The organism is Chachezhania sediminis, assembly GCF_009765275.1.
Classification (GTDB): Bacteria; Pseudomonadota; Alphaproteobacteria; order Rhodobacterales; family Rhodobacteraceae; genus Chachezhania; species Chachezhania sediminis.
Genome location: NZ_VOPH01000005.1, coordinates 227,515 through 283,145, shown reverse-complemented (window position 1 = coordinate 283,145; position 55,631 = coordinate 227,515). Strand labels below are relative to the sequence as shown.

The window sequence follows — 55,631 nt, the reverse complement described above, 5'->3', positions numbered from 1 at the left end:
CTTTTCGGCATTGTCCGCCGACATCAGCAGGACAGCGGCCGCGCCGTCATTGATGCCGGACGCGTTGGCCGCGGTGACGGAGCCGTCCTTGGCGAAGGCGGGGCGCAGTTTCTGCATCGCCTCGATCGTGGCGCCTTCGCGGATGTATTCGTCGGCGTCGAAGACCACCTCGCCCTTGCGGGTCTTGATGGTGACGGCCGCGATCTCGTCCGCGAACTTGCCGGCCTTGCGCGCGGCTTCGGCCTTGTTCTGCGAGGCGACGGCGAATTCGTCCTGCATTTCGCGGCTGATCTGCCATTGCTGGGCGACGTTCTCGGCGGTCTGGCCCATGTGATAGCCGTTGAAAGCGTCCCACAGCCCGTCGCGGATCATCGTGTCGATATAGGACATGTCGCCCATCTTGTGCCCGTTGCGCAGGTTGGCGGCATGGGGGCTCATCGACATGTTTTCCTGGCCACCGGCGATCACCACGTCGGCATCGCCAAGCGCCACGTGCTGGGCTCCCAGCGCCACAGCGCGCAGGCCCGATCCGCAGACCTGGTTGATGCCCCAAGCGACGCTGGATTCCGGCAGGCCGGCGTTGACATGGGCCTGGCGCGCGGGGTTCTGGCCCTGGGCGGCGGTCAGCACCTGGCCCAGGATCGTCTGGTCGACGTCGGCCTTGTCGATGCCGGCGCGCTCGACCACGGCTTCCAGCACCACCTTGCCCAGGTCGTGGGCGGGGGTTCCGGCGAGCGTGCCGCCAAAGCTGCCGACGGCCGTACGTGCCGCGGATGCGATAACTACATTGGTCATGATTGTTGTCCTCTGCCAGCCTGGGGTCAGGATACCTTGGGCGCGTGCACGGACACCGGCCCTGCGTTCTCGACGGTACGGGACAGCACCCGGGCGACGGTCCTCCCACGCCCACGATCTCGGTGTTATCCGAATGCTGCACTTGCGGCAACTGCGCTGTGGCGTGGGGCTTGCGGCGGCGGACCGACGCGGGGCGTGACATGGCCTATCTTGCGGCCGCGGCAGGCCGGCTCACTGCCGATGGGGGCGGACCGCAGGACGGGCCAGGGCTAGTTTTCCCAGGGCGGCCGCAGAGTCGGGGCGCCGAACCCGTAGCCCTGCACGCAATCGACCCCCATGGCGGCAAGGAAATCCGTATCGGATTGCGATTCGACGCCGACAGCCATCAGGCCCATTCCAAAAGCGTGTGCGATCCCGGTCATGGCCCGGACCAAAGCCTCGTTGTCCTGGTTGGAGGTGATGCCGCGGATGAAGCGCGCATCGATTTTCACCGCGTCGAACAGGCTGTCGCGCAGCGCGCGCAGAAGCGTCGGGCCGGCGCCGAAATCGTCCAGCGCGAATGCCACCCCGCGGGAGGCGACCCGCTCCATGAAATCGCGGATCAGGTCCGGCACGGCCGCGATCGAAGGTTCTGAAATCTCCAGCGTCAGGCGGGGTCCGATGCCGGAGTCGCGCCGCAGCGCCCGGTCAAGGATCTGCATCCAGCGGCGGTAGCCTGCGGTGCGGGCCGACATGTTCACCGACAGCCGCAGGGATGGATGCCGTTCCAGCGCCTTCAGACCCAGCGACAGCGATGCGCAATCCAGTTCGCGCCCGATCTCGCTGGTTTCCACGATGGGCATGAATTCGCGGGCCGGGATCGGCCGGCCGGTCGGGTCCAGCACGCGGATCAGGCCTTCGTGGAAGACCACCCGGTGGGGCGGTCGCGCCTCGACCACCGGCTGGTAGGCCAGGACACAGTCGCGGTGGCGGACGGCCTGTTCGACGATGTTCATAAGGTCGTGGTCGCGCAGCGCCACCGCCTCGTCCAGGGGGTTGCCGCGGTCGCGCCTGATGCCGGGCCGGGTCCGTTCGGCCAGGTGGTCCGTGCCGGTGCGCAGACCGGCGCGCGCATCGTCTTCGGCATCGCGAATCCAGGCGGCCTCGTCCGGGTCGGGGAGCGGTTCGGACAGTCGTGTCTTTGGCATGGGTGCATCCAGCGGCAATCGGAAACAGGGTCGGTGCCCCAGAGACATGGCGCAAAATTGTCAAGCGCGGCTTAAGCTTTGGATTTGCCAAGAGTTGTGTGCAAAAGGACGCCGACAAGGTCTGCAAGGCAGGAGAGTTGCGTGGAACGGTGCGCCTGGGTGGGATCGGAACAGATCTACATCGACTATCACGACACAGAGTGGGGCGTTCCCGAATGGGACAGCCGCGCCTTGTGGGAAAAGCTGATCCTGGACGGGTTCCAGGCGGGCTTGAGCTGGATCACGATCCTGAAGAAACGCGAGAACTTCCGCGAGGCCTTCGCCGAATTCGAACCGCAGATCGTGGCAGGCTGGGGCGAGGACGAGGTGGCCAAGCTTCTGACCAATGCCGGGATCATCCGCCACCGCGGCAAGATCGAGGCCACGATTTCCAACGCCCGGATCTGGCTGGAGATGGAGAAAGACGGGGGCTTCGACCGGTTCCTGTGGAATTACGTCGACGGCGCGCCGTTGCAGTCGCGGTTAGCCACCATGGCAGAAGTGCCGGCGGCGACGGATCTGTCTACGCGGATTTCGAAGGACCTGAAGAAGCGCGGGTTCCGGTTCTGCGGGCCGACCATCGTCTATGCCTTCATGCAGGCCGTTGGCATGGTCAACGACCACACGCTGAATTGTCATCGGCACGATCCGGTGGCGAAGCTGGCGGTGCGTTAGACGGGACGGCAGGGCAGGGCCCCGCGCGGGCCGGGCGGCCCGCCCGCCCGCCCATCGGTCGGAAACCTGCGGTTTCCGCCCTCGCCGCCCGGCCCGCGCGGGGCCATTGGCAGACGGAAGGGCAGGGGGATCAGCCTTCGGGCGTCGCCACCAGTTCGGCTGCAATGGCGCGGGCGCTGTCGGAATGCCAGGCCGCGTCGCCCATCAGGCGCGCGATCTCGTTCCCGTCGGGGTCGATCAGGACGGTGATCGGCAGGCCCAGAACGCCCATCTCGCGCGCCAGCGCCGATTTCGGGTCGGTGGCCTTGGGCAGTGCGGTGATGTCCGTTTCCGCGAAGAACTTGTTGATCCCCGCGGGAGAGTTCCGGCCCGTGGCGATGGTCAGCACTTCGAACCTGTCGCCGCCGAATTCCTGCTGCAGCGCGTTCAGTTCGGGCATTTCCTTGCGGCAGGGCGCGCACCAGGTGGCCCAGAAGTTCACCAGCACGTATTTCCCGCGATAGGCTTCCAGCGTCGTTTCCGACCCGTCGGGCAGGAAGAAGGCGATATCGGGCACCGGTTTCGGGTCCGCGAAGGTCAGTTTCTTCAGGTCGCCGTCGCGCAGGCCTTCCAGCGTGTCAATGTCGGCGGCGGCGGCGGCATTTGCACCGAGCGCGATCGAGAGATAAAGAGCGGCGGACCGAACCAGGCGCAAGAGGCGTCCTCCCAAGGGTAGCAAGACATGTCAGAGCAAACCTCGAACCAGATGTGGGGCGGCCGTTTCGCCGCCGGGCCGGATGCGATCATGGAGGCGATCAATGCCTCGATCGACTTCGACCGCCGGCTGGCCGCACAGGATATTGCCGGTTCGAGGGCCCATGCCGCCATGTTGGGCGCCACGGGCATCATTACGGATAGCGATGCCGAAGCGATCCGGGAAGGCCTGCTCACGGTCTTGTCAGAGATCGAGTCGGGCGAGTTCGCCTTTTCCAAGGCGCTGGAAGACATCCACATGAACGTGGAGGCCCGCCTGAAGGACGTGATCGGCGAACCGGCCGGGCGCCTGCACACAGGCCGCAGCCGGAATGACCAGGTTGCGACCGATTTCAAGCTGTGGGTCCGCGACCAGCTGGACCAGGCGGCCGAAGGGATCGAGGCGCTGATCCGCGCGCTGCTGGTCCAGGCAGAGGCCGGAGCCGACTGGGTGATGCCGGGCTTCACCCATCTGCAGACCGCGCAGCCGGTAACCTGGGGTCATCACATGATGGCCTATGTCGAAATGCTGGGCCGCGACCTGTCCCGTGTGCGCGATGCCCGCGCACGGATGAACGAATGCCCGCTGGGCGCGGCCGCCCTGGCCGGGACGTCCTTCCCGATCGACCGCGAGATGACCGCGGCAGCGCTGGGCTTTGCCCGGCCGGCGGCGAATTCTCTGGATGCTGTCAGCGACCGCGACTTCGCGCTGGAATACCTGTCGGTCGCCTCGATTTCGGCGATGCACCTCTCGCGGCTGGCGGAAGAACTGGTGATCTGGTCCTCGGCCCAGTTCCGCTTCGTGACGCTGTCGGACCGTTTCTCGACCGGCTCGTCCATCATGCCGCAGAAAAAGAACCCGGACGCGGCAGAACTGATCCGGGCCAAGATCGGCCGGATCTTCGGTGCGAACGTGGCGCTGACCATGGTGATGAAGGGGCTGCCCTTGGCCTATTCCAAGGACATGCAGGAAGACAAGGAACAGGTCTTCGACGCAGCCGACAACTGGTCGCTGGCGCTGGCCGCGATGACCGGCATGGTGGGCGACATGACCGCCAACCGGGCCGCGCTGGCCGCCGCCGCCGGGTCGGGCTTTTCCACCGCGACGGATCTGGCCGACTGGCTGGTCCGGGTGCTGGGCCTGCCGTTCCGCGATGCGCACCATGTGACCGGCTCGCTGGTGGCCGTGGCCGAAAAGCGCGGCTGCGATCTGCCGGACCTGAGGCTGGAGGACATGAAGGCGGTTCATGACGGAATCACCGAAGACGTCTTCTCGGTCCTTGGGGTCGAAAATTCGGTGAATTCGCGTATGTCCTATGGTGGCACGGCCCCGGCGCAGGTGCGCGCGCAGGTCGAACGCTGGAAAGAGATGCTGGGATGATGAAACGCTTCGTTCTGACCCTTGCCCTGGCCGGTGTCCTGGCGGGCTGTGGCGCGGATGGCGAACCGGAACGGCCGGTTGACAGCACCCCGCCGCCGGCAGACCTGACGGACGGCCTGGGCGCCATGTAAGACTCGGCAGGGCTTAACGGCCGGGAAACCCTGTGGCTGGGTTTCGGTTGATCGGTGCCCGCTTTTTTCGCCTTCTGGTCCGGATGTCCCGGCCAGAGGTAAGCCCATGTCCTTTTCCGTCCGGCTGGCGGCCGGTCTGCTGTTCCTTTCGCTGCAGGCCCCGGTCGCGCAGGCCTATGTGCTGACCGCCTATGTCGATCTCTCCGAACAGCGGATGACGGTGATGCGTGACGGCATGTGGCTTTATGACTGGCCGGTGTCGAGCGGGCGGCAGGGCTATCTGACCCCCACGGGCGATTACCGGGCGACGCGGTTTTCCCGCCATCACCGGTCGCGCAAGTACAACAATGCGCCGATGCCCTATTCGATCTTCTTTCACGGCGGCTATGCGATCCATGGCACCGACCAGGTGGCGCAGCTTGGGCGGCCGGCCTCGCACGGGTGCATCCGGCTGCATCGGGAGCATGCGGCGACGCTGTTCCGCATGGCCGAGCAGGCGGGCCGCGCCAATGTCGCCGTGGTGATCCGGCCCTGAGCCAGAGGCCCCGCGCAGGGGCTTGAGCGGCAGGGGCATTCGGTCTAGTCCGGGGCGCTGACGGAATGAACGGTCAGGCCAGTGTCACGGGGCGGGAAATCGCGCCCTTGCCGGCCCCGCCCGCCCGCCCCGGCGCCTGCCTGCGGCAGCCGCCGACCGGCTCGGGCGCGATGGGGCGCGTGCGCGCGCCCCGTGCGGGGCGGTGACGGTCGGGCCCGGAAACAGGGACAGGGACGGGCGTCTTACGATGGATCACTTTACCTACAAGCAGGGCGTCCTGCATGCCGAGGACGTGCCGCTGACAGAGATCGCGGCCCAGGTCGGCACGCCCTTCTATGTCTATTCCACGGCCACGCTTTTGCGCCACTACCGCCTGTTCGACGAGGCGCTGGACGGCATGGACCACCTAGTCTGCTATGCGATGAAGGCGGCCAGCAACCAGGCGATCCTGAAGACGCTGGGCGATGCGGGCGCCGGCATGGACGTGGTGTCGGGCGGCGAATACGCGCGCGCCAAGGCCGCGGGCGTTCCTGGCGAACGGATCGTCTTTTCCGGCGTTGGCAAGACCGAAGCCGAGATCCGCGCCGCACTGGAAGGCGGCATCCGCCAGTTCAACGTCGAATCCGAACCCGAGATGGACGTCCTGAACCGCGTCGCGCTGGAACTGGGCACCAAGGCCCCGATCACCGTCAGGGTGAATCCCGATGTCGACGCGCGCACCCATGCCAAGATCGCCACCGGCAAGTCGGAGAACAAGTTCGGCATCCCCATCGCCCGCGCCCGCGAGGTCTATGCCATCGCCAGCCGGATGGAGGGGATCGAGGTCGTGGGCATCGACGTCCACATCGGCAGCCAGTTGACGGAACTGGAGCCCTTCGAGCAGGCCTATCAGAAGGTCGCGGAGCTGACCGAGACGCTGCGCGCCGACGGCCACGACATCCGCAGGCTGGATCTGGGCGGCGGCCTCGGCATTCCCTATACCCGCGCCAACAGCGCGCCGCCGCTGCCGGTGGAATACGGCGCCTTGATCAAGCGGACGCTGGGTCACCTGGGCTGCGAGATCGAGATCGAGCCGGGCCGCCTGATCGCCGGCAATGCCGGGCTGATGGTAGCCGCCGTCGTCTACGTGAAATCGGGCGAGGGGCGGGACTTCCTGATCCTGGACGCGGCGATGAACGACCTGATCCGCCCGGCCATGTACGACGCCCACCACGACATCGTGCCCGTCCAAGAACCGGCCGCTGGCATCGAACAGCGCGCCTTCGACATCGTCGGCCCGGTCTGCGAAACTGGCGATACCTTCGCCCGCCAGCGGATGATGCCGCCGGTGCCGCCCGGATCGCTGGTCGCCTTCCGCTCGGCCGGGGCCTATGGCGCCGTCATGTCGAGCGAATACAACACAAGACCGCTTATTCCTGAAGTCCTGGTGAAAGACGATCAATTCGCAGTTATCCGCGCACGTCCCACCATTGACGAGATCATTAATCGCGATAGCGTACCGTCATGGCTATAGTGCGTCATCGGGCGCATCCTCTGCGCCCCGCGTGACGCTTCGGATCCTTCGACCCGGGGCTTCCGCCCACTCACGGGAGAGTTGATGGCAGACCGCCCCGGTTCCGATTCCCGCCTGCGCCCGCTTCGGCTGGCGCTGGGTCTGACCCATGCCGGCCTGATTGCCGAACGGCTGTTGCGGGCCTTCTGGCCGCTGCTGTCCCTGCTGATGCTGCTGGCGGCCCTGCCCATGCTGGGCGTGCAGGACATGCTTCCGCTGGAGGCCGTCTGGTCCCTGGGCGTGCTGTTTCTGGTGGGTCTGGCCGCGACGCTGGGCTGGGGGATCTGGAAACTTCGCTGGCCTTCGCGGGCCGATGCGCTGGCGCGGCTGGATGCGACGATGCCGGGCCGCCCGATCCAGGCGATGCTGGACGCGCAGGCGACCGGGGCCGACGACGCGGAATCCCGCGCCCTGTGGCAGGCCCACCAGCGACGGATGGAAGCCCGCGCCGCCGGTGCCAGGCCGGTCGAACCCGACCTGAAGCTGAACCGGCAGGACCCTTACGGCCTGCGCTACATGGCACTGCTGGCACTGTCGATCGCCCTGATCTTCGGGTCGATCTGGCGGGTGGAAAGCGTGGCGCGCCTGACGCCCGGATCTGCCGTCGTGGCCGGCGGACCGTCCTGGGAAGGCTGGGTGGAACCGCCGCGCTATACCGGGCTGCCCACGCTGTACCTGGCCGATATCGGCGGACCCACGCTGAACGTGCCGGAAGGCAGCCGCATCACCTTGCGACTTTACGGGCAGGTGGGGGACCTGACGGTCGCCGAAACCGTGTCCGGCCGGACCGGGGAAGTGCCGTCGGCCGCGGACGCGCAGCAAAGCTTCGACGTGGCCCAGAACGGGCGGCTGACGATCAAGGGTCCCGGCGGGCGCAGCTGGAACGTGGTGGTCGATGACGACACGCCACCCGACATCAACGCCACCGGCCCGGCCGAAGTGCAACCGACCGGCGCGATGAAGCTGCCCTTCACGGCCTCTGACGATCATGGCGTGGCTTCGGCCCGGGCGACCATCGCTCTCGACATGGAAGCCCTCGACCGCCGCTACGGCCTGGCGGCCGATCCCGACCCGCGCGAGCCCATCGCGGTCGACCTGCCGATGCCCCTGACCGGCGGCCGTGCCGAATTCGACGAGGCCTTGATCGAGGACTTCTCGCAGCATCCCTGGGCCAACATGCCGGTGACGGTCACGCTGGAAGCGGTGGACGACCTGGGTCAGGTCGGGAGTTCTGCTCCGTTTGAAACCCGCCTGGTCGGCCGGCGCTTCTTCGACCCGATGGCGGCAGCGGTGATCGAGATGCGGCGCGACCTGCTCTGGTCGATGTCGAACGCGGAAAACGTGGCGATGATCCTGCGGGCCGTGTCCTACCGGCCCGAGGACGTGTTCCGCTCGGAAACCGCCTATCTGCGGCTGCGGATGATCCTGCGCCGTCTGGAAACCTTCGCCAGGCACGGCCTGACCGAACCCCAGCGCGAAGAACTGGCGGTGGCGCTGTGGGATCTGGCCGTGCTGCTGGAGGACGGAGATCTGGGCGATGCGCTGGAGCGGATGCGCCGCGCGCAGGAGCGCCTGAGCGAGGCGATGCGCAACGGTGCCAGCGACCAGGAAATCGCCGAACTGATGCAGGACCTGCGCGAGGCGACGGAAGACTATCTGCAGCAACTGTCGCGGCAGGCCCAGCAACAGGGCCAGCAGGGCGATCAACAGCAGTTGTCCGAGAACGCGATGACCATGACGCAGGACGACCTGCAGCGGATGATGGACCGGATCCAGGAACTGATGGAACAGGGCCGCATGGCCGAAGCGCAGGAAGCCCTGCGCGAGCTTCAGCAGATGATGGAGAACATGCGCGTCACCCAGGGGCAGGGCGGGCAGGGCAGCCAGTCCCCGGGGCAGCAGGCGATGGAGGGCCTGGCCGAAACGCTGCGCGATCAGCAGGGCCTGTCGGACCAGGCGTTCCGCGACCTGCAGGAACAGTTCAACCCCAATGCGCGCGCCGGAGAGCAGCAGGGCAACCAGGGCCGTGACGGCAACCAGGGCCGCGGCCAGCAGCACGGTCAGCAGGGGCAGTCGGGACAGCCGGGCGGCAACCGGCAGGGCGAAGGCGGTCAGAACGAAGGGGCCGGCAACGGCGCTCCCGACGCCCGGAGCCTGGCGGAACGCCAGCGCGCGCTTCGGGACGAACTGGACCGCCAGCGCGGCACCCTGCCCGGCGCCGGCACGTCGGAAGGTCAGGCGGCGCGCGATGCGCTGGACCAGGCCGGACGTGCGATGGAGGGCGCGGAAGATGCGCTGGAAAACGATGACCTGGCCGGAGCGATCGACCGCCAGGCCGAAGCCATGGAGGCCCTTCGCGAAGGCATGCGACAGCTGGGCGAGGCGCTGGCCCAGGAACAGCAGCAGGGCCAGCCCGGCCAGGGCCAGGAAGACGGCAATCGCCAGGCCCGGAACCGTGACCCGCTGGGCCGCCCCAACGGTTCGGGCTCGCAGTTGTCGACGGACGATGGCCTGCTGCAGGGCGAGGACGTCTATCGACGCGCCCGCGAACTTCTGGATGAGATCCGCCGCCGATCCGGCGACGGCGAGCGCCCGGAGGTGGAGCGCGACTATCTGAAACGGCTGCTCGAACGCTTCTAGGGCGCTGGGTACGACGCACGCGCCCTGCGGCTGAGTCAGGGCCCGGGGCCCTGATTTCTTTGGTCTTCAAATATTCTCGGGGGAGTCGCCCGGCACGGGCGGCGGGGGCAGAGCCCCCAAGCGACGCTGTCACGTCATCCCCGGCCCGGGGATCGCGCATTCGCCGCCCCACCGCCTGCCTGCGGCGTCGCCGGGATACCTTGGGCGCGATGCGGTGCCGGAAGGCACCGCGGACCCTGACCCGAAGGTCAGTCCATCGTGTATAGGGATTCGTAGATCGGCGTCAGCGACCGGTCCTCGAACAGCGAGGATACGGACGTGCCGTTCCAGATGTTCATGATCGCCTGGGCAAAGATCGGGGCCGTCGGGATGATGCGCACGTTGGGCGTGGCCTTCACCGCCTCGGTCGGCTGGATCGTGTCGGTGATCACAAGCGTCTTCAGCTTGGAGTTGGTGACCCGTTCCACCGCCGGGCCGCTCATCACGCCGTGGCTGACATAGGCGTGCACTTCCTGCGCACCGGCGTCCAGCAGCACCTCGGCCGCCTTGCACAGCGTCCCGGCCGTGTCGCACATGTCGTCGACGATCAGGCAGATCCGGTCCTCGACATCGCCGATCACGGTCATTTCCGCCACTTCGCCCGGCTTCTCGCGGCGCTTGTCGACGATGGCCAGGGGCGAATTGATCCGCTTGGCCAGTTCCCGCGCCCGCGCCACGCCGCCCACGTCGGGCGACACCACCGTCACGTCGCCGATCCGGCCCTTGAACTGGGTCCGGATGTCCAGCGAGAAGATCGGCGCGGCATAGAGGTTGTCGACCGGGATGTCGAAGAAGCCCTGGATCTGGGCCGCGTGCAGGTCCATGGTCAGGACCCGCTCGATTCCCGCCTCGACCAGCATGTTGGCGACCAGCTTGGCCGAAATCGGCGTCCGCGCCTTGGTCCGCCGGTCCTGGCGGGCATATCCGAAATAGGGGATGACACCGGTGATGCGCGACGCCGACGATCGCTTCAGTGCATCGGCGATGATCAGCAGCTCCATCAGGTTGTCGTTGGCCGGGTTCGACGTCGGCTGGACGATGAACATGTCCTCGCCCCGGACGTTTTCGAAGACTTCGACGAATATCTCGCCGTCGTTGAACCGCTCCACCCGTGCGTTCACCAGGCCCGTATGGACGCCCCGGTGGAGCGTCATGCGTCGGGCGATGGCTTCGGCCAGAGGCAGGTTGGCATTCCCAGCGATCAGCTTGGGTTCGGTCAAGGTCGTCATGACGTGAAGTCCCTGTCTCGTGCCGCGTGTGACAGAATCGTGATGCAGGTCCCGCTTAGCATGGTGACCCGCCGGGGCAAAGCAGAGGCGGCCCCTGTCGTGGCGGTCTGGCTAAGAGTGTCGCATCCGGATCGGACGCGTCTTGCGAAGTGCACAGCCCTGCGGCGAAAAGGACCGCTTTCGCTCTACTTGACATGCGACAGGAAGGTGGCAACCGCGTCGTCCGTGACGGACCAGTCGCAGACCAACCGGGCGGTCAGAAGCTCTTCCGGGTCGCCGCCGTCCAGCGTGCCGGACCAGAGGTGATAGACCGCACCGGCCGCGTGAAGCTTCTGATGCACGCGTCGGGGCATGGTCGGGAACAGCATGTTGGCATCGGGCGAATGCGCGAAACCGATGCCGGCGGCGCGCAGGCCGTCCGCCAGTTTCGCCGCCGCCGCATTGGCCATCCGGGCCGAGCGCAGCCACAGGTCGCCGTCCAGATAGGCCAGCATCTGCGCCGAAAGATACCGGTGCTTCGAAAACAGGTGCGCGCCGCGTTTGCGACGCAGCTCGAATTCCCAGGCTTTTTCAGGGTCGAGCAGGATCACCGCCTCGACTCCCATCAGCCCGTTCTTGGTGCCGCCGAAGGACACGATGTCGACGCCCGCCTTCCAGGTCATGTCGGCCGGGGAGCAGTTCAGCCGTGCCAGCGCATTCGAAAACCGCGCGCCGTCCATGTAGACGGGCAGGGCATAATCCCTGGCCACGGCGCACAGCGCCTCGATTTCCGCCAGGGAATAGACCGATCCGCGTTCCGTCACCTGCGTCAGCGACACCGGCCCGCGCTGGGGACCGTGGACGCCGCGGGTTTCTTCTGCCTCGATGGTGGCGCGCAGGGCGGCCGGGTCCATCTTGTCGGTCCCCGGCACCAGTGTCAGCTTGGCCCCGCCGGAGAAGAATTCGGGCGCGTTGCATTCGTCTTCGTGGATATGCGCGACGGGCGTGCAGAAGACCGTCTGCCAGGGCTGGCACATCGTCGCCAGCGCCAGCGAATTCGCCGCCGTGCCGGTTGCGACAAGGTAGACCGCGGCCTCCGGCGCCTCGAACAGGGTGCGGATGCGGTCGCGAACATCGTCCATGATCGCGTCCGCGCCATAACCCATGGCATAGCCGTCATTGGCCCGTGCCAGCGCGGCCAGGACTTCCGGGTGCACGGGGCCGGAATTGTCGGAGGCGAAATACATCAGACGGGCTCCTCGATGATGAAGTCTTCCCAGTCGTCCTCGTCTACGTCGTATTCCGGGATCGTCGCATTCTGCAGCGATACGCCGGCCGCCTGGACCGAGGCCGCGGTGCCGGTGATCAGCGGATGCCAGTACGGCAGGGGACGGCCGGTATGCAGCAGTCGATAGGCGCAGGTCTGCGGCAGCCAGTAGGCGTGTTCCTTGATCGTTTCCGGCGACAGCACGATGCAGTCGGGCACGAACTGATGGCGGATCTCGTACTGGCTGCAGCGGCAGGTCGAATCGTCGAACAGGCGGCAGGCGATGCGGGTCAGCGCGACCTCGCCCGTGTCGAAATCCTCCAGCTTGTTCAGGCAGCACTTGCCGCAGCCGTCGCACAGCGCCTCCCATTCGGGGCGGGTCATCTGGTCGAGCGTCTTCTTCTCCCAGAACCGCCGGGGCAGGCCCGCGCGTTCTATCGGGTCGTCGTCGGGTTCGCGGCTCATAGGCTGGCCAGGATGGTTCGGGCGCGGGTGCAGTCGGCCTCGATCTGTTGGATCAGCGGGTCCAGCCCGTCGAAGGCTTGTTCCGGGCGCAGGTATTCGACCAGCGCGACCGAGACATGGGCACCGTAGAGATCGCCCGAGAAGTCGAAGATATGCGGTTCCACATTCGGCACGTCGATCCCGAACATCGGGTGAATCCCCAGCGAGGCGGCACCGTGATACTGGCCCATATGTGGGCCATCCAGCACGTCGACCAGCACGGCATAGACGCCGAAGGCCGGCTGGTGCAGGCCTTCCAGCGAAATATTCGCCGTGGGATAGCCCAGTTCGCGTCCGCGCTGTTCGCCGGATACCACGGTGCCCTCGATCCGGTGCCAGTGGCCCAGCATCGCGGCGGCATCGCGCGGCCGGCCTTCGGTCAGGGCGGTGCGGATCGCGGTCGACGACACGACATTGTCGGACTGTTCCAGAAGCGGCGCGATGGTCACGCCAAAGCCCAGTTCTTCGCCAAAGCGGATCAGGTCCTCGGCCCCGCCGGCGCGGTCTTTGCCGAAACGGAAATCCGCGCCGACGACGACGTTCACCAGACCCAGCCCGTTCGCGATGATGTCGCGGGCAAAGGCCTCGGGCGTCAGGCCGGCCAGGGCCGCGTTGAAGTTCAGCTCGTACAGCCGTTCGACCCCCAGCTTGGTCAGCCGGTGGGCCCGGGCGGCCGCGTTCATCAGGCGGAAGGGCGGGGCGCCGGGTGCGAAATAGCTGCGGGGATGAGGCTCGAAGGTCATGACGCCCAGCGGTGCGTCCGGACGTGCCTTCTGCGCCAGCTCGATGACCGAGCGGTGTCCAAGGTGCACCCCGTCGAAATTGCCGATCGCGACTGTCGCGCCGCGATCTTCGGGGGCGACGTAACGATAGTCCCGGATGATGCGCATGGGTGCTGCGTAGCGGCTGTGCGCGGCAGGATCAAGACGGTGGCCGCTGCGGCAAAGAAGGATGCCGGTCGGCAGTGGCCAAACCGCCGGAAACGCGTGTCGGTCCTGACGTCCCGCCCGGCAGGGCGGCGCAGCGGCAGGCCGTCGGATGGCCGCTGCCGCACGGGGAACGGGGCGGGCGCAGGCCCGCCATCTTTCGTTCAGGTCAGTCGAACTTGCGGGACGGCGCCAGAACCGTCGCCTCGCCCGCCAGCACCTTGGTGTCGCCCACGGTGCAGACGCAATCCAGCGTCACGCGGCGTTTCTTGTGGTCGATGGCCGTCACCGTGACCTCGGCCCGGACGGTGTCGCCCGGGCGGACCGGCGCCAGGAACTTCAGTGTCTGGCCCATGTAGATCGTGCCGTGACCCGGAAGCTGTTCGCCGATCACCGCGGACACCAGGCCCGCGGTCAGCATCCCGTGGGCGATCCGGCCGTGGAACACCGTGTGGTTGGCATAGTCGTCGTCAAGGTGCACCGGGTTGTGGTCCGTCGATACCTTGGCGAACAGCTCGATGTCTTCGTCCGTCACCGTTTTCTGCAGATAACGGGACATTCCCATTTCGAGATCTTCGATACAGATCGTTCCGCGCGGCTGATTGTCCAGCATGGCACCCTCGCTGAAATCGGTCGCGTAACAAAATGCTGTCTGGCGACCATGGTGGGCAACTTTATTACTTCGCAGGCGCAGAAAAGCAAGCTGCAATTGCAGCTATCGCAAAAACCCGATCGCGTAGGTGGGCGCGACGTTTTCCTTTGCCACATATTCGCTTAGCGCGTCGGGATCCGGCTGATCGGCGGTTTTCGTCTCGGCCGCTGCCAGGCCGCCGGTGATGAAAAGCGAATCGATGTTCTCTCCCATGGCGCCGTCGATGTCGGTATGGGCGCCGTCGCCGATGGCCAGGATGCGGTCCGCGGGCACGTCCCGTTCCAGCGCCGCCAGCCGTCGCCGGGCCAGGTCATAGATCGGCGGATGCGGTTTTCCGAAATAGAGGCTTTCGCCCCCCATTTCGGCATAAAGCCGGGCCAGCGCGCCCGCGCACCACTGCCGTTCCTCGCCCCGGTCGACGACGATGTCGGGATTGGCACACAGAAGTTTCATGCCTTCGTTCTTGGCCCACAGGAAATCCGCGCGGTTCACCGCCGGGTCGGCCAGCGGATCGAAGGGGCCGCAGCAGACGATGCCTTCGGCGTCCTTCAGTTCAACCCGTTCGATTTCCACCGGGTTGTCCTGGATCTTCAGCGGGTGAAAGAAATCGGCGTCGCGTTCCCATTCGCCCATAAACCAGACCTTCTGTCCCACGGCGCCCTGGTACATCGCGGCCCGCGCGCTGTCGCCAGAGGTGGCGATGGCGTCATAGGCGTCTTCCGGCACGCCGAAGCCCTTGATCTGGGCGGCCACACTGTTGCGCGGGCGGGGCGAGTTGGTGACAAGGACCACCGTCCCGCCGTTCCGGCGATAGGCCTGCAACGCTGCGACCGCGTCCGGAAATGCTTCGATACCGTTGTGCAGGCAGCCCCACAGATCGACATAGAGAGCGTCGTACTGGTTGGCGATCTCGCTCAGGGCAGAGATGATGCGGGTCATGGCGTCCTTTCCGGCATTGACCTTGGGGCTTGTGTCGCAGCCTTCCTACCTTGGCAACGCGCGTGCGGCAAATACGTGCCCTGAAAAGGGTGCCGTTAATCTGCGTTGATGCCGCGGCACGATTGCCGGTTGCAGGCGTTGACCCCCGCGCGCAGGATCGGCGCCAACGAAGGGGTCGACATGGGCACAGACAGCACGCAAGGGACATTTCCGCTGATCCGGACAGTCGGGATCGACGGCATGCTTGTGACCTTCGCCCCGGTTCTGGAAGATCGCGCCAATTGTGCCGCCCTGGCCTTTCGTGCCGCCGTCGATGCGGCGGAATGGGACGGGGTCATCGAAACGGCCACGACGCTGACCTCGGTCCATGTGCGGTTCGATCCGCTGTACGTGCCGCACGACGCCATCCGGGGGCGGTTGGAGGGCCTTTTGGCGGGTCGCGACTGGATGAATGCGCCCCTGCCAGATGGTCGCCGGCTGTGGACCGTGCCCGTGGTCTTCGGGACCGACCTGGCCCCCCAGCTGGGCGAGGCCGCGGCCGAGGCCGGCATGACCGAGGATCAGGCTATCGAAAGCCTGACTTCCCAGACCGTGCGTGTCCTGACCATCGGCTTTGCGCCGGGGATGCCTTACATGGGTCCGCTGACGCCCGCCTGGGACATTCCACGCCAGAAGGCGTTGACGCCGAAGGTCCCGGAAGGCGCGCTGGTGCTGGCGATCCGGCAGGTCATCGTCTTCACCTCGGAAACCCCCACCGGCTGGCGCCATGTCGGCCAGACCGCGTTCCGCGGCTTCCGGCCCGAGGCAGAGGAGCCCTTTGCCCTGCAGCCCGGCGACGAGATGCGGTTCACCGCCATCGGGCCGGCGGATCTCGAAGCGATCCGGGCCGACAACGCGACGGGCATGGGCGGGGCCAAAGTGGAAGAGATCGCATGAAACCGGGCCTGCGCGTGCAATCCATCGGGCCGGCGGCCACGGTGCAGGATCCGGGCCGGCCGGGTTTCCGGGACCGCGGCCTGTCGCCCGGCGGCGCGGCCGACCTGCTGGCCCTGGCCGAAGGCGCGGCGCTGCTGGGGCAGGGGCCGGACCTTGCCGCTCTGGAGATGCCGGCGACCGGCGGGCGCTTCGTGGCCGAAGGCCCCCTGCGCATCGCCCTGACCGGCGCCCCCATGGCAGCCACGCTGGACGACTGGCCGCTGGCCTGGAATGCCTCGCACGCGATGGAACCCGGACAGGTCCTGCAGATCGGCGGCGCGCGGGCCGGGGTCTATGGCTACCTGCATCTGGGCGGCGGGATCGATATGCCTCTGGTCATGGGCGCACGGTCGGCGCATCTGGCCGCAGGGCTGGGCAAACCGGTTTCCAGCGGCGCCTTCCTGCCGGCCGGCGGTGGTGCGGGCCTGTCGGGGCAGCTGCTGGACGGCACCGACCGCTTCAACGGGGGCGAGATCCGGGTGGTGGCCAGCCTGCAGACAGCGCTTTTTGCCGAAGACACCCTGGCCCGGTTCGAGGCGACCGAATTCAGACGCGGCGGCCGTGCCAACCGGATGGGGGTAGAGATGCTGTCGGAGGGCGAAGGTTTCGCCGCCGACGGGCAGCTGGACATCCTGTCCGAGGTCATCGTGCCCGGCGACGTCCAGATGACCGGGACGGGGCTGCCTTACGTCCTGCTGCCGGAATGCGGGACCACGGGTGGCTATCCGCGGATCGGGACGGTGATCCCGGCGGATCTGCCCCGCGTGGCGCAGGCGCAGCAGGGCGCGCCCGTGCGCTTCCGCTTCGTGACGCTGGACGATGCGCTGGAAATCGAGGCAAAGCGGCGCGACCACGCCAGACACCTGCGCCGCGCCATGCGCCCGCTGGTGCGCAATGTGCACGAGATGTCGGACCTTCTGGCCTATCGCCTGATCGATGGGGCGGTGTCGGCCTGGGACGATCCCTTAACGGACAGCTAGAGGAGCGGGAAGATGACCCGGACTGTGGATCTGAATGCGGACATGGGCGAAAGCTTCGGCGCCTGGACCATGGGCAACGACGCGGCCCTGCTGGAGATCGTGACCTCGGCCAACATCGCCTGCGGCTTCCATGCGGGCGACCCGGATGTGATGGCCCATACGATGCGGCTGGCCCATCAGAACGGGGTCGGCATCGGGGCCCATCCCGGGTTCATGGACCTGCAGGGTTTTGGCCGGCGCCGGATGAACGTGCCGATGGCCACGCTGCAGAACTGGGTCCGCTATCAGTTCGCGGCCTCGCTGGGGATGGCAAAGGCCATGGGCGCCGATGTGCGGCACCTGAAGCTGCATGGCGCCCTGTCCAACATGGCGTCCGAGGATGTGGAAATGGCCAAGAGCCTCTTTTCTGCCGCTTTGGACATTGACCCCGACATCATCATCATGGTGCTGGCCGCCACCCCGATGGAACAGGCCGTGCGCGAACTGGGCTGCGGCTGGGCCGGCGAGATCTTTGCCGACCGCGCCTACAGGGAAGACGGCCAGCTGGTCGACCGCCGCCAGCCCGGCGCCGTGATCCACGACCCCGCAATAGCCGCGGCCCGGATCGTCGACATGGTGAAATCCGACGCGATCATCACCGAAACGGGCGTGGAGATCCCGACCTCGATCGACACGATCTGCGTCCATGGCGACACCCCCGAAGCCGTGGAACTGGCCCGCGCCGTGCGCGACGGGCTGGAGACGGCCGGGGTCACAGTGGCGCCTTTGGGCCGGGCCGTCTGAACTCCCGGTCAAACGCCTTGCGGCCCCGCCTCCGGGCTGGCCCGCTCACCCATCCCCCGTCGGGTCGCCTGCGCGATCCTCCTCGCCGACCCGAAGGCGGAACCTTGTGTCGGGAGGTGGCGGGTTCTGAAAGGCGGGGTGTTCTAGTCGGTCAGCCAGCGAAAGGCGTTTTGAAGGGTTTGCTGCCCGCCCTCCCGCAAAGGTGTGCCATGAGCCATGACCAGTTGGTCGGCGGGCCAGTCCAGAATGCGGCGCACGGCCTTGCGGGCCGCGGCCCTGTCCGTCGTCGCCATGCGGAACTTGCGCGGCACGCTTGGGACGGCGGCCGTCATCAGATCCAACCGTGCGACAAGCGCCCGCCAGCCATTGAACCAGTCGTTCGGGATCTGCTGGACGAGGTCGGTGACAAACACGGTCGAAGACGCGGCGTGGAAGAATACGACCTCGGTCGTGATCCGGTTGCCGGGTACGGTCACCTGGTCCACCGCTCCGGCCCAGGCGGGATCGTGGGTGTTCCCAAGGGGCGCATGGATCGCTGTCCCGACGGTCTTCGGCGAAAGGCCGGGGGCCGCTTCGACAATCGCGTCGGGATAGGCCTGCGCCCATTCCTTTAGGAAGGTGTAGTGCAGGCTGTTAGGCGCAATCAGGTGGCGGACAGCGCCGAGCGCATCGACGGAGGCCTGGATCTCGGCCGTCAGGGCCACGGGGGACCAGACCCAGAGCCCGCCGTCGCCGGGAAGGCGGACCACGGCCATGCGCGTGGGAAACCGGAAGCCGCCGGCCCCCGTCACTGCGGGGCCGTCGAACAGCCACAGGTCGGGCCCGAATTGCATCATGGAAACGGTTGCCGGAAAAAGACGAGGTCGGTTGACCTTCTACACCGCGAGGCACGTGTTTGTCCAAATCCGCGGGGATCCGGGACGGGCCTTCCGGCCCAAAGGGGGGCACATGCCCGCGCCGGGGCATGTGCAATAGCGTATCGTTGAACAGATCCGCCGGGATCACATCGCCAGGACGGGGACGATCTGCTTCTTGCGGCTGACGACGCCGGGCAGGACGACTTCGTCGCCCGACACCGAAACGCCGAAGCTCTTCTCGGCTACTGCCCTGGTCAGGTCGCTGGGGATCAGCAGGGTCGATTCTTCCTTCAGGATGTCGACCACGAACAGCAGCACGTCGTCCACACCGTCTTCCTTGGACACGCCCGGCATCGCCTCGATCAAGGCGGCCTTGCGGGACAGGACGGTCTGGGGCGAGGTGGTTTCCAGGACCGAAACGCGGAACGACTTGTCGCCCACGTCGTAGGCCTTGCTGTCCATGCGGATCAGTTCCGCTTCGGAGAAGGCCGAAACGTCGGACTTGGCGGCGAACATGTCGGTGGAATAGGCCTCGATGTCCACGCCCAGGTCGTCGGCGATCTTCTGTGCCACATCCGTGTCGTGCGAGGTGGTGGTGGGCGAGCGGAAGGCCAGCGTGTCGGACAGGATGCAGGTCAGCATCGCGCCCTTCACCTCTTTCGGCATCTTGGCATAGTCGTCGCCGATCAGGTCGTACATGATCGTCGCGGTGCAGGCGACCGGCTTGATCGTGATGTCGATCGGGCCCTTGGTTTCCAGACCGCCGACCAGCTTGTGGTGGTCGATGATGGCCTGGATGTCGGTGTCGTTGATGCCGTCAGGCAGCTCGGCCGGGTTGTTGGTGTCGACGATCACGACCGGCGTGCCAGCGTCCAGGCCCGACACGATCTCGGGCTTGTCGAGGCCCCAGTGGGTCAGCATGAAGGCCGCTTCGGTGTTGGGCTCGCCCAGCAGCACCGGTTTGGCCGGAACGTTCTTCACGGTGTTGAGATACCAAGCCCAGATGATGGGAGAGCCGGTGGAATCGGTGTCGGGGGATTTGTGGCCCAGAACGAGGGTGGTCATGGCAGGATCCTGTCGCGCTTGCAGCAAATTTGGCGCCTTATAGGAGTGCCCTTGGGCCTTGTCACGGTCGCGAAGCGGCCGGTTCGGTGTCAAATGGACGCGTTTTGGGCCGATTTTGGCAGGACTCCGGGCTGCATCGGCTCTGGACGGTGGAATCGAGCACGGTAGGATCGAAATCGATGCGGGAAACGGACCTATACGCACCGGTGAAGGCGCTTTTGGAGCGGCAGGGCTATGTCGTGAAGGGAGAGGTCGGCGCGGCCGATATCGTGGCGTGCCGCGGCGCAGAAGATCCGGTGATCGTGGAGCTGAAGCGCGGCTTCGCGCTGGCGCTCTACCTGCAGGCGATGGAGCGGCTGAAGGTTACCGATCATGTCTATATCGCGGTCCCGAAGCCCGCAGGACGCACCGCGCGGCGTGCACTGAAGGACAATACGGGCCTGTGCCGCCGCCTGGGTTTGGGCCTGATCACCGTGCTGCCCGACGGCCGGACCGAGGTGCAGTGCGATCCCGGGCCTTACGCGCCCCGGCAGTCGAAGCAGAAGAAGGCCCGCCTGCTGCGCGAGTTCGAACGGCTGGAGGGCGATCCGAACGATGGCGGCGCCACCCGGCACGGGATTGTCACCGCCTACCGGCAGGACGCGCTGCGCTGTGCGGCACATCTGGCCGGCGAGGGGCCCTGCAAGGGCGCGATGGTGGCCAGGGCCACGGGCGTGAAGGCGGCGACGCGGGTGATGGCCGATAACCATTACGGCTGGTTCGAACGGGTCGCGACGGGGATCTATGGCATCACAGACAAGGGCCGCGACGGCCTGAAGCACTGGGCCTATAGCTGGGGCGACTGACGGTCCACCCGCCATTATCCGCCGATTTGGGCCGGGTCGGGTTTCAGGGGCGGCGCGAGCTTCCTACATGCCCGGTTAGGACACGGATCCAGAGCAACGCCGCGACTGGCAGGGAGACGCGAAAAATTCCGTACAATCCCGCGCAGGCCCGTTGACACGCAGGCAGGCGTTGCCTAACTAGCCGATCAATTAGCACTCACCCAAGCCGAGTGCTAATCGCCCGGAGCCGACCGGACATTTCCGGACCCGACCGGGCGCTAGGGAGAAACTTTGAGCCTCAAGGAGCTGCAAAGATGGCATTTACTCCGCTTCATGACCGGGTGCTGGTGCGCCGTGTGGAAAGCGAAGAGAAGACCAAGGGCGGTCTGATCATCCCCGACAGCGCAAAAGAAAAGCCGTCGGAAGGCGAAGTCGTCGCATGCGGTGAAGGCGCACGCAAGGACTCGGGCGAGCTGATCGCGATGACCGTCAAGGCAGGCGACCGCGTCCTGTTCGGCAAGTGGTCCGGCACCGAAGTCACGATCGACGGCGAAGAGCTGCTGATCATGAAAGAAAGCGACATCCTGGGCATCATGTCGGACGCGGCTGCAGCGAAAGCTGCCTGAACGCTTCGCATCGTCTGACCCAAGGATCTGATTAGGAGAACGCAACATGGCTGCTAAAGACGTCAAGTTCAATACGGACGCCCGCAACCGCATGCTCAAGGGCGTGAACATCCTGGCCGACGCGGTCAAGGTGACGCTGGGCCCGAAAGGCCGCAACGTGGTGCTGGACAAGTCGTTCGGCGCACCGCGCATCACCAAGGACGGTGTGTCTGTCGCCAAGGAAATCGAACTGGAAGACAAGTTCGAGAACATGGGCGCACAGATGGTGAAGGAAGTCGCTTCCCGCACCAACGACGAAGCCGGTGACGGCACGACCACCGCGACGGTTCTGGCCCAGGCCATCGTCAAGGAAGGCATGAAGTCGGTCGCAGCGGGCATGAACCCGATGGACCTGAAGCGCGGCATCGACATGGCAACCGCCAAGGTCGTCGCAGCGATCAAGGCCGCGGCCCGTGACGTGACCGACAGCGACGAAGTCGCACAGGTCGGCACCATCTCGGCCAACGGCGAAGCCGAAATCGGCCGCCAGATCGCCGACGCGATGCAGAAAGTCGGCAACGAAGGCGTCATCACCGTCGAAGAGAACAAGGGTCTCGAAACGGAAACCGACGTCGTCGAAGGCATGCAGTTCGACCGTGGCTACCTGTCGCCGTACTTCGTGACCAATGCCGACAAGATGACCGCAGAACTCGAAGACTGCATCATCCTGCTGCACGAGAAGAAGCTGTCGTCGCTCCAGCCGATGGTTCCGCTGCTCGAGCAGGTGATCCAGTCGCAGAAGCCGCTGCTGATCATTGCCGAAGACGTAGAAGGCGAAGCGCTGGCGACCCTGGTGGTCAACAAGCTGCGCGGCGGTCTGAAGATCGCAGCCGTCAAGGCACCGGGCTTCGGCGATCGCCGCAAGGCCATGCTGCAGGACATCGCGATCCTGACCGGCGGCCAGGTGATCTCGGAAGACCTGGGCATGAAGCTCGAGTCCGTCACCATGGACATGCTCGGCTCGGCCAAGAAAGTGGCGATCACCAAGGACGAGACCACCATCGTCGACGGTGCTGGCGAGAAGGCCGAGATCGAAGCGCGCGTCGCTCAGATCCGCAACCAGATCGAAGAGACCACGTCGGACTACGACCGTGAGAAGCTTCAGGAACGTGTTGCCAAGCTGGCCGGCGGCGTTGCCGTCATCCGCGTGGGCGGCATGACCGAAGTCGAAGTGAAAGAGCGCAAGGACCGTGTCGATGACGCGCTGAACGCGACCCGCGCGGCCGTTCAGGAAGGCGTCGTCGTCGGTGGCGGTGTTGCCCTGGTTCAGGCCGGCAAGGCCCTGGAAGGCCTGGAAGGCGTCAACAGCGACCAGAACGCCGGTATCGCCATCGTGCGTCGTGCCATCGAAGCGCCGCTGCGCCAGATCGCCGAAAACGCCGGCGTCGACGGCGCTGTGGTTGCCGGCAAGGTCCGCGAGTCCGACGACCTGACCTTCGGCTTCAACGCGCAGACCGAAGAATATGGCGACATGTTCAAGTTCGGCGTGATCGACCCGGCCAAGGTTGTCCGCACCGCTCTGGAAGACGCAGCCTCGATCGCTGGCCTGCTGATCACCACCGAAGCGATGGTGGCCGACAAGCCGCAGAAAGACGCTCCGGCCGGCGGCGGCATGCCCGACATGGGCGGCATGGGCGGCATGATGTAATCTGCGCCTGCAGAACCGATGGGAAAGGGGGCCTTCGTGGCCCCCTTTTTCGTTCGGTCTTGCCGCATTGCGGCAAAGGATCGGCTTGCACCGTGCCTCCGTGCAAGCAAGTGTAGCATCGACCCGCCAAAGACGGGCCGTGTTCCGGGGGACGACAATATGCGTGCAATTCTGGGTATTCTTGTGGCGACCGTGCTGGGAACGGCCGCCTGGGCCGACGACAACGACGATGCGCCCAGCATCTATGACATCGCCAATGACGTGTTCGAGGCCGGCGCCACCGTCGATCTGGACAGGCCGGGCAAGCAGGATGTCTTTGCGCTGGGCGAGACGATCACGGCGACCGCCGATATCGGCGGCACGGCGCATCTGTTCGGTCGCAAGGTGACGGTGAACGGCGCGGTCGGCGGCGACATCTATTCCATGGGTCAGTACGTGACCGTGGCCAGCCCGGTCGCGGGGAACGTCACCGCCTTCGGCATGAATGTCGACGTGAAGGACGACGTGGCGGGCAATATCCGCGCCAGCGGCTCCAAGATCGTGCTGGACGGGAATGTCGGCGGCTACGCCCTGATCTTCGCTGAGGATCTGCAGGTGAACGGCGTGATCTCGGGCGATCTGGTCTTTGCCGGCCGGTCGATGGATTTCGGGCCCAATGCCAAGGTCGAAGGCACCGTGCGCCTGCACGAGCCCGAGAAGGGCCAGCTGAAGATCCCGGAACGGATCGCGGCGCTTCACAATATCGAACGGCAGGAACTGGACACGGACGACATGCCGGACCCGACCGAGGTGCTGCCGTCGAAGTCGACGATGATCTGGTCCTTCCTGGGCGGCGTCCTGTCCATCGCCATCGTGGCAGCGTTGATCGCGGCCCTGATGCCCGAGGCCATGGCGAAGATGCGCCGGTCGATCCTGGCCGCCCCCGGCCGGTCGCTGGCGCGTGGCTTCGTCACCGAAAGCACGATCATCGGCGGCGGCGTCCTGCTGGTCATGACCCTGATCGGTATCCTGCTTCTGCCCGCCGTCGTGGTGCTGGCCTTCCTGGCGGCCTTCCTGGGGCAGGTCGTGGGCGCCTATGCGCTGGGCGTGAAGCTTCTGGAAATCGTGGGACGGGGCGAACCCACGACCACGGGTCAGCGGGCGATCTCGGCGGGTGTCGGCGCGCTGGTCGCGGGCCTGATCTGCCTGATCCCGTTCTTCGGCTGGATCTTCTACATGCTCCTGTTCCTGGTGGGTATCGGCGGGATCATCGCCTGGCTGTTCCCGAACATGGTCCGCAGCGACTATTACTGAACCGGCTTCACCCGCCTGCGACGCCGCGGGCGGGTGGCCCTTTCCGCCGGTCCCCTGTAAGCCCTGCGCCATCTTCCCCGATGATGGCGGTGCCGGACCGATGAGTGCGCTTTCCCTCGATCTGACGAACGCCCCGATCCTGTCGCCCGATGGCGCCGGGCTGGAACCGGGCACCCTGTCCATTGCCGACGGTCTGATCGTCGATACGCCCGTGGGCCGGGCGGTGGACCTGACGGGTTTCATCGTCCTGCCGGGCATCGTCGACATTCACGGCGACGCTTTCGAACGCCATGTCGCCCCCCGCCGCGGCGCCAATACCAACGTGGACGACGGCATTGTCGCAGCCGAGGCAGAACTGGCAGCCGCCGGCATCACGACGGGCGTGCTGGCGCAGTTCTATTCGTGGGAAGGCGGCCTGCGCGGTCCCGAATTCGCCGACACGGTCTTTCGGTCGATCAAGCGGGTGAAGGGGCAGGTGCCGTCGACCCTGATCCCGCAACTGCGGTTCGAAATCCACCTGATGGACGACTATCCCGCGATCCCCGCCAAGGTGGCGGAGTGGGAGGTGCCTTACGTCGTCTTCAACGACCACCTTCAGCACGACCGCCTGGCGGCAGGGCGCAGGCCCAAGCAGCTGACCGGTCAGGCGCTGAAGGCGGGGCGGAACCCCGACGACCACTGGGCGCTGCTGCAGCGCCTGCACGACCGCAAGGCCGAGGTGCCGGCCGCCGTGACCGAACTGGCCGCGACGCTGGCCGCCGCGGGCGTTCGCCTTGGCAGCCATGACGAGGCCACGGCCGAGGACCGCGCCACCTGGGCTGCCCGCGGCGCCACGATTGCCGAGTTCCCGGAGACGCTGGAGGCCGCAACGGCGGCGAAGGACAGCGGCTCCACCGTGATCGGCGGCTCTCCCAATGTGGTGCGGGGCGGGTCCCATAAGGGCAATATCGGCGTGCGCGACCTGGCCCGCGCCGGGCTGGTGGATGCGCTGGCGTCGGACTACCACTATCCGTCGATGCGCCGCGCGGCCTTCATGCTGTCGGACGAAGGGATCTGTTCCTTTGCCGAAGCCTGGGGGATGCTGTCCGAGGGACCGGCAAAGGCGCTTGGTCTGTCCGACCGTGGCCGGCTGGCACCGGGACTTCGGGCGGACATCACCATTCTGGATGAGAAAACGCGCCGCGTGGCCGGCACGATGGCCGGCGGGCGGATCAGCTACCTGTCCGGCGAATTGGCGGCACGGCTGATCGGGTAGAGCTGTCGAACGAGTCGTCCCACCTTGCCGCAGGCCGGGTAACGGTTCGCCCGCCCTATGGGGCGGGCGCTTCGCGGCAGTCCGGCGGGACGGCCGCTACCCTTCTTGCCGTAACATTCGACGTTCCGCCCGGGTGCTTAGCCGCGCACGATCCGATTGACGTGCCCCATCTTGCGGCCGGGGCGCATTTCCGCCTTGCCGTAAAGGTGCAGGGCCGTGTCGGGGGCCTTGGCCAGGTCCGGAACGCGGTCGATATCGGCGCCGATCAGGTTTTCCATGACCACGTCCGCATAGCGCTGCCCGTCGCCCAGCGGCCAGCCGGCCACGGCGCGGATGTGCTGTTCGAACTGGTCCACGGTGCAGCCGTTCTGCGTCCAGTGCCCCGAATTGTGGACCCGGGGCGCGATTTCGTTCACCACCAGACCGGCGCGGGTCACGAACAGCTCCACCCCCATGACGCCGACATAGTCGAGCGCGTTCAGGATCCGGGCCGCCAGCAGCACCGCATCGGTCCGCAGCGCAGCCGTCAGCGAGGCCGGAACGGTCGTGGTGCGCAGGATGCCTTCGGCATGGACATTCTCGCCCGGGTCGAAACAGGCGACCGCCCCGTCCAGGCCGCGGGCCGCGATGACGGAAATCTCGCGGTCGAAGTCGACGAAGCCTTCCAGGATCGCCGGGGCGCCCTTCAGCGACTCCAGCGCGGGTGCGGCATCGTCCGGGGACATGATCCGCGCCTGCCCCTTGCCGTCATAGCCGAAGCGGCGGGTCTTCAGGATCGCGGGCGCCCCGATGTCGGCCAGTGCCGTGTCGAGGCCGGCGGCAGAGGTCACATCCGCGAAGGGGGCCGTAGCGAGGCCCAGATCCTTCAGGAAGCTCTTTTCCGTCAGCCGGTCCTGGCTGACCCGCAACGCCTCGCGCCCCGGGCGGATCGGTTTGGCGGCTTCCAGGAGGTCCAGGGCTTCGGTCGGGATGTTTTCGAATTCATAGGTGATCACGTCGACCGATGCCGCGAAGCGCGCCAGCGCCTCGGCATCATCATAGTCGGCGGTGGTCACCACGTCGGCCACGTGCCCCGCAGGCGGGTTGGCGGCGGGTTCGTAGACATGTGTCCGGAAACCCAGACGGGAGGCTGCGACGGACAGCATGCGGCCCAGCTGGCCGCCGCCCAGGATGCCGATCACGGCACCGGAGGGAAGGGGATCAGTCATCGACGGGGGCCTCGGGGATCGACGCAGACAGCGCCTCGCGCCAGGCGTCCAGGCGGGCAGCCAATGCGGGATCGGTCAGGGCCAGGATCCCGGCGGCCATCAGGCCGGCATTGGCGGCACCGGCGGACCCGATGGCCATGGTGGCAACGGGAAAGCCGCGGGGCATCTGCAGGATGGAATAGAGCGAGTCGACCCCCGACAGCGCACGGGTCTGGACCGGAACGCCGATCACCGGCACACGGGTCTTCGACGCCATCATGCCGGGCAGGTGCGCGGCCCCGCCGGCGCCGGCGATAATCACCTTCAGCCCACGGTCGACGGCGGTCTTGCCATAGTCCCACAGCCGGTCCGGCGTGCGGTGGGCGGACACGATGCGGTCCTCGTGCGCCACGCCCAGTTCATCCAGGATCTGGGCCGCCTCCTTCATGGTGGGCCAGTCCGACTGGCTGCCCATGATGATGCCCACTTGCACATCTGCCATGCACTTGTCCCGCTTCAGCAACGAAAGGAAGTCGGAGGCTTAAGCCAAAGCCCACCCGCACGCAATGGCAGCGAAATGCGGAGTCGCGATCAGGCGGCCGTGAAAACCGCTCAGGCGATGATGTCGGGGGTCAGCCAGTCCTCGATCCGGGCGATGCGGTCCTTCAGCTGCAATTTCTGCTTCTTCAGGCGCTGCAGGGTCAGTTGGTCCGAGGTGCCGCGTTCGACCAGGGCATGGATCGCCTCGTCCAGGTCGCGGTGCTGCTGGCGAAAGACTTCCAGTTCGAACCGCAGTACCTCTTCGGTCTTCATCGAGAGATCGGTTGGCGCGTTCATTGCTGCTCCCGGAACCTGCAGCGGCCCCTTGTCGGGCCGGTTAACGAATTCGGCAGTGACGATAATACGAGGCGAAACCGGACAAGCCTAGCCCTTGTTACAGTGATGATTTCCACCCATATTAACCCCTGCACGGTTGCCAGAACGGGACCGTGCGTTCCGTCGCTTTTGACATAAGGACGAAACCGGTGTCGAAACTTACCTTGGGCGCGTATCCGCACCTGCTTGGCTTCGAACAGCTTGAACGGCTGCTCGAGCGTACCTCCAAGTCGGGCAACGAAGGTTATCCGCCGTTCAATATCGAACAGACCTCCGATCGTTCGTACCGGATCACGCTTGCCGTGGCCGGGTTTTCCGAAAGCGATTTGTCGATCGTCGTCGAGGACCGCCAGTTGGTGATCCGCGGACGGCAGGCCGACGACAGTGACGGCCGGGTGTTCCTGCACCGCGGAATCGCCGCCCGACAGTTCCAGCGCACCTTCGTGCTGGCCGACGGAGTCGAGGTGGGCGAGGCGGTGATGGAAAACGGCCTGCTGCATGTCGACCTGACGCGCGCGGTTCAGGAACCGGTCGTCCAGACGATCAATATCAGAAAGGGGTAAGTCTTATGAATACGCCCATCGATCTTCTGCCCACGGGCAAGTCCATCGTTTACGTGAAGGCGGTCGAAGCCAAGGACCTGCCGAAAGAGGTCCAGTCGCAGATGGAAGACCTGACCCGCGTCTATGCCGTGCATGACGCCGACGGTCAGCAATTGGCGCTGGTCGCCGACCGCAACCTGGCTTTCGCGCTGGCCCGCCAGCACGACCTGACCCCGGTCACGGTGCACTGACCTTTCGCTGAACACGCGCCCCCGGGACCTGCCCGGGGCGCAAAACGTTCGGGTGGTGACCTTCAGGCGGCCGGCTTTTCCCGGTTCGGCCAGATCCCGTAGGTTTCCTGCAGATAGCGGACACAGGCGGCATTCGCCTCGGTCCGGTCATAGCCTTCGATCACGGCCATGTAGAGCGCCGAGTCGGTGGCAGCCTTCATCTCGGGGGGGATCTGTCCCTGCCGGTTGATCCAGACGCCGGTGCCCTTCAGTTCCAGCATCCCGGAAAGCCAGATGTCGTCGACCGACCACAGCTTGGCCGGGACGTCAAAGACCTTGTCGTCGAAGAAATGCGGCTTCACCAGGACGCCGCCGCAGCCTTCGGCGATGTCGATATAGCCGTTCTTGGCATAGGCCGGTCCGCGCGGCGGCTTGGGCAGCTTCTTTCCGGTCCACAGCTGTTTCACCTGCTGCTTGATGCGGCGGCCGCGATAGACCATGTCGAACCGGCGACGCCCGGGAACATAGAGATTCCAGGGCGACCGGCCTTTGATCGTGTCGAAGCCCAGTTGCTTCAGGTCCAGGCCGGAATTGACGATGCAGTCCCTGGGCCGCGATTTCGAGATCCTGACGAACTCTTCCACCCAGGTCGGATGCGCGACCCGGTCGTCGTCGCAATAGAAGATCCGCACGTCCTCGCGCCCGCGATAGTCCTGCAGCGCGGGCAGCACCTTGGTCGCGGGGCCGAAATCCTCGTCGCAGATGCGCAGGGTGACGCCTTCGGGCAGGTCCGGTTCCGTGAATGCGTGCTCCGGGAAACGGCGATAGGTGCGCGGGATGTTCACCCGGATCTCGTCGATCTTTTGACGCTGGTTCAGAAGACTTTGAAGAACACCGCCCAGCATGTTGAAACGGGGGGGGATGGTCGACAGGGAAACAACAATCATGGGGCTGCTTTTGGGTCCTTGGGGCGTCGGCTAAGCGACGGGCGGGCCTGTCGCTTCCGGCTGGTCAGTCTTCGGGCCGCTTTGGCCCAGCTCCTAGGGGGCGGGGTCTTCCCAGACCATGTCGGCCGGCAAGTGATCCGCGTAGCGTGCCATGGCCCGTTCGTAAAGACTACCTGGGGCAGGGCGCAGGTGGGCGATTTCCTTCCGGTGGACGTGGATGCCGATGACCTCGGGGTCGTCCTCGATCTCCCAGTGCCTGTTTGCCATGTAGAACTTGTTCGTTTCCTTGCCGTTCCAGGAATAGAACGGTTTCGGCCCCAGTGCATATTTCAGCAGCCCGTGCTTCTTGGCCAGCCGCGTGAAGGCATCGTTGCCGTAGATCGTCATGCCCAGATCGCGGGGCGAATATTCCTTCCCCTGCAAGCGCCACAGCATCGGCTTCAGCACGCGGCGCCGGAAGCCCAGCCAGTGGGGCATCAGGTCGGGATCGTCGAAGACCTTCTTGTAGTCGGGGATCATCGGGCTGCCCTGCGGAAGATAGAACACGGGCGATCCGATGCGGTGCCCGTCCTCCCACGCGAAATAGGGCTTCGCGGGATCCACTTCGAACCCACGGAACAGCAGGATGTCGGTGTCCAGCCACAGGCCCAGCCCGTCTTCCATCATCCGGATGCGAAACAGGTCGCTGAAATTGACGATCGACTGGCCGGGGCCGCGTTCGGCGTAAAGGACCGGCTTCAGCCGGTCGATATAGGATCGCGACAGGACCGGTTCGGCGTCCTTCACGGTCACGCCCGGGGGCACGTTGTCGGGCGTGTCGAAGGAATAGAGGTCCACCTCGAACCCGTGGTCGAGCCACGAGGCAAGGCAGAGCGCGCCCAGGTTGTGAACTCGGCCGGAATGCCAGAACGTTGCCAGTTTCATGCGGTGCGGATCCATCGGGTCTTCCATGGCGCTCTATCAGAAGCAGGGGGCGAAGAACAAGAAAACCGCCCCGGATGAACCGGGGCGGCTTCGGAAATCGTCAGCGTGAAGGCAATCACTCGGCGGCGATCAGGCCCATGCTTTCCAGTTTCAGGATGACCTGGTGGGCGCAGTTGTCCACATCGGTGCCTTCGGTTTCCAGCCGCAGTTCGGGGTTTTCCGGCACGTCGTAGGGGTCGGAAATCCCGGTGAACTCCTTGATCTTGCCTTCGCGGGCCAGCTTGTACAGGCCCTTGCGGTCACGCTTTTCGCATTCCTCGATCGTGGTCGCGACGTGGACCTCGACGAAGGCGCCATAGGATTCGACGTCCTCGCGCACGGCGCGACGGGTGGTCGCGTAGGGCGCGATGGGGGCGCAGATCGCGATGCCGCCGTTCTTGGTGATCTCGGACGCGACATAGCCGATGCGGCGGATGTTCAGGTCGCGGTGCTCTTTCGAGAAGCCCAGTTCCGACGACAGGTTCTTGCGGACGATGTCGCCGTCCAGCAGCGTCACCGGGCGGCCGCCCATCTCCATCAGCTTGACCATAAGCGCGTTCGCGATGGTCGACTTGCCCGACCCCGAGAAGCCGGTGAAGAAGACGGTGAAGCCCTGCTTGGACCGCGGCGGCTTGGTGCGGCGCAGTTCTGCGACCACTTCCGGGAACGAGAACCATTCCGGGATTTCCAGGCCTTCCGCCAGGCGGCGGCGCAGTTCGGTGCCCGAGATGTTCAGGATCGTGATCTTATCCTTGTCCTCGATCTCGTCGATGGCCTCGTACTGAGCGCGTTCCTGGACCCAGACCATGTGTTTGAAGTCCACCATCTCGATGCCCATCTCTTCCTGGTGCTTCCGGAAGAGGTCCTGTGCATCGTAGGGGCCGTAGAAGTCTTCGCCCTTCGAGTTCGAGCCGGGGCCCGCGTGGTCGCGGCCCACGATGAAGTGGCTGCAGCCATAGTTCTTGCGGATCAGCCCGTGCCAGACGGCCTCGCGCGGGCCGGCCATGCGCATGGCCAGCGGCAGCAGCGACATCGTGGTGGTCGATGCCGGGTACTTGTCCAGCACGGCTTCATAGCAGCGCACGCGGGTGAAGTGGTCGACGTCGCCCGGCTTGGTCATGCCGACGACCGGGTGGATCAGCAGGTTGGCCTGGGCTTCCTTTGCGGCGCGGAAGGTCAGTTCCTGGTGCGCGCGGTGCAGCGGGTTGCGGGTCTGGAAGGCCACGACGCGGCGCCAGCCCAGCTTGCGGAAATAGGCGCGCAGTTCGTTCGGCGTGTCGCGACGCGCCCGGAAATCATAGTGCACCGGCGGCTGGATGCCGGTCACCGGGCCGCCCAGGTACACGGGGCCGGCCTGGTTGTGCAGATAATAGACCGCCGGGTGCTTGTCGTCGTCGGCGCCAAAGACCAGTTCGGCCTCTTTCGCCTTGTCTGGGGTCCAGCGGTCGGTCACCGTCATGGTGGCCAGGATCACGCCTTCACGGTCGCGCAGCGCAATGTCTTCGCCGATCTCGATCGAGTCCGCGAACGCCTGGGTGACGTCCAGGGTGATCGGCATCGGCCACAGCGTGCCGTCGGCGGTGCGCATGTTCTCGACCACGCCGTTATAGTCGGCCTCGGTCAGGAAGCCCTTGAGCGGGGCGAAGCCGCCGTTCATAAGCAGTTCCAGATCGCAGATCTGGCGCGGAGACAGATCGTGACTTTTGAGGTCTGCGGCCTCGACTTTCAGTTTCTGCGCGGACTCGTAGGAAACATAAAGTTCCGGGACCGGGGCCAGATTGCTCAGCATGGTCATAACGTCTCTCGAAAAAATTGTGCTTTGTGGGGCCGATGGGGCGGCGCGGCCGGCTGAGCCTTAGACCGGTCAGCCTCGAATTGTCCAGCATGCAAGGCCGGAAGGGCCTTCGATGCGTGCATTTGTCCCTTTCAAAAGCGGCGGAATGCTGCCGGTGCGAAAAGTTTTACCGCATCGCAGCAATGTCGGCGTCAACTCGTGCGCTCGGCCGTGCCTGCCGTAGCGGCAAGGCACTCGTCCAGCCCGGCACAGCGGGGTACTGGCAGGGCCGGCATGGGGTGGTCCAGGCCGCGCAGTTCGAAGTCCTGCATCTGCAGGTCGGCCGGATCGAACCCGGCCGCGGTCAACACTTCGGCAGAGACCAGCAGCTCGACCCCGGCTTCCTTCGTCATCGCTTCCAGCCGCGATGCGATGTTGACGGTGTCGCCGATCAGGGTGCGGGGGGCATTTCCGGCGGCGCCGATTTCGCCCAGGACCAGCAGGCCAAGATGAAGGCCCACGCCGATCTTGATCTCGGTATCGCCATGACGGGCCAGTCCGGCATTGAACGCCTCCAGCGCGGTGCCGATCTGGCGCACCGCCTCCAGCGCGTCCCTGGCCGAAGTTGCGGCGTCAGGCGCTTCGAAAACTGCAAGAAAACCGTCGCCCAGGTATTTGTCGACGGTGCCTCCCGACCGCATGATCGGGGGCACCACGGCATCGAAGAAGCGGTTCAGAAGGAAGACGACGTCATAGGGCAGTTGACCTGACGTGCGGGCGGTAAAGCCGCGCATATCCAGGAACAGGATCGCCAGGCGCCGTTCCTCGCCCTGACTGGCATGGGCCCGGCCGCGTTTGCCATCCGGCTGGAACACGCGAAAGACGGCCAGGTCGTTTTCGGGGCTGATCTGGCAGGCCAGACGCGCATTGGTCGGCGCGCCGACCGCGCGCAGGGTCCGCGCCTCGGCCTCGTCGGGGGGTGGCAAGAAGGCGGCGCCATCCTCGACGATCACCCGGCAGGTGGAACAGCGCCCGCGTCCTCCGCACAGCGCCGTATGCGGCACGCCATTGGCGCGCGACATCTCCAGCAGCGTCGCGCCGCGCCGCCCCAGCACCTCGGGCCCGTCGATGTAGCGGATCCGAACCGACCGGCGCCGGGTCGCGATCTGGCGGACCAGCTGCCACAGCAATGTCGAACCGACCAGCGCCAGGAAGATGTCGAAGGCGGTGCCGCTGATTCGGGCCAGCGTGGCAAAGGCTTCGGCATCGGGAAAGTTGATTGTCTCGGCATAGGCCCAGAAAGCGTCCGGGTCGGCCTTCAGCGGCGCAATGCGCCGGCCTTCGACCAGATAGCCGGTCATGGCGAAGGCGGGGACCATGACCGCGCCGGCGCTGAGATAGGGAACAGCCCGGTCCCACCACGGCGCCGCGCGCAGCCACATGCGCAGGCCGATACAGGCGTGGGTCCAGACGATCAGGATCAGCAGCGTCTGGTAAAGCCCGTCACGCGTGCCCCAGATCAGCGCGATCAGATAGGCATACTGGTCGTCGACATCGAACATCGCCGCCGCGACATGGGTGTGGACCACATGGGCGATCAGGAATACCGGGATCAGGAAGCCCAGGCCGATCTGGGCCCATTCCCGGAACGGGATCCGCAGGCTGCGCCGCCGAAGGACGTGCCGGAAGGCCAGGCCGACATGGACCAGCGCCGCCAGCGCCAGGATGGCCGACCCGGGCCCGCTGCGGGTCACCGCCTTGCGCCAGACCTGCGCCGTTTCCAGCCATTCCGACGAAAAGAGCCCAAGCCCCAGGTTCAGGAAATGGGTCAGCGCGAACAGGAACAGGATCAGCCCGGAAACGATCCGCGCCCGTGTCGCCCAGTTCCCATGCCACAGAGCGTTCACACGCCAGGTCCTCTCCATGCCCGCCGCAGTGTGTCCTGCAGCGGGCAGGGCGGCCTATTCGTTTTCGGCCAGAAACCGTTCCGCCTCAAGGGCTGCCATGCACCCCATCCCTGCGCTGGTAACGGCTTGACGGTATTTGTGGTCGGTCAGGTCGCCCGCGGCAAAGACGCCGGGGATCGAGGTAGCGGTGCTGTCGGGCTTGGTCACGACATAGCCGCCCATGTGGGTTTCCAGCTGATCGGCCACCAGTTCGCTGGCCGGGGCGTGGCCGATGGCGACGAAGACGCCCTTGACCGGGATCTCGGTGATTTCGCCAGTCTGGACATGGCGAACCTTCACCGCCTCGACCCCCATCGGGTTGTCCTGGCCCACGACCTCTTCCAGTTCGTGGAACCACATCGGTTCAATCTTGGGGTTCTTCATCAGCCGGTCGATCAGGATTTTTTCGGCGCGGAGTTCATCGCGGCGGTGGATCAGCGTGACCTTCGACGCGAAGTTGGTCAGGAACAGCGCCTCTTCCACGGCAGTGTTGCCGCCGCCGATCACGACGATTTCCTGCCCACGATAGAAGAAGCCGTCACAGGTTGCGCAGGCCGAGACGCCGAAGCCCTTGAACTTGTCTTCCGACGGCAGGCCCAGCCATTTGGCGCGGGCACCGGTCGCCAGGATCACCGCATCGGCCTTGTAAACCGCGCCGCTGTCGGCCTTGGCCGTGAACGGACGTTCCTGCAGGTCCAGTTCGGTGATGATGTCGCTGACGATCTCGGTCCCCATGGCGCGGGCATGGGCTTCCATCTTAACCATCAGGTCGGGGCCCTGGATCTCGGACTCGCCCGGCCAGTTCTCGACCTCGGTCGTGGTGGTCAGCTGGCCGCCGGGCTCGATGCCCTGGATCAGCACGGGTTCCAGCATGGCACGCGACGCATAGACGCCCGCGGTATAGCCGGCCGGGCCGGACCCGATGATCAGCAGTTTCACGTGGCGGGGGTCGGACATTGCACAATCCTCGTGGCTCAAAGGGCCTCGTGGCTTCGATGGGTGAAGCGGTTGGGTCGGACAGAGGATATAGAGAGGTGACTTACAGAGTTGAAGCCCCCGGCGAGACACGGCAATAGCTGACGCAGGAGCCGCAAGCTTTTGCGCTGCAGCGAAACAATATTGCGCAGCATTGCTCCAACCTATAAGAAACGCAAAACCCTGGAGAGTAGTGAATGCCCGACGCCCGTCTGGATCCGATCGACCGCAAGATTCTGTCCGAACTGCAGGCCGACGGGCGGATGACCAATGTCGAACTGGCGAAGCGGGTGGGCATTTCCGCACCTCCCTGCCTGCGGCGGGTTCGCACGCTGGAAGAGCAGGGTCTGATCCGCGGCTACCATGCCGAGGTCAACGCCCGCGACCTGGGCTTCGAGGTGCAGGTTTTCGTCATGGTCGGTCTGGAAAGCCAGGCCCAGGTCGAACTGGCCGCCTTCGAGGAACGCTGCCGCGACTGGCCGCTGGTCCGTGAATGCCACATGCTGAACGGCGAGGTCGACTTCATCCTGAAATGCGTGGCGCCGGACCTGTCCAGCTTCCAGGCCTTCCTGACCGATGAACTGCTGACCACCCGCAACGTCGCCAGCGTGAAGACCTCGCTGGTGATCCGGGCCGCCAAGGACGAGCCCGGCGTGCCTTTCGAGGTCATGGAAGACCGGCTGAGCCGGACCGCCTGATCCCTTTCTTTCTCCAGTCCCAAAGCGCCGGGGCATGCCGGAAGGCATAACCGGGCGTTCTTTGTTCCCGGGTCAGTGCCTGCCGTTCAGCCGGACAACCTGTCGGACGGTGGCAGTGAAACGCGTTGACCCGGACAGGATATCGCCCTGACGGCGGCAAGCGTGGCTCGGGGACTTCCCCGGACGGGCATCACGCCGATCCTGTGCGGGCAGGGGGCGTGTCGCGGGACCCGTGATCCCGGGTTACAGCAGGTCAGAGCCGGATGCAGGAGATCAGCCGGCCGTAATCCGCTTCGCCCGCATGGGTGGCGCGGCGATAGGAATAGAAACTGGCGGGATCCGAATAGGTGCAGTGCCGGGTCCATTCGGCCGATCCGACACCGGCCTGGCGCAGGCGGTAAAGCCCGAAGCCCGGCAGGTCGAACATCATCCGGTCTGCGGAGCCGCCAGCGAAGAAGCGGGCATATTCCGGGTCCTCGATCATGAAGTCCTCGAAGAATTCGGGGCCGACCTCGTAGGCGCGCTGGCTGATGCAGGGACCGATGACGGCGGCGATGCGGGCGCGGTCCGCGCCCAGGGCTTCCATTGTGTCCAGCGTCGCTTCCAGTACGCCGCCCAAGGCCCCGCGCCAGCCGGCATGGGCCGCGCCGATCACGCCGGCCTGCGCATCGGCAAAAAGGACCGGCTGGCAGTCCGCTGCCAGCACCGCCAGCGCCAGGCCGGGCGTGTTCGACACCATGGCGTCGGCCCTGGGTCGGTCCTCCATCGGGCCGGTCACGACGATTACGTCGGGGGAATGGACCTGGTTCACGGTGACCAGCGCATCCGGGGCCACACCCATCGCCTCGGCCACGCGTGCGCGGTTGATGGCCACGGCCTGCGACTGATCCGAAGATCCCAGGCCACAGTTCAGCCCTGCGAAGATCCCCGACGAGGCCCCGCCCCGGCGCGTGAAGAAGCCGTGACGGACCGGCGCAAGGCTGTCCGACGTGACGATGTCGAGCGTCGAGGTGGTCATGAACTTGTTCCCGCAATCGGTGCCGCCCCGTCCGCGACAAGGCCCAGCACCTTGAACAGGTTTCCCATTTCCTGCGGGTGCGTCAACCGCCGATGGGCGGCGATATGGTCGTCCAGCGCCGGGCCGGCAAGATTGCGCGCGAGCGTCTGTGCCCGCGCCGTGATGCCCAGCCGTTCCAGGAACACGCCCTGCGGCGTCAGGGGCGCCACGGCGCAACCGGCGGCCTGCGCCATCTGCGCCAGCGGTTCGAAATCCACATGCGCCGTCAGGTCTGCCTGCCCGGGATCTTCCAGCGGGGGGCAGGGGGCGTGCGCCTTCAGCGCCTGCAACGTGTCGCCCAGCGAATGCCAGCCGCCATAGTCGATCACCAGCGCCGCGCCGCCATGGGCGGCGATGCGGCTGACGACGGCGTCGAAGGCCGGGTGCGCGGCCTCGCACAGTTCCACCAGATCGCCGTCCCGCGTGTCGGCCAGCCGGTGCTGCAGCGCGGGTTGGGGGCTTGCGGGGCCAAGGGCGAAGTGCAGGCCATCCTCGTTCGCGGCAATCAGCCGTTCCCGCCAGCCGTCGCCATCGCGCAGGAACTGCCGGATCGGCAGGGCGTCGAAGAATTCGTTGGCGACCAGGAACAGGGGCGCCTGGGGCAGGTCCTCGGTCCGGTCGGCCCAGTTCGGCGCGACGTCGGTCACACAGGCCGCCTGTTCTGCGCGCAAGGGCTCGGACGCCTCGACCAGCACGACCCGGGCGGCGGCGTGGAAGCCCGGCACCCGCTGCGTGGCGCGCAGGACGTCGGCCATCAGTGTCCCGCGGCCCGGGCCCAGTTCGGCCAGCGTGAAAGGGGCAGGGGCCCCCTGATCCAGCCAGGCCTGGGCCATGGCCAGACCCACCAGTTCGCCGAACATCTGGCTGATCTCGGGTGCGGTGGTGAAATCGCCGCCTGCGCCCAGCGGGTCGCGGGTGCTGTAATAGCCCGATGTCGGGTGCCACAGGCATTCCGCCATGTAGTCCGCCACGGTCATCGGGCCCGCAGAACGGATCCGGGCGATCAGGGCGTCTTGCAGGCTCATGCCGTCTTCGGGCGGCGGGACCAGCTGACCAGCATCGCCGCGACCCCGATCAGGATCATCGGCGTGGACAGGGTCTGTCCCATTGTGACGCCCCAGCCTTCGACGTGAAAGGCCAGGCCCAGCGGATTGCCGGGGCTGACGAATTGCGCATCCGGCTGGCGGAAGAATTCGACGAAGAACCGCGCGACGCCATAGCCGGCAAGGAAGGCGCCGCTGACGAAGAACGGCATCCGGAACGCGCCCCGGCGATAGACCAGCCACAGCAGCACGGCCCCCAGCAACACGCCCTCCAGCAGCGCCTCGTACAGTTGCGACGGGTGGCGGGCGCAGACCCCCACGACATCGGGGCAGAACTGCGCGGCCTCGCCCGGGAAGATCACGGCCCAGGGCACCTCCGAGGGCCGGCCCCACAGTTCGGCGTTCACGAAATTGGCCATGCGGCCGAAGAACAGGCCCGGGGGCGTGGCGTGGGTACACAGGTCCGCCACGCTGGCAAAGGAAATCCCCTGCTTTCGCGCGAACAGGAACACTGCCACGATGGTGCCGATGAAGCCGCCGTGGAACGACATGCCGCCGTGCCAGATCTTCAGGATCTCGACCGGGTTCGCAAGGTAATAGGCGGGCTGGTAGAACAGGACGAAACCCAGCCGTCCCCCCAGGATCACGCCAAGGATGACCCAGGTCAGCATGTCCTCGAACTGGCGGGCGGTCATCGGTGGCGTCTCGCCCGGCCACAGGCGGGGGCGGTTCAGCGCCATGACGCACAGCCGCCAGGCCACCACGATGCCCGCGATATAGGACAGCGCATACCAGCGCAGGGCGAAATCCATCCCGAACAGCGTGAACGAGAAGACTTCGGGCGAGATGTCTGGGAACGTCAGTACGGCCTGCATGGTCGCGTCATTGCCTTCAGGATCGGGGGCAAGTCAACCTTGCCGGCTGCGTCTGTTCTGCCCATATAGGGACCAACCTGACGGAGAGATGACATATGCAGACCCGCAGCAAGATCTTTGACGATATCTCGAGCCTCATGACCAATGCCATGGGTGTCGCCCAGGGGGCGCGAGACGAGGCGGAAAACGCGGTCAAGTCGATGCTCGACCGCTGGCTGGCCGACCGCGACCTGGTGACGCGCGAGGAATTCGACGCCGTGCGCGCCATGGCCCAGAAGGCCCGCGAAGAGAACGCGGCGCTGGAGGCGCGCATCGCCGCGCTGGAAGCCCGCAAGTAACGCGTAGGGCGGGGGGCTACCCCGCCGCCACGCCGACAGCCCAAGCCCGGCGCCATTCCGTGGCGCCGCGGTGGATCATTCGTCCGCCAGTGCCTTGCAGGTCAGGATCGGATCCGCATCTTCGGCCGCTATCTGGTTGCGCATCGTGGCTTCGTCGCCCTTGACCCACCATTCATAGACACCCGCCGTGTACCGCGCGCCCGAAGCCGAGATGGCCGAAGTGAGCAGCAGGGTGGAATCCTCCAGCTCCAGCACCACAAGTTCGTTCAGGTCTGCGTTGACATAGGTTGCCGACAGCGTCCCTGCGTCGCCGCAATCATAGTCGGTCGGGATGACATTGACCGGCGGCTGCAGGTCAAGGGAGATGGTGACGGTCGGCCCGTCCACCTGGGCCAGGGCGGGCGATGCAGCGGCCAGCGTGGCAGCGGCGATCAGTGCAAGATGTTTCATTGGGCGGCTCCTGTCCGTTGCCGGGGTCGTGCCCCGGCGAACAACCGGGGGGCGAAAATCGCCTGTGACGATCCTGACCGTTCGGACCGCCGGGCGCCAGTCCCGGTTTCGGGATGACGGCACGATCTGTGGTGCCCCGTCCCGGTTCGGGGCCCGCATTGCCGTCTCGGGGCAGGATCCCGGATTGCCTTCGAATGCGGCATATTGTGGATAGATCCCGGACCATCCACAAGTTAAACGAGATATCCCCAAATAAAGGGTTGCCAGACCACTGCACTGCTAGCACCATATGTAGTGTGGGCAGGGCTCCCGCGCCCCGCCCAATTGAGCAGGCACCTAGAATTTGCGGCGACAAGCGCAGCAAACCTCTAGCCTACAAAGAGGTGGCATGATGGCCCTACTCGAGCTGGATCACGACATCGACATCCACCCCATCGACATGGTCGAGACCCTTGCGGCGGACTATGACTGGGATTTCGACCGTCTGGGCGACGACCAGATCGCCATGGCGGTGGAAGGTCAGTGGCGAACCTATTCGCTGACTCTGGCCTGGTCGGCCTATGACGAGACGCTGCGACTGGTCTGCACCTTCGAACTGGACCCGCCAGAGGAGAAGCGGGCCGAACTTTACGAACTGGTCAACGACATCAACGATCGCAGCTGGGTCGGTGCCTTCTCGTACTGGCCGGCGCAGGGGCTGATGGTCTATCGCTACGGGCTGGTGCTGTCGGGGGGCCAGATGGCCGGCCCCGACCAGATCGACACCATGATCCACGCGGCTGTGGCCGGGGCCGAGCGTTACTATCCGGCGCTGCAGCTTCTGATCTGGGGCGACAAGACCCCGGCACAAGCCCTGCAGGTCGCGATTGCAGAGGCCTACGGCCGCGCGTAAGTCTTGGTCCGGTGCACGTCGCCGGGCCTGAACGGTGGCCGGCCCCGGCAGGGTGATGCCGGGGCAGGGCCCGACCGATCTCCCGGCGGCGCGCCACGGATGCGGGCCACGGGAGAACGACATGGATTTTGCAGAGATTGCCGGACGGGGCCTCGTGCTTCTGGGCTGCGGTCGCATGGGATCGGCCATGCTGGACGGCTGGCTGAAGGGCGGCCTGCCGGCAGAGGCCGTCTGGGTCAAGGATCCGCATCCGTCCGACTGGCTGAAGGCGCAAGGGGTCCACGTCAACGCGGATATGCCACCGGCGCCCGCCATCGTGGTCATCGCGGTCAAGCCGCAGATGATGACGGAAGCGCTGCCGTCGATTTCCGACCTGGGCGGGGGTGCGACGCTGTTCATTTCCGTCGCGGCCGGAACGCTTCTTGCGAAGTTCGAGGAGATCCTTGGCGCGAACACGCCGATCGTCCGCGCCATGCCCAACACGCCGGCCGCGATCGGGCGGGGAATCACCGCCATCGTGGGCAATGCCAAGGTCAGTGCCGCAGAGTTGGACCAGGCCGATGCGCTGCTGCAGGCAGTGGGCGAGACTGTGCGGCTGGAAAGCGAGGCGCAGATGGATGCCGTGACCGGCGTCAGCGGATCGGGTCCGGCCTATGTCTTCCTGATGATCGAGGCGATGGCGGCCGCGGGCGTGGCCCAGGGGCTGCCTGCGGACCTGGCGATGCGGCTGGCCAAGGCCACCATGGCCGGGGCCGGTGCGCTGGCGCTGCCCCACGACGCGGATCCGGCCCAGCTGCGGATCAACGTGACCAGCCCGGCCGGGACAACGGCGGCGGCGCTGGAGGTTCTGATGGACGGGGCGGAGGGTCTGCCGCCCCTGATGGAAAAGGCGGTCGCTGCGGCGGCTGCACGGTCGAAGGAGCTGTCGCGTGGCTGAAGAGATCACGTTCGAGGATTTCGAGAAGGTCGACATCCGCGTGGGCGAGGTGCTGCGCGCCGAACCCTTTCCCGAGGCACGCAAGCCCGCCATCAAGCTGTGGATCGATTTCGGGCCGACGGTGGGCGAGAAGAGGTCTTCTGCCCAGATCACCGCGCATTACGACCCGGAGATGCTGATCGGCAAGCAGGTGCTGGCGGTGGTGAACTTCCCGCCGCGCCAGATCGGGCCCTTCATGAGCGAGGTTCTGGTACTGGGCCTGGCGGATCTTGAAGGCGGGATCGTCCTTGTCTCGCCAGACCAGGTGGTGCCCACCGGCGAACGCCTGCGCTGACGTGCCATCCCGGGGCCGCCGCCCCCGGGCGGCCGGCCCACCCACCCCGCCCCTCGGCGGATCCTTCCGGGCCCGCCTCCCGTCCGCCCGGGGGCGGCGGGGTGGTTCGGTTGAGGGGCGCTGAAGAGCGACGTCTTGCCCGGGCCGCGGCCTCAGGCGGGGCTGTCGTCCGGTAGCTCTCCCATCGCCGCGCGCCAGTGGCGGCGGCAGAGCGAGACATAGGTCTCGTTCCCACCGATCTGCACCTGGTTGCCGTCGTGCAGGACTTCCCCGTCCGGGCCGCGGCGGACGACCATGGTGGCCTTCTTGCCGCAATGGCAGATGGTGCGGACCTCACGCATCTCGTCGGCGAGGGCAAGGAGGGCGGCAGAGCCCGGAAAGAGTTCGCCCCGGAAATCGACCCGCAGGCCGTAGGCCAGGATCGGGACCTTCAGGTCGTCGACCACGCGGGCCAGCTGCCAGACCTGTTCCTTCGACAGGAACTGCGCCTCGTCCACGAAGATGCAGGCGACCGGGCCCTGGGCCAGGCGGTCCGCGATCTTGGCGAAGAGGTCTTCGTCGGGCGCGAAAGTGTCGGCCTCGGAACCGATCCCGATCCGCGAGGCGATCCGGCCCTTGCCTGCCCGGCCGTCGATGGCGGCGGTCATCAGGTAGGTCTGCATGCCGTTTTCACGGTAGTTGTGGGACGCCTGAAGCAGCACCGTCGACTTGCCGGCGTTCATCGTCGAGTAGTTGAAGAAGAGCTTGGCCATGGCCGCACGTATGCGTCACGCCCGGGCGGGGTTCAACGGCGCGGGCGTCGCGGAAGGGGAGTATTTGGGAAGAGAAGAAGCCCCAGGGACGGGTCAGATGAACGGCACCAGCGGCACGTCGCAGGCGGCGAGCAGGGTCAGGGACAGAAGGGCTACGGCGGTGAGGATCAGGCGCACGTTGGATGCTCCTTCCGTTGAGGTGTGCGGTATCGCGACCGGCGCCCGGAGAAGGCGCCGGTCAAGTCCGTCAGGCCTGGAGCGGTTTCACGTCCAGGTCATTGTCCGCCTGGGCCTGGATGGCCAGGGCCGCGGCGTGGGCGGCGGCGGCAGTTGTATAGTAGGGGATCTTGTCCTGGAGCGCCACCGAACGGATGCCGCGCGAATCCTCGACCGCCTGGGCGCCTTCGGTGGTGTTGATCACCAGGTCGACGCCGCCGTCCTTCATCATGTCGACGATGTTCGGGCGGCCTTCGTAGACCTTATTCACCGTGGTGCAGGGCACGTCGTGTTCCGCCAGCCAGCCGGCCGTGCCGCGGGTGGCGACCAGGGTGAAGCCCTGGGCCACCAGCACCTGCGCCGCTTCCAGCGTCTGGGGCGACTTGTCGGCGTCCTTGATAGAGATGAAGGCGCAGCCCGACGATGGCAGGACCATGCCCGCGCCCAACTGGGCCTTGAGGAACGCCCGCGCGAAGCTGCGGTCCCAGCCCATGACCTCGCCCGTCGACCGCATCTCGGGCCCCAGGATCGTGTCGACGCCCGGGAAGCGGGCGAAGGGCATGACCGCCTCCTTGACCGAGAACCAGGGCATCTTGGGGTCGACCAGCGTCATCGGATCCGCCAACGGCAGCACCGAATCGTAGCTGACATCGGCGTAGGGAGCCCGCATCGGGAAGTTCGACAGGGGTTCGCCCGCCATCAGCCGCGCGGCGATGGAGGCGATGGCCGAATCGGTCGCCTTGGCCACGAAGGGCACGGTGCGCGAGGCGCGCGGGTTGACCTCGATCAGGTAGATCTCGCCATCCTTTACCGCGAACTGGACGTTCATCAGGCCCACGACGTTCAGGGCCAGCGCCAGGGCGCGGGTCTGGGTTTCGACCTCGGCGATGATCTCGGGGGGCAGCGAATAGGGGGGCAGCGAGCAGGCGCTGTCGCCGGAATGGACGCCGGCCTCTTCGATGTGCTGCATGATGCCGGCCACGTGGACATCGGTGCCGTCGCAGAGCGCATCGACATCCAGTTCCACGGCGCCATCCAGGTAGCTGTCGAGCAACACCGGGCTGTCGCCCGAGACCACGACCGCCTCGGCGATGTAGCGTTCCAGGTGGTCGCCGTCGCGGACGATTTCCATCGCCCGGCCGCCCAGCACGTAGGACGGGCGGATGACCAGCGGATAGCCCAGCGTGGTGGCATGGGTGCGGGCCTCGGCATCGGACCAGGCGATGGCGTTCCGCGGCTGCTTCAGGCCCAGGTCCTGCACCAGCTTCTGGAAACGTTCGCGGTCTTCGGCCAGGTCGATGGCGTCGGGCGAGGTGCCCAGGATCGGGATCCCGGCCTCCTGCAGCGCATCGGCCAGTTTCAGGGGCGTCTGGCCGCCGAACTGGACGATCACGCCCTTCAGCGTGCCGTTCTGCTGTTCGGTCGTCAGGATTTCCATCACGTGTTCGAAGGTCAGCGGTTCGAAGTACAACCGGTCGGACGTGTCATAGTCGGTCGACACCGTTTCCGGATTACAGTTGATCATGATGGTCTCGAAGCCCGCATCCGTCAGCGCATAGCAGGCGTGACAGCAGCAGTAGTCGAATTCGATCCCCTGGCCGATCCGGTTCGGGCCGCCGCCCAGGATCACGACCTTGCTGCGGTCGGTGGGACGGGCCTCGCATTCGACCTCGCCCATCACCGGGACTTCGTAGGTCGAGTACATGTAGGGGGTCTGCGCCTCGAACTCGGCGGCGCAGGTGTCGATCCGCTTGAAGACGGCGCGGACGTCAAGGTTGTGACGGGCCCGGCGGACATTGTCCTCGTCCCGGCCGGTCAGTTCGCCCAGCCGCGCGTCGGTGAAGCCCATCATCTTGACGATGCGCAGGCCCGCTTCGGTCATCGGCAGACCGTCCTTGCGCAGCTCGGCCTCCATGTCGACGATCTCGCGCAGGCGGTCGAGGAACCAGGGGTCGAACTTGGTCACCGCCTGGATTTCATCGTTGGAAAGGCCGTGCCGCATGGCTTGCGCGATGGTGCGCAGCCGGTCCGGCGTCTGCTTCGTTAGCTCGCGCGTGATCGCGGCCTTGTCGGGCGCGCCGGGGATCGCGATCTCGTTCAGGCCGGTCAGGCCGGTTTCCAGCGAGGCCAGCGCCTTCTGCAGCGATTCGTGGAAGGTCCGGCCGATGGCCATGGCTTCGCCGACCGACTTCATCGCGGTGGTCAGTTCGGGCTTGGCGCCCGGGAACTTCTCGAAGGCGAAGCGCGGGATCTTGGTCACGACATAGTCGATGGACGGCTCGAAGGACGCCGGCGTTACCTTGGTGATGTCGTTGTCCAGTTCGTCCAGCGTATAACCCACGGCCAGTTTGGCTGCGATCTTGGCGATGGGGAAGCCGGTGGCCTTGGACGCCAGCGCCGACGACCGCGACACCCGAGGATTCATCTCGATCACGACCATGCGGCCGTCTTCGGGGTTGATCGCCCACTGGACGTTCGACCCGCCGGTTTCGACCCCGATCTCGCGCAGGACGGCGATACTGCCGTTGCGCATGATCTGGTATTCCTTGTCGGTCAGCGTCAGCGCGGGCGCCACGGTGATCGAATCGCCGGTGTGGACGCCCATCGGGTCCACGTTTTCGATGGAACAGACGATGATCGCGTTGTCCGCCTTGTCGCGGACGACCTCCATCTCGAATTCCTTCCAGCCCAGCAGGCTTTCGTCGACCAGGATCTGGCTGACCGGCGAGGCGTCGAGGCCCGAGCGGCAGATGTTCTCGTAATCTTCGCGGTTATAGGCCACGCCGCCGCCGGTGCCGCCCAGGGTGAAGGCGGGGCGGATGATGGCGGGCAGGCCGATGTCATCGATGGCGTCCATGGCGATCTTCACGCCAGCCTCGATGTCATAGCCCTTCTCGCCCTTGGGCGAGGACACGATGGTGGCCTTCGGATTTTCCAGCCCGATACGGTCCATCGCTTCGCGGAACAGCTTGCGGTCTTCGGCCATCTCGATGGCCTCGCGCTTGGCGCCGATCATCTCGACCCCGAACTTTTCCAGGACGCCCATTTCTTCCAGCGCAAGCGAGGTGTTCAGGCCGGTCTGGCCGCCCATCGTGGGCAGCAGGGCGTCGGGCCGTTCCTTTTCGATGATCCGGGCCACCACTTCGGGCGTGATCGGTTCGATATAGGTGGCGTCGGCCAGGGACGGGTCCGTCATGATGGTCGCCGGGTTGGAGTTCACCAGGATGACCCGGTATCCTTCCTCCTTCAGCGCCTTGCAGGCCTGGGCACCGGAGTAATCGAACTCGCAGGCCTGGCCGATGACGATTGGCCCCGCCCCGATGATCATGATCGAGCGGATATCGGTGCGCTTCGGCATCTTCTTTTCCCCTGAGTTCGGCACGCGCCCAAGGGCGCACAAATTGTCGTGCGTTATAGGCACGGGCCGGAAAGGTGCAAGGGGTCAGTCCCGGAAGAAGCGCCGCAAACGCCGCGACGTCCTTTCCCATGCCGCGCGGCGCCGGTCCCGGCACCGCGCAATCGCCTATTCCGCCGCTTGCTGCTGCGCCAGCGGCGAGGGGTACAGATAATCGCGCGTGATCGGCACGACGTTGTTCTTGTGGCTCAACTGGACCTGGAACACGGTCAGCTTCTGTTCCTCGAAGGTCATGATGCTGGCGATCAGGTAGAACCGCCACATCCGGACGAACCGTTCGTCATGCATTGTCCGGACGGCCGGAAGCTGTGCCTCGAAACGTTTCAGCCATTCCCGAAGGGTCAGGGCATAGTGCAGGCGCAGGATCTCGATATCGTCCAGCATCAGCCACGAATCCTCGATCGGAACCGCCAGTTCCGACAGGGACGGGACATAGCCGCCGGGGAAAATGTACTTGTTCAGCCACGGCGATTGCGGGGCAGGGGGGGAACTGCGCCCGATGGTGTGGATCAGCGCGATCCCGTCCGGGCCGAGCAGTTCCGCGACTTTTGCGAAGTACTCGCTGAAATGGGGCGACCCTACGTGCTCCAGCATGCCCACGGACACGATCCGGTCGAAGGGATCGGTGATCGTGCGGTAATCCTGAAGGCGCAGTTCGACACGGTCGGAAAGCCCCGCGTCCTGGACCCGCCGTTTCGCGGTGGCCAACTGGTTTTCCGACAGGGTCACGCCAACCACGCGCGCGCCGAAATCGCGCGCCAGCGTGATCGACAGGCCGCCCCAGCCACAGCCGATGTCCAGGACGCGCATGCCGGGCTCGATCCGCAGCTTCTGGCCGATATGGGCCTTCTTGGCCGCCTGCGCCTCTTCCAGGCTCATCTCGGGCCGGGCGAAGTAGGCGCAGGAATACTGCATGTCCTCGTCCAGGAAGAGCCGGTAGAGATCGTCCGAGATGTCGTAGTGATGTGCGACGTTGTTCTTTGAGGACCGCGCGTTGTTCTTCATTGCGAAGTTGCGGAGAAGAAAACGCATCCAATACGCGAAACGCGCAAATCCTGGCAGGCTTTCTGTCTTGTAGTTGCGCTGCAAGAGCTGCATAAGCCCCAGCAGGTCGTCGGTCAGGACGGTGCCGTCCATGTAACCTTCGCCGAACCCCATCTCGGGATTGAGGCAAAGCGCCTTCAGTGCCGCGGTTTGCGTGACCTTCATGTCTGCGTGCGGCGCCTGGCCGTCACCGTAGGTCTTGGTGTTTCCGTCGGGATACGTGATACGCAGCGTACCCGTCTTTAGCAACCGCATGGCCATCCGGTGAAACAGAGTTTCCCACATGATGTCCCCCTTATCGTCGTCAGATGGCCACCGGCCAGCTGAACGAATCATACACGAGCTTAACGATTTGCTAAACATTTTGGTTCCTTCCGAAAGGGCAAGGAAGCTGTGCATTGCTGCGAAGTTAACGAATCGTGCAGGCGACGTGGCTTCCGGGTCGCTCCGGGCTCGCGATGGGGCCGGTTCCGGCCCTTGTCGGTAGGGTATCCAGACTGCCCTTGACTTGGCCTGCGGTCCGCGGTGTATGCGGCACGCGTTCCCGCGCCTTTGAAATTATGCCCGCAAGGAGCTTTCCGATGCACGCCTATCGTACCCACAGCTGTGCCGACCTGTCCGCGGCCGATGTTGGCGCCACCGTGCGCCTGTCGGGCTGGGTGCACCGGGTGCGAGATCACGGCGGCGTCCTTTTCATCGACCTGCGCGACCATTACGGCGTGACACAGGTCCTGTGCGACGGCGACAGCCCGGCCTTCGCGGCGCTGGAAAAGGTCCGGTCCGAATGGTGCATCCGCATCGACGGCACGGTGAAGGCCCGCGCACCCGAACTGGTGAACCCCAAGCTGCCGACGGGCGAGATCGAGGTCTATGTCCGCGAGCTGGAGGTCCTGGGCTCGGCCCCGGAACTGCCGCTGATGGTCTTCGGCGATCAGGAATACCCTGAAGAAACGCGGCTTAGGTATCGCTACCTCGACCTGCGGCGCGAGGTCATGCAGAAGAACATCACCCTGCGGTCGGACGTCATCGCCTCGATCCGCCGCCGGATGTGGGACAAGAAATTCCGCGAATACCAGACGCCGATCATCACCGCGTCCAGCCCCGAAGGCGCGCGCGACTTCCTGGTGCCGTCGCGCCTGCACCCGGGCAAGTTTTATGCGCTGCCCCAGGCGCCGCAGCAGTTCAAGCAGCTGATCATGGTGTCGGGCTTCGACAAGTACTTCCAGATCGCGCCCTGCTTCCGCGATGAAGATCCGCGCGCCGACCGTTCGCCCACCGATTTCTACCAACTGGACCTGGAGATGAGCTTCGTCACCCAGCAGGACGTGTTCGACACCGTCTCGCCGGTGATCGCGGGCATCTTCGAGGAATTCGGCGGCGGCCGGAAGGTGGATGCGCCGGCCGAGTGGCCGCAGATCCCTTACAAGGAAGCGGCGCTGAAATACGGCACCGACAAGCCGGACCTCAGGAACCCGATCGAGATGCAGGTGGTGTCGGAACATTTCGCCGGCTCCGGCTTCGCGATCTTCGCGAAACTGCTGGAACAGGACGGGACCGAGATCCGCGCCATCCCCGCCCCCACCGGCGGCAGCCGCAAGTTCTGCGACCGCATGAACAGCTTCGCCCAAAGCGAAGGCCTGCCGGGCATGGGGTATATCTTCTGGCGATTCAAGAAAGCGCCGGCCCTGTCTACTTTAGACTATGGGTTTGCCGAAGACGCGGTGGCGGCATGGAAGTCCGACAGCAGGAAGCCTGAACTGATCGAAGAATCCAAGCGCTTCCTCACGTCGAAAGACAAACTTTTCAAAGAAGACACGAGCCGAGAGTTTGCGGCCTTCATGTTCGCAGTCGTCGCCGAGTTGCGGCGCATGGGCCGCGAAGAGGATGCCGGCAATCTCGAATGGGATCTTTTCGAAGAGCTTGAAGCTGCAGGTCCGCTTGCCAAGAACATCGGTCCCGAGCGCACCGAAGCCATCCGCGTTCAGCTGGGCCTGGGTGTCGGCGACGCGGCTTTCTTCCTGGGCGGCAAGCCCGAAGCCTTCGAACGCGTGGCCGGCAAGGCCCGCACCGTGATCGGCGAGGAACTGGGCCTGGTCGACAAGGACCGGTTCGCCTTTGCCTGGATCGTGGACTTCCCGATCTATGCCAAGGACGAGGAAACCGGCAAGATCGACTTCGAGCACAACCCGTTCTCGATGCCCCAGGGCGGCATGGAGGCGCTGCAGGGAGACCCGCTGGCGGTCAAGGGCTTCCAGTACGACCTGGCCTGCAACGGCTACGAGCTGATCTCGGGCGCGATCCGGAACCACAAGCCGGAGATCATGTTCAAGGCCTTCGAAATCGCGGGCTATCCCAAGTCCGAGGTCGAACGTCGCTTCGGCGGCATGGTCAATGCCTTCACCTATGGCGCCCCGCCCCATGGCGGCTGCGCGGCCGGCATCGACCGGATCGTGATGCTGCTGGCGGACGAACAGAACATCCGCGAGGTGATCATGTTCCCGATGAACCAGCGGGCCGAGGACCTTATGATGGGCGCCCCGTCGGAACCGACCTCGGACCAGCTGATGGAGCTGTCGCTGCGGGTTCTTCCGAAGGAGTGATCCCGGCGCGGGCGTCGCGTGGGGGCTCTGCCCCCACACCCCCGAGATATTTGAAGATCAAAGAAGTGGGGGCCGCGGGCCCGGAATTCGAAAGGGGCGCCGGATCCTGGATCGCGGCGCCCCTTTCTTCTCTTTCCAAATACTCAATCGAGCCTTCGGCGGCGATGCCGATGGCGGGGTGAGTCAGCGACGGGCCCAGGGGCCGCCCAGGGCGGCGTGGCGGTTCACGTCCTTGTAAAGCAGGTAGCGGAACGGTTCCGGTCCGCCGGCATAGCAGGCCTGGGGGCAGAAGGCGCGCAGCCACATGTAGTCGCCGGCCTCGACCTCGACCCAGTCCTGGTTCAGGCGGTAGACGCCCTTGCCTTCCAGCACGTAAAGACCGTGTTCCATCACGTGTGTTTCCGCGAAGGGAATCACCGCGCCGGGCAGCAGTGTGACGATGTTGACGTGCATGTCGTGGCGCATGTCTTCGGGCGAGACGAAGCGGGTGGTGGACCAGCGGCCGTCGACGCCGGGCATCGAGACGGGCGCGACCTCGAGATCCGAACTGACGAAGGGGTCTGGCTCGTCGAGGCCCGGAACCGGGATGTAGAGCTTGCGGATCCAGTGGAAGCGGGTTGCCAGGTCGCTGGTATTGTTGACCTTCCAGGCGCAGCCGGGGGGCAGGTAGGCATAGCCGCCGGGGGCCAGAACATGGTCAGTGTCGCCGATGGTCAGGGCAAGCTGGCCTTCGGTCACGAAGAGGACACCTTCGGCACCGTCTTCGGGTTCCGGCCGGTCGCTGCCGCCGCCGGGGGCCACTTCCATGATGTAATGCGAAAAAGTCTCGGCGAAGCCCGACATCGGCCGTGCCAGGATCCAGAGCCGGGTGCCGTTCCAGAAGGGCAGGGCGCTTGTCACGATATCCCGCATCGTTGTGCGCGGGATGAAGGCGTAAGCCTCTGTAAAGGCGGCCCTTCCGGTCAGAAGCTGGTCCTGCCCGGGATGGCCTGCGATGGGCCCGGCATAGTGGCGTGTGACGCCGGACGAATCGTCTGTGGCCATGGTTTTCTCCGTCTTTGGCGATAGGTCCAGTCTGTCCTGTGCCGTCTCTGTCGCCTAGGGGCGGCGGCGTTTCAACTGCTGTCTTCGAAATTTGAAACCGGGTGGCGGCGGGGGCCGTCCCTTGACATCCCGGTTGCCGCCTGCAGATCGTGAGAGCAGAAAAGAACATGTCCCGGATCGGGCCTCGCCGCCGCAAGGGGCGCGGATCGTCCGGTTTGTAGATGTTCGCGACTGCAGGATGACCGGTTTGTACAAAATGGTTTTCATATGGTGAGCCGTCTGCGCGATGGCGAGCTGGCGCTGTCGGGGCTCTGGACCGAGACCGACATGGAAGCGGCCCGTTCCGTGCTGGGGCGGGTTGAGGAATTCGGGATCGAGACGGTGCGGTTCCTGTTCGTGGATCCCCACGGCCTGTTGCGTGGCAAGGCGGTGGCGGCGCGGTCGCTTCGTTCGGTGTTCCGGTCGGGCATGGCTGTGCCGTCGACCCTGCTGTTGAAGGATCCGTCGGGGCGGACCGCCTTTCCGGTCTGGTCGGCCGAGACGGGCATCGCCGCGGGGCCGATGCAAGGGGCGGGCGACGTGCTGCTGGTGCCGCGGCCGGAGACCTTTCGGCGGCTTCCCTGGGCCCCGCATTCGGCCTGGATCCTGTGCAGCCCGCATTTCCGGGACGGAACACCCGTCCCCTTCGCCTCGGACGCCGTGCTGCGCAAGGCCGAGGCGCGGCTGGACGACGCGGGGATGGAAGCCGTCTTCGGGCTGGAGGTCGAGTTCCATGTCTTCGAGAAGACCGGCCCGGGACCCGGCCACGCGGACACGACCATGCCGCCCGCGCCGCCGGCCACGCGGCCGACAGGGCAGGGCTATCAGTTCCTGTCCGACGGGATCTATGATGCGGCCGAACCCATGCTGGACGAGATCCGCCGCGCGGCCGAAGGCCTGGCCCTGCCGCTGCGGTCGATCGAGATCGAGATGGGCCCCAGCCAGTACGAGGTCACCTTCGAGCCCGCGGGCCCGGCCGAGACCGCCGAGTGCATGGTCCTGTTCCGCGCCGCGACCAAGGCAGTGATGGCGCGCCGGGGCCTGCATGCCAGCTTCATGTCGAAGCCGGTGCTGGCCAATGTCGCGGCTTCGGGCTGGCACATCCACCAGTCGGTGCTGGACCGCGACACCGGGCGGAACCTGTTCCTGCCCGATGCCGAGGGAGCCCTGGGCGAGGTGGCGCAGGGCTGGATCGCAGGGCTTCTGACCCATGCGGCACCGGCTTCGCTGATGAATGTGCCGACGGTGAACGGCTACAAGCGGTATCAGCCGAACCAGCTGGCACCCAATGCAATCGCCTGGGGGCGCGACAACCGCGGCGCCATGTTGCGGGTGCTGGCCAGGCCCGGCGACACGGCCAGCCGGGTGGAAAACCGTGCCCCCGAAACCGCGGCAAACCCCTATTTCGCGCTGGCCGCCCAGATCCATGCCGGTCTGTGCGGGGTCGAGGCGGGCCTGGTCCTGCCGCCGCCGACCGAAACACCCTATGACGGGACCGCCACGCCTCTGCCGGCTTCGCTGGGCGCCGCCATCGAGGCCTTCGCCGCGTCGGAGACGTTCAGGGGCGCCCTGGGGCCTGACGTGGCCGATTACCTGCTGCACCTGAAGCGGTTCGAATGGGACCGGTATCTGGCGGCGCTGTCGGAATGGGAGCAGGCTGAATATTTCAGCATCTTTTAACCCGAAAGCGACGCTTTGTCCTGCGAACGCGCCAAGTGCTTGTCTGACGGCCCGGGGGACGCTAGGACAAGGGAAGAAAGCGCAGTCGGGAGAACCGGCAGGACCGCGGGCAACCGCAGACCTTGTCGGTGCCGAAGGAGCAACCGCCCCGGAAACTCTCAGGCCAACCGGACCGGATGCGCTGAAACACTCTGGAGAGTGGCACGGGGGATGACCCGCGTGCCCGCCGAAGGGCGAGAGGCCTCAGGCACATGGGACAGAGGGGGCATCGGCTGGCGGGTTTTCCCCGCTGGTAGGGGTATTGCCGATGACGGAACTTGAAACGACACCCTTGAACGGCCTGCATCGCGCGCTTGGCGCGCGGATGGTGGGCTTTGCCGGCTATGACATGCCGGTACAGTTCGCCGGGATCATGGCCGAACACGCCGCGACGCGCGACAGGGCCGGTCTGTTCGATGTCAGCCACATGGGCCAGGTGCTGCTGGACGGCGCCGGCTGGACCGATGTGGCCCTGGCCTTCGAGGCGCTGGTGCCGATGGACGTGGTGGGCCTGGGCGACGGGCGGCAGCGCTATGGGCTGCTGACCTCGGACGATGGCGGCATCCGGGACGATCTGATGTTCGCGCGCATGGGCGAGAGCCTGTTCGTGGTGGTGAACGCGGCCTGCAAGGCGGACGACATCGCCTATATGCGCGCGTCGCTGCCCGACCACGTCACGCTGACCGAAATCACCGACCGCGCGCTGATCGCGCTGCAGGGGCCGGCTGCCGAAGCCGCGCTGGCGCCGCTGTGCCCCGCCGTCACGGACATGCGCTTCATGGACGTGATCGCGGCGGACCTGTCGCTGGGCATGGGCCGGGAAGAGGTGCCGGTCTGGATCTCGCGGTCAGGCTATACCGGCGAGGACGGGTTCGAGATTTCGGTGTCTGCGTCGGCCTCCGAGGCGGTGGCGAGGAAGCTGCTGGAGAACGACGACGTCAGCCCGGTCGGCCTGGGCGCGCGGGATTCGCTGCGGCTGGAGGCGGGGCTTTGCCTTTACGGCCACGACATCGGCCTAGACACCACGCCGGTCGAGGCGGGGCTGACCTGGGCGATCCAGAAGGTCCGCCGCGCGGGCGGCCAGCGCGAAGGCGGCTTTCCCGGGGCCGAGACGATCCTGGGCCAGTTCGCCGACGGTGCGGCCCGGAAACGCGTGGGCCTGAAGCCGGAAGGCCGGGCACCGATGCGCGAAGGTGTGGAGCTTTTCGAAACGGCCGAGGGCGGGGCGCCGGTGGGCACCATCACCTCGGGCGGGTTCGGGCCGACGGTCGGGGGACCGGTGGCCATGGGCTATGTCCCTGCCGCGCTGGCGGCCCCGGGGACGCAGCTTTTCGGCGAGCTTCGTGGCAAGCGCCAGCCCGTGACAGTTGCGGCGCTGCCCTTCGTTCCGGCAAACTTCAAGAGATAAGACAGCAGGGATAGACCAGAAATGAAATTCACCGAAGAACATGAATGGCTTCTGGCCGACGGCGACATCGTCACCGTCGGAATCACCACCTATGCCGCTGAGCAGCTGGGCGATGTCGTCTTCGTGGAACTGCCCGAAGTCGGCACCGAGGTGACCAAGGACGACGAATGTGTCGTGATCGAAAGCGTCAAGGCCGCGTCCGACATCCTGGCGCCGCTGGACGGCGAGATCGTCGAGGTGAACGAGACCCTGCCTGACAACCCGTCCCTGGTGAACGAGGACGCGATGGGCGAGGCGTGGTTCTTCAAGATCAAGGTCTCCGACATGTCGCCGATGGACGATTACATGGACGAGGCCGCCTATAACGAGTTCATCGAGTAGGCTGATCGACCAGGTCCCGGGTGCCGCGTCCCCTCGCGGCGCCGATCCTGCACTTGCATTCCCGCGGCGGCCACGAAGGCTGCCCGCGATCCGAACGGAATTTCACGCCGGCCCTGCGCCGCGGCCATTGCCGTGGCCGGTCGGACCTTGGGGCCCGTGCCGCCGGCACGATGACGGCCCGGCAAAGGAGAGACGCGATGACCGACCTGTCCACCGACTACGATCCCTACGATTTCGCCAACCGCCGCCATATCGGCCCGTCGCCTTCGGAAATGGAGGCGATGCTGGATGTCGTGGGCGCCCCCACGCTGGACGCCCTGATCGACGAGACGGTCCCGGGATCGATCCGCGCCGTCGATCCGCTGGTCTTCGAGGATCCCCTGTCCGAACGCGACCTCCTGGCGCGGATGCGCAAGGTGGCGGCGAAGAACAAGGTCATGACCTCGCTGATCGGGCAGGGCTATCACGGCACGGTCACGCCGCCCGCGATCCAGCGCAACATCCTGGAAAACCCCGCCTGGTACACGGCCTATACGCCCTACCAGGCCGAGATCAGCCAGGGCCGGCTGGAGGCGCTTTTGAACTTCCAGACCATGATGGGCGACCTGACGGGCCTGGAGGTCGCGAACGCGTCCCTGCTGGACGAGGCCACGGCCTGTGCCGAAGCCATGACCATGGCCGAACGCGTGGCGAAGTCGAAGTCGAAGGCGTTCTTCGTCGATGAAAACTGCCACCCCCAGAACATTGCCGTGATGAAGACCCGGGCCGAACCGCTGGGGATCGAGATCATCGTCGGCGCGCCCGAGGCGCTGGACCCCGAAACCGTCTTCGGCGCCGTCTTCCAGTATCCCGGCACCCATGGCGAGATCCGCGATTTCACGCCCGAAATCGCCGCACTGCACGCAGCCAAGGCCATCGCCGTGGTCGCCGCAGACCCGATGGCGCTGACCCTGCTGAAGGAACCGGGCGCCATGGGTGCCGACATCGCCGTTGGGTCGACCCAGCGATTTGGCGTGCCGATCGGCTATGGCGGGCCGCACGCCGCCTATATGGCCACGAAACAGGCCCATGTCCGGTCGATGCCCGGCCGCCTTGTCGGCGTCAGCGTCGATGCGCAGGGCAACCGCGCCTATCGCCTGTCGCTGCAGACCCGCGAACAGCATATCCGGCGCGAGAAGGCCACGTCGAACGTGTGCACCGCGCAGGCCCTGCTGGCGGTGATGGCGTCCTTCTATGGCGTCTTCCACGGGCCGGTGGGCCTGAAGGCCATCGCCCACCGCATCCACCGCCTGACCGCACGCATGGCCCGCGGGCTGGAAGGGGCGGGCTTTGCCGTGGCACCGGGCGCTTTCTTCGACACGATCACGGTCGACGTCGGGCTGCTGCAGCGCGGTGTCCTGCA

At 66.0% G+C, this 55,631-nt stretch carries 53 protein-coding genes and 1 riboswitch (2 of these 54 only partly in view); of the genes, 26 read left to right on the top strand and 27 right to left on the bottom strand.

What is annotated here, in order from left to right:
- Both FQK05_RS17020 and FQK05_RS17015 read right to left on the bottom strand, forming a co-directional pair.
- A protein-coding gene (locus tag FQK05_RS17020) for an acetyl-CoA C-acetyltransferase (protein ID WP_158969019.1) crosses the window boundary here: on the bottom strand, positions 1–795 show its 5' portion. Its footprint begins 381 nt before the window's first position; only the first 795 of its 1,176 coding nucleotides appear in the window; its start codon is at positions 793–795; its stop codon lies beyond the left edge, outside the window.
- A 269-nt stretch (positions 796–1,064) separates the two neighbouring features.
- On the bottom strand, positions 1,065–1,982 hold the full coding sequence (locus FQK05_RS17015) for an EAL domain-containing protein (protein ID WP_158969017.1): 918 nt from the start codon (positions 1,980–1,982) through the stop codon (positions 1,065–1,067).
- Positions 1,983–2,123: 141 nt separating this feature from the next.
- Here FQK05_RS17015 and FQK05_RS17010 point away from each other — a divergent pair, with 141 nt between their 5' ends.
- Entirely contained in the window at positions 2,124–2,696 is a 573-nt protein-coding gene (locus FQK05_RS17010; RefSeq protein ID WP_158969015.1) for a DNA-3-methyladenine glycosylase I, read from the top strand.
- Between the two features lie 130 nt (positions 2,697–2,826).
- On the opposite strand, the gene FQK05_RS17005 is transcribed toward FQK05_RS17010, so the two are convergent.
- Positions 2,827–3,390: a TlpA family protein disulfide reductase gene (locus FQK05_RS17005; protein WP_158969013.1), complete on the bottom strand. Its 564-nt coding sequence runs from the start codon at positions 3,388–3,390 to the stop codon at positions 2,827–2,829.
- Between the two features lie 27 nt (positions 3,391–3,417).
- Between FQK05_RS17005 and argH the strand changes: the two genes are divergently transcribed.
- The 5 genes from argH (at position 3,418) to FQK05_RS16985 (ending at position 9,667) form a co-directional block, all read left to right on the top strand.
- Positions 3,418–4,809, top strand: a complete 1,392-nt coding sequence (gene argH, locus FQK05_RS17000; RefSeq protein WP_158969011.1) for an argininosuccinate lyase — start codon at positions 3,418–3,420, stop codon at positions 4,807–4,809.
- Entirely contained in the window at positions 4,806–4,940 is a 135-nt protein-coding gene (locus FQK05_RS26395) for a hypothetical protein (protein WP_267902371.1), read from the top strand. Before argH ends, FQK05_RS26395 begins: the two co-directional genes overlap by 4 nt.
- Positions 4,941–5,046: 106 nt before the next feature.
- The gene (locus tag FQK05_RS16995) at positions 5,047–5,475 is read left to right on the top strand and encodes a L,D-transpeptidase (RefSeq protein WP_158969009.1); all 429 of its coding nucleotides are present in this window, start codon (positions 5,047–5,049) and stop codon (positions 5,473–5,475) included.
- Between the two features lie 247 nt (positions 5,476–5,722).
- Positions 5,723–6,988, top strand: a complete 1,266-nt coding sequence (gene lysA / locus FQK05_RS16990) for a diaminopimelate decarboxylase (protein ID WP_158969007.1) — start codon at positions 5,723–5,725, stop codon at positions 6,986–6,988.
- A gap of 84 nt (positions 6,989–7,072) precedes the next feature.
- Positions 7,073–9,667, top strand: coding sequence for a TIGR02302 family protein (locus FQK05_RS16985; RefSeq protein ID WP_158969005.1), 2,595 nt, complete (start codon positions 7,073–7,075; stop codon positions 9,665–9,667).
- Between the two features lie 248 nt (positions 9,668–9,915).
- On the opposite strand, the gene FQK05_RS16980 is transcribed toward FQK05_RS16985, so the two are convergent.
- The 6 genes from FQK05_RS16980 to FQK05_RS16955 all read right to left on the bottom strand — a co-directional run bounded on the left by FQK05_RS16980 (position 9,916) and on the right by FQK05_RS16955 (position 15,202).
- Positions 9,916–10,935: a ribose-phosphate pyrophosphokinase gene (locus tag FQK05_RS16980; protein WP_158969003.1), complete on the bottom strand. Its 1,020-nt coding sequence runs from the start codon at positions 10,933–10,935 to the stop codon at positions 9,916–9,918.
- 185 nt (positions 10,936–11,120) lie between these two features.
- Complete coding sequence (locus FQK05_RS16975) at positions 11,121–12,161, bottom strand: threonine aldolase family protein (RefSeq protein WP_158969001.1); 1,041 nt, start codon at positions 12,159–12,161, stop codon at positions 11,121–11,123.
- Positions 12,161–12,646 carry a YcgN family cysteine cluster protein gene (locus FQK05_RS16970; protein WP_158968999.1) on the bottom strand — a complete coding sequence of 162 codons (486 nt, stop codon included), beginning with the start codon at positions 12,644–12,646 and terminating at the stop codon, positions 12,161–12,163. Before FQK05_RS16970 ends, FQK05_RS16975 begins: the two co-directional genes overlap by 1 nt.
- The gene (locus FQK05_RS16965) at positions 12,643–13,575 is read right to left on the bottom strand and encodes a bifunctional riboflavin kinase/FAD synthetase (protein ID WP_158968997.1); all 933 of its coding nucleotides are present in this window, start codon (positions 13,573–13,575) and stop codon (positions 12,643–12,645) included. The genes FQK05_RS16970 and FQK05_RS16965 overlap by 4 nt, the downstream gene beginning before the upstream one ends.
- Positions 13,576–13,780: 205 nt before the next feature.
- Positions 13,781–14,224, bottom strand: a complete 444-nt coding sequence (locus FQK05_RS16960; RefSeq protein ID WP_158968995.1) for a MaoC family dehydratase — start codon at positions 14,222–14,224, stop codon at positions 13,781–13,783.
- A gap of 102 nt (positions 14,225–14,326) precedes the next feature.
- Positions 14,327–15,202, bottom strand: a complete 876-nt coding sequence (locus tag FQK05_RS16955; protein WP_158968993.1) for a TIGR01459 family HAD-type hydrolase — start codon at positions 15,200–15,202, stop codon at positions 14,327–14,329.
- 180 nt (positions 15,203–15,382) lie between these two features.
- Between FQK05_RS16955 and FQK05_RS16950 the strand changes: the two genes are divergently transcribed.
- From FQK05_RS16950 to FQK05_RS16940, 3 genes are read left to right on the top strand one after another with little or no spacing between them, the layout of a single operon-like run.
- The gene (locus FQK05_RS16950) at positions 15,383–16,138 is read left to right on the top strand and encodes a 5-oxoprolinase subunit B family protein (protein WP_158968991.1); all 756 of its coding nucleotides are present in this window, start codon (positions 15,383–15,385) and stop codon (positions 16,136–16,138) included.
- Positions 16,135–17,157 (top strand): 5-oxoprolinase subunit C family protein, encoded by a 1,023-nt coding sequence (locus FQK05_RS16945; RefSeq protein ID WP_158968989.1) that lies wholly within the window; start codon positions 16,135–16,137, stop codon positions 17,155–17,157. Before FQK05_RS16950 ends, FQK05_RS16945 begins: the two co-directional genes overlap by 4 nt.
- A gap of 12 nt (positions 17,158–17,169) precedes the next feature.
- Positions 17,170–17,940 (top strand): LamB/YcsF family protein, encoded by a 771-nt coding sequence (locus FQK05_RS16940; RefSeq protein WP_158968987.1) that lies wholly within the window; start codon positions 17,170–17,172, stop codon positions 17,938–17,940.
- Between the two features lie 143 nt (positions 17,941–18,083).
- Here FQK05_RS16940 and FQK05_RS16935 read toward each other — a convergent pair whose 3' ends face one another.
- Together FQK05_RS16935 and FQK05_RS16930 are read right to left on the bottom strand one after the other, a co-directional pair.
- Positions 18,084–18,776: a DUF4336 domain-containing protein gene (locus tag FQK05_RS16935; protein ID WP_158968985.1), complete on the bottom strand. Its 693-nt coding sequence runs from the start codon at positions 18,774–18,776 to the stop codon at positions 18,084–18,086.
- A gap of 165 nt (positions 18,777–18,941) precedes the next feature.
- Complete coding sequence (locus FQK05_RS16930) at positions 18,942–19,862, bottom strand: manganese-dependent inorganic pyrophosphatase (RefSeq protein WP_158968983.1); 921 nt, start codon at positions 19,860–19,862, stop codon at positions 18,942–18,944.
- A gap of 179 nt (positions 19,863–20,041) precedes the next feature.
- Here FQK05_RS16930 and FQK05_RS16925 point away from each other — a divergent pair, with 179 nt between their 5' ends.
- From FQK05_RS16925 to FQK05_RS16905, 5 genes are all read left to right on the top strand, one after another.
- Complete coding sequence (locus FQK05_RS16925; RefSeq protein ID WP_158968981.1) at positions 20,042–20,707, top strand: DUF2161 domain-containing phosphodiesterase; 666 nt, start codon at positions 20,042–20,044, stop codon at positions 20,705–20,707.
- Positions 20,708–21,000: 293 nt separating this feature from the next.
- Positions 21,001–21,312: a co-chaperone GroES gene (locus FQK05_RS16920; protein ID WP_158968979.1), complete on the top strand. Its 312-nt coding sequence runs from the start codon at positions 21,001–21,003 to the stop codon at positions 21,310–21,312.
- 46 nt (positions 21,313–21,358) lie between these two features.
- Positions 21,359–22,999 (top strand): chaperonin GroEL, encoded by a 1,641-nt coding sequence (groL, locus tag FQK05_RS16915; RefSeq protein WP_158968977.1) that lies wholly within the window; start codon positions 21,359–21,361, stop codon positions 22,997–22,999.
- A gap of 159 nt (positions 23,000–23,158) precedes the next feature.
- Positions 23,159–24,292, top strand: a complete 1,134-nt coding sequence (locus FQK05_RS16910; RefSeq protein WP_158968975.1) for a bactofilin family protein — start codon at positions 23,159–23,161, stop codon at positions 24,290–24,292.
- A 100-nt stretch (positions 24,293–24,392) separates the two neighbouring features.
- On the top strand, positions 24,393–25,547 hold the full coding sequence (locus FQK05_RS16905; protein WP_158968973.1) for an alpha-D-ribose 1-methylphosphonate 5-triphosphate diphosphatase: 1,155 nt from the start codon (positions 24,393–24,395) through the stop codon (positions 25,545–25,547).
- Between the two features lie 137 nt (positions 25,548–25,684).
- On the opposite strand, the gene FQK05_RS16900 is transcribed toward FQK05_RS16905, so the two are convergent.
- From FQK05_RS16900 to FQK05_RS16890, 3 genes are all read right to left on the bottom strand, one after another.
- Complete coding sequence (locus tag FQK05_RS16900) at positions 25,685–26,755, bottom strand: 5-(carboxyamino)imidazole ribonucleotide synthase (RefSeq protein WP_158968971.1); 1,071 nt, start codon at positions 26,753–26,755, stop codon at positions 25,685–25,687.
- Positions 26,748–27,236 (bottom strand): 5-(carboxyamino)imidazole ribonucleotide mutase, encoded by a 489-nt coding sequence (purE, locus tag FQK05_RS16895; RefSeq protein ID WP_158968969.1) that lies wholly within the window; start codon positions 27,234–27,236, stop codon positions 26,748–26,750. Before purE ends, FQK05_RS16900 begins: the two co-directional genes overlap by 8 nt.
- Before the next feature lie 110 nt (positions 27,237–27,346).
- A complete protein-coding gene (locus FQK05_RS16890) occupies positions 27,347–27,571 on the bottom strand; it encodes a YdcH family protein (protein ID WP_158968967.1) in 225 nt (74 codons plus the stop codon).
- A 188-nt stretch (positions 27,572–27,759) separates the two neighbouring features.
- On the opposite strand from FQK05_RS16890, the gene FQK05_RS16885 reads away from it, so the two are divergent.
- Both FQK05_RS16885 and FQK05_RS16880 read left to right on the top strand, forming a co-directional pair.
- Positions 27,760–28,173, top strand: coding sequence for an Hsp20 family protein (locus FQK05_RS16885; RefSeq protein ID WP_158968965.1), 414 nt, complete (start codon positions 27,760–27,762; stop codon positions 28,171–28,173).
- Positions 28,174–28,178: 5 nt separating this feature from the next.
- Positions 28,179–28,403, top strand: coding sequence for a DUF1150 family protein (locus FQK05_RS16880; RefSeq protein WP_158968963.1), 225 nt, complete (start codon positions 28,179–28,181; stop codon positions 28,401–28,403).
- A 62-nt stretch (positions 28,404–28,465) separates the two neighbouring features.
- Here FQK05_RS16880 and FQK05_RS16875 read toward each other — a convergent pair whose 3' ends face one another.
- The 5 genes from FQK05_RS16875 to trxB form a co-directional block, all read right to left on the bottom strand.
- Complete coding sequence (locus FQK05_RS16875; protein ID WP_158968961.1) at positions 28,466–29,329, bottom strand: glycosyltransferase family A protein; 864 nt, start codon at positions 29,327–29,329, stop codon at positions 28,466–28,468.
- 93 nt (positions 29,330–29,422) lie between these two features.
- Complete coding sequence (locus tag FQK05_RS16870) at positions 29,423–30,253, bottom strand: hypothetical protein (RefSeq protein WP_158968959.1); 831 nt, start codon at positions 30,251–30,253, stop codon at positions 29,423–29,425.
- A gap of 115 nt (positions 30,254–30,368) precedes the next feature.
- On the bottom strand, positions 30,369–32,087 hold the full coding sequence (locus FQK05_RS16865; protein ID WP_158968957.1) for a bifunctional sulfate adenylyltransferase/adenylylsulfate kinase: 1,719 nt from the start codon (positions 32,085–32,087) through the stop codon (positions 30,369–30,371).
- 191 nt (positions 32,088–32,278) lie between these two features.
- On the bottom strand, positions 32,279–33,973 hold the full coding sequence (locus FQK05_RS16860; protein WP_233270550.1) for an adenylate/guanylate cyclase domain-containing protein: 1,695 nt from the start codon (positions 33,971–33,973) through the stop codon (positions 32,279–32,281).
- Positions 33,974–34,027: 54 nt separating this feature from the next.
- A complete protein-coding gene (gene trxB / locus FQK05_RS16855) occupies positions 34,028–34,969 on the bottom strand; it encodes a thioredoxin-disulfide reductase (RefSeq protein ID WP_158968953.1) in 942 nt (313 codons plus the stop codon).
- 215 nt (positions 34,970–35,184) lie between these two features.
- Here trxB and FQK05_RS16850 point away from each other — a divergent pair, with 215 nt between their 5' ends.
- The gene (locus FQK05_RS16850) at positions 35,185–35,685 is read left to right on the top strand and encodes an Lrp/AsnC family transcriptional regulator (protein WP_158968951.1); all 501 of its coding nucleotides are present in this window, start codon (positions 35,185–35,187) and stop codon (positions 35,683–35,685) included.
- 253 nt (positions 35,686–35,938) lie between these two features.
- On the opposite strand, the gene pgeF is transcribed toward FQK05_RS16850, so the two are convergent.
- The 3 genes from pgeF to lgt are packed head-to-tail and all read right to left on the bottom strand — an operon-like array spanning position 35,939 to position 38,660.
- Positions 35,939–36,703, bottom strand: a complete 765-nt coding sequence (pgeF, locus tag FQK05_RS16845) for a peptidoglycan editing factor PgeF (protein WP_158968949.1) — start codon at positions 36,701–36,703, stop codon at positions 35,939–35,941.
- Positions 36,700–37,767, bottom strand: coding sequence for a class I SAM-dependent methyltransferase (locus FQK05_RS16840; protein ID WP_158968947.1), 1,068 nt, complete (start codon positions 37,765–37,767; stop codon positions 36,700–36,702). Before FQK05_RS16840 ends, pgeF begins: the two co-directional genes overlap by 4 nt.
- Complete coding sequence (gene lgt, locus FQK05_RS16835) at positions 37,764–38,660, bottom strand: prolipoprotein diacylglyceryl transferase (protein WP_158968945.1); 897 nt, start codon at positions 38,658–38,660, stop codon at positions 37,764–37,766. The genes FQK05_RS16840 and lgt overlap by 4 nt, the downstream gene beginning before the upstream one ends.
- Before the next feature lie 95 nt (positions 38,661–38,755).
- On the opposite strand from lgt, the gene FQK05_RS16830 reads away from it, so the two are divergent.
- Positions 38,756–38,998 (top strand): accessory factor UbiK family protein, encoded by a 243-nt coding sequence (locus FQK05_RS16830; RefSeq protein WP_158968943.1) that lies wholly within the window; start codon positions 38,756–38,758, stop codon positions 38,996–38,998.
- A gap of 75 nt (positions 38,999–39,073) precedes the next feature.
- Here FQK05_RS16830 and FQK05_RS16825 read toward each other — a convergent pair whose 3' ends face one another.
- Entirely contained in the window at positions 39,074–39,448 is a 375-nt protein-coding gene (locus FQK05_RS16825; RefSeq protein ID WP_158968941.1) for an MliC family protein, read from the bottom strand.
- A gap of 391 nt (positions 39,449–39,839) precedes the next feature.
- Here FQK05_RS16825 and FQK05_RS16820 point away from each other — a divergent pair, with 391 nt between their 5' ends.
- The 3 genes from FQK05_RS16820 to FQK05_RS16810 all read left to right on the top strand — a co-directional run bounded on the left by FQK05_RS16820 (position 39,840) and on the right by FQK05_RS16810 (position 41,611).
- Positions 39,840–40,340 carry a type III secretion system chaperone family protein gene (locus FQK05_RS16820; protein WP_158969265.1) on the top strand — a complete coding sequence of 167 codons (501 nt, stop codon included), beginning with the start codon at positions 39,840–39,842 and terminating at the stop codon, positions 40,338–40,340.
- Between the two features lie 121 nt (positions 40,341–40,461).
- Positions 40,462–41,277, top strand: a complete 816-nt coding sequence (gene proC, locus FQK05_RS16815) for a pyrroline-5-carboxylate reductase (RefSeq protein WP_158968939.1) — start codon at positions 40,462–40,464, stop codon at positions 41,275–41,277.
- The gene (locus tag FQK05_RS16810) at positions 41,270–41,611 is read left to right on the top strand and encodes a tRNA-binding protein (protein WP_158968937.1); all 342 of its coding nucleotides are present in this window, start codon (positions 41,270–41,272) and stop codon (positions 41,609–41,611) included. Before proC ends, FQK05_RS16810 begins: the two co-directional genes overlap by 8 nt.
- A gap of 152 nt (positions 41,612–41,763) precedes the next feature.
- On the opposite strand, the gene FQK05_RS16805 is transcribed toward FQK05_RS16810, so the two are convergent.
- The 3 genes from FQK05_RS16805 to FQK05_RS16795 form a co-directional block, all read right to left on the bottom strand.
- Positions 41,764–42,363: a thymidine kinase gene (locus FQK05_RS16805; RefSeq protein WP_158968935.1), complete on the bottom strand. Its 600-nt coding sequence runs from the start codon at positions 42,361–42,363 to the stop codon at positions 41,764–41,766.
- Positions 42,364–42,610: 247 nt separating this feature from the next.
- Positions 42,611–45,937 (bottom strand): carbamoyl-phosphate synthase large subunit, encoded by a 3,327-nt coding sequence (gene carB / locus FQK05_RS16800; RefSeq protein WP_158968933.1) that lies wholly within the window; start codon positions 45,935–45,937, stop codon positions 42,611–42,613.
- A gap of 165 nt (positions 45,938–46,102) precedes the next feature.
- Complete coding sequence (locus FQK05_RS16795) at positions 46,103–47,323, bottom strand: SAM-dependent methyltransferase (RefSeq protein WP_158968931.1); 1,221 nt, start codon at positions 47,321–47,323, stop codon at positions 46,103–46,105.
- 296 nt (positions 47,324–47,619) lie between these two features.
- Here FQK05_RS16795 and aspS point away from each other — a divergent pair, with 296 nt between their 5' ends.
- Positions 47,620–49,638: an aspartate--tRNA ligase gene (gene aspS / locus FQK05_RS16790; protein ID WP_158968929.1), complete on the top strand. Its 2,019-nt coding sequence runs from the start codon at positions 47,620–47,622 to the stop codon at positions 49,636–49,638.
- 183 nt (positions 49,639–49,821) lie between these two features.
- Here the strand turns inward: aspS and FQK05_RS16785 are convergent, their stop codons facing one another.
- Positions 49,822–50,682, bottom strand: a complete 861-nt coding sequence (locus FQK05_RS16785; protein ID WP_158968927.1) for a bifunctional allantoicase/(S)-ureidoglycine aminohydrolase — start codon at positions 50,680–50,682, stop codon at positions 49,822–49,824.
- A gap of 267 nt (positions 50,683–50,949) precedes the next feature.
- Between FQK05_RS16785 and FQK05_RS16780 the strand changes: the two genes are divergently transcribed.
- The 4 genes from FQK05_RS16780 to gcvP all read left to right on the top strand — a co-directional run.
- Positions 50,950–52,401 carry a glutamine synthetase family protein gene (locus tag FQK05_RS16780; RefSeq protein ID WP_158968925.1) on the top strand — a complete coding sequence of 484 codons (1,452 nt, stop codon included), beginning with the start codon at positions 50,950–50,952 and terminating at the stop codon, positions 52,399–52,401.
- Positions 52,402–52,477: 76 nt separating this feature from the next.
- Positions 52,478–52,586: riboswitch (glycine riboswitch) on the top strand.
- A gap of 122 nt (positions 52,587–52,708) precedes the next feature.
- The gene (gcvT, locus tag FQK05_RS16775) at positions 52,709–53,848 is read left to right on the top strand and encodes a glycine cleavage system aminomethyltransferase GcvT (protein ID WP_158968923.1); all 1,140 of its coding nucleotides are present in this window, start codon (positions 52,709–52,711) and stop codon (positions 53,846–53,848) included.
- Positions 53,849–53,869: 21 nt separating this feature from the next.
- Positions 53,870–54,229 carry a glycine cleavage system protein GcvH gene (gene gcvH, locus FQK05_RS16770; protein WP_158968921.1) on the top strand — a complete coding sequence of 120 codons (360 nt, stop codon included), beginning with the start codon at positions 53,870–53,872 and terminating at the stop codon, positions 54,227–54,229.
- Between the two features lie 197 nt (positions 54,230–54,426).
- On the top strand, positions 54,427–55,631 hold the 5' portion of the coding sequence (gene gcvP / locus FQK05_RS16765) for an aminomethyl-transferring glycine dehydrogenase (protein ID WP_158968919.1). Its footprint extends 1,663 nt past the window's final position; the window shows 1,205 of its 2,868 coding nt (coding positions 1–1,205); its start codon is at positions 54,427–54,429; its stop codon lies off the right edge, out of view.

What these genes read in the sequence shown, in the direction of transcription:
- FQK05_RS16890 (WP_158968967.1), bottom strand. Translation starts at nt 27,571, where the DNA reads ATGAACGCGCCAACCGATCTCTCGATGAAGACCGAAGAGGTACTGCGG.
- trxB (WP_158968953.1), bottom strand. Translation starts at nt 34,969, where the DNA reads ATGTCCGACCCCCGCCACGTGAAACTGCTGATCATCGGGTCCGGCCCG.
- lgt (WP_158968945.1), bottom strand. Translation starts at nt 38,660, where the DNA reads ATGCAGGCCGTACTGACGTTCCCAGACATCTCGCCCGAAGTCTTCTCG.
- FQK05_RS16975 (WP_158969001.1), bottom strand. Translation starts at nt 12,161, where the DNA reads ATGTATTTCGCCTCCGACAATTCCGGCCCCGTGCACCCGGAAGTCCTG.
- gcvH (WP_158968921.1), top strand. Translation starts at nt 53,870, where the DNA reads ATGAAATTCACCGAAGAACATGAATGGCTTCTGGCCGACGGCGACATC.
- FQK05_RS16985 (WP_158969005.1), top strand. Translation starts at nt 7,073, where the DNA reads ATGGCAGACCGCCCCGGTTCCGATTCCCGCCTGCGCCCGCTTCGGCTG.
- FQK05_RS16875 (WP_158968961.1), bottom strand. Translation starts at nt 29,329, where the DNA reads ATGATTGTTGTTTCCCTGTCGACCATCCCCCCCCGTTTCAACATGCTG.
- FQK05_RS16935 (WP_158968985.1), bottom strand. Translation starts at nt 18,776, where the DNA reads ATGATGCAATTCGGGCCCGACCTGTGGCTGTTCGACGGCCCCGCAGTG.
- FQK05_RS16865 (WP_158968957.1), bottom strand. Translation starts at nt 32,087, where the DNA reads ATGACCATGCTGAGCAATCTGGCCCCGGTCCCGGAACTTTATGTTTCC.
- FQK05_RS16970 (WP_158968999.1), bottom strand. Translation starts at nt 12,646, where the DNA reads ATGAGCCGCGAACCCGACGACGACCCGATAGAACGCGCGGGCCTGCCC.
- FQK05_RS16925 (WP_158968981.1), top strand. Translation starts at nt 20,042, where the DNA reads ATGCGGGAAACGGACCTATACGCACCGGTGAAGGCGCTTTTGGAGCGG.
- FQK05_RS16825 (WP_158968941.1), bottom strand. Translation starts at nt 39,448, where the DNA reads ATGAAACATCTTGCACTGATCGCCGCTGCCACGCTGGCCGCTGCATCG.
- gcvT (WP_158968923.1), top strand. Translation starts at nt 52,709, where the DNA reads ATGACGGAACTTGAAACGACACCCTTGAACGGCCTGCATCGCGCGCTT.
- FQK05_RS16920 (WP_158968979.1), top strand. Translation starts at nt 21,001, where the DNA reads ATGGCATTTACTCCGCTTCATGACCGGGTGCTGGTGCGCCGTGTGGAA.
- FQK05_RS16950 (WP_158968991.1), top strand. Translation starts at nt 15,383, where the DNA reads ATGGGCACAGACAGCACGCAAGGGACATTTCCGCTGATCCGGACAGTC.
- FQK05_RS16840 (WP_158968947.1), bottom strand. Translation starts at nt 37,767, where the DNA reads ATGAGCCTGCAAGACGCCCTGATCGCCCGGATCCGTTCTGCGGGCCCG.
- FQK05_RS16930 (WP_158968983.1), bottom strand. Translation starts at nt 19,862, where the DNA reads ATGACCACCCTCGTTCTGGGCCACAAATCCCCCGACACCGATTCCACC.
- FQK05_RS16870 (WP_158968959.1), bottom strand. Translation starts at nt 30,253, where the DNA reads ATGAAACTGGCAACGTTCTGGCATTCCGGCCGAGTTCACAACCTGGGC.
- carB (WP_158968933.1), bottom strand. Translation starts at nt 45,937, where the DNA reads ATGCCGAAGCGCACCGATATCCGCTCGATCATGATCATCGGGGCGGGG.
- proC (WP_158968939.1), top strand. Translation starts at nt 40,462, where the DNA reads ATGGATTTTGCAGAGATTGCCGGACGGGGCCTCGTGCTTCTGGGCTGC.
- FQK05_RS16850 (WP_158968951.1), top strand. Translation starts at nt 35,185, where the DNA reads ATGCCCGACGCCCGTCTGGATCCGATCGACCGCAAGATTCTGTCCGAA.
- FQK05_RS16995 (WP_158969009.1), top strand. Translation starts at nt 5,047, where the DNA reads ATGTCCTTTTCCGTCCGGCTGGCGGCCGGTCTGCTGTTCCTTTCGCTG.
- FQK05_RS16965 (WP_158968997.1), bottom strand. Translation starts at nt 13,575, where the DNA reads ATGCGCATCATCCGGGACTATCGTTACGTCGCCCCCGAAGATCGCGGC.
- FQK05_RS16980 (WP_158969003.1), bottom strand. Translation starts at nt 10,935, where the DNA reads ATGACGACCTTGACCGAACCCAAGCTGATCGCTGGGAATGCCAACCTG.
- FQK05_RS16960 (WP_158968995.1), bottom strand. Translation starts at nt 14,224, where the DNA reads ATGCTGGACAATCAGCCGCGCGGAACGATCTGTATCGAAGATCTCGAA.
- aspS (WP_158968929.1), top strand. Translation starts at nt 47,620, where the DNA reads ATGCACGCCTATCGTACCCACAGCTGTGCCGACCTGTCCGCGGCCGAT.
- FQK05_RS16910 (WP_158968975.1), top strand. Translation starts at nt 23,159, where the DNA reads ATGCGTGCAATTCTGGGTATTCTTGTGGCGACCGTGCTGGGAACGGCC.
- pgeF (WP_158968949.1), bottom strand. Translation starts at nt 36,703, where the DNA reads ATGACCACCTCGACGCTCGACATCGTCACGTCGGACAGCCTTGCGCCG.
- FQK05_RS16785 (WP_158968927.1), bottom strand. Translation starts at nt 50,682, where the DNA reads ATGGCCACAGACGATTCGTCCGGCGTCACACGCCACTATGCCGGGCCC.
- FQK05_RS16820 (WP_158969265.1), top strand. Translation starts at nt 39,840, where the DNA reads ATGGCCCTACTCGAGCTGGATCACGACATCGACATCCACCCCATCGAC.
- groL (WP_158968977.1), top strand. Translation starts at nt 21,359, where the DNA reads ATGGCTGCTAAAGACGTCAAGTTCAATACGGACGCCCGCAACCGCATG.
- purE (WP_158968969.1), bottom strand. Translation starts at nt 27,236, where the DNA reads ATGGCAGATGTGCAAGTGGGCATCATCATGGGCAGCCAGTCGGACTGG.
- FQK05_RS16945 (WP_158968989.1), top strand. Translation starts at nt 16,135, where the DNA reads ATGAAACCGGGCCTGCGCGTGCAATCCATCGGGCCGGCGGCCACGGTG.
- FQK05_RS16940 (WP_158968987.1), top strand. Translation starts at nt 17,170, where the DNA reads ATGACCCGGACTGTGGATCTGAATGCGGACATGGGCGAAAGCTTCGGC.
- FQK05_RS16880 (WP_158968963.1), top strand. Translation starts at nt 28,179, where the DNA reads ATGAATACGCCCATCGATCTTCTGCCCACGGGCAAGTCCATCGTTTAC.
- FQK05_RS17015 (WP_158969017.1), bottom strand. Translation starts at nt 1,982, where the DNA reads ATGCCAAAGACACGACTGTCCGAACCGCTCCCCGACCCGGACGAGGCC.
- FQK05_RS16830 (WP_158968943.1), top strand. Translation starts at nt 38,756, where the DNA reads ATGCAGACCCGCAGCAAGATCTTTGACGATATCTCGAGCCTCATGACC.
- argH (WP_158969011.1), top strand. Translation starts at nt 3,418, where the DNA reads ATGTCAGAGCAAACCTCGAACCAGATGTGGGGCGGCCGTTTCGCCGCC.
- FQK05_RS26395 (WP_267902371.1), top strand. Translation starts at nt 4,806, where the DNA reads ATGATGAAACGCTTCGTTCTGACCCTTGCCCTGGCCGGTGTCCTGGCG.
- FQK05_RS16905 (WP_158968973.1), top strand. Translation starts at nt 24,393, where the DNA reads ATGAGTGCGCTTTCCCTCGATCTGACGAACGCCCCGATCCTGTCGCCC.
- FQK05_RS16805 (WP_158968935.1), bottom strand. Translation starts at nt 42,363, where the DNA reads ATGGCCAAGCTCTTCTTCAACTACTCGACGATGAACGCCGGCAAGTCG.
- lysA (WP_158969007.1), top strand. Translation starts at nt 5,723, where the DNA reads ATGGATCACTTTACCTACAAGCAGGGCGTCCTGCATGCCGAGGACGTG.
- FQK05_RS16780 (WP_158968925.1), top strand. Translation starts at nt 50,950, where the DNA reads ATGGTGAGCCGTCTGCGCGATGGCGAGCTGGCGCTGTCGGGGCTCTGG.
- FQK05_RS16900 (WP_158968971.1), bottom strand. Translation starts at nt 26,755, where the DNA reads ATGACTGATCCCCTTCCCTCCGGTGCCGTGATCGGCATCCTGGGCGGC.
- FQK05_RS16955 (WP_158968993.1), bottom strand. Translation starts at nt 15,202, where the DNA reads ATGACCCGCATCATCTCTGCCCTGAGCGAGATCGCCAACCAGTACGAC.
- FQK05_RS16795 (WP_158968931.1), bottom strand. Translation starts at nt 47,323, where the DNA reads ATGTGGGAAACTCTGTTTCACCGGATGGCCATGCGGTTGCTAAAGACG.